This is a genomic window from Roseibium sediminis (assembly GCF_008711325.1).
In the GTDB taxonomy this organism is placed as follows: Bacteria; Pseudomonadota; Alphaproteobacteria; order Rhizobiales; family Stappiaceae; genus Roseibium; species Roseibium sediminis.
In genome coordinates this window covers 114800-171642 of the sequence record NZ_VXDB01000012.1, presented here as the reverse complement: position 1 = coordinate 171642, position 56843 = coordinate 114800, and the positions used below count along the sequence as shown (strand labels likewise).

At 57.5% G+C, this 56843-nt stretch carries 59 protein-coding genes (1 of these 59 cut by a window edge); 25 read left to right on the top strand and 34 right to left on the bottom strand.

Annotation, left to right across the window (positions count from 1 at the left end; genetic code table 11):
- Nucleotides 1-16 precede the first annotated feature (16 nt).
- Both moaA and F0155_RS13895 read left to right on the top strand, forming a co-directional pair.
- Nucleotides 17-1051 (top strand): GTP 3',8-cyclase MoaA, encoded by a 1035-nt coding sequence (gene moaA, locus F0155_RS13900; RefSeq protein ID WP_150525128.1) that lies wholly within the window; start codon nt 17-19, stop codon nt 1049-1051.
- On the top strand, nt 1044-1379 hold the full coding sequence (locus tag F0155_RS13895) for a hypothetical protein (RefSeq protein ID WP_150525127.1): 336 nt from the start codon (nt 1044-1046) through the stop codon (nt 1377-1379). Before moaA ends, F0155_RS13895 begins: the two co-directional genes overlap by 8 nt.
- A gap of 21 nt (nt 1380-1400) precedes the next feature.
- Here F0155_RS13895 and F0155_RS13890 read toward each other — a convergent pair whose 3' ends face one another.
- The gene (locus F0155_RS13890; RefSeq protein WP_150525126.1) at nt 1401-2099 is read right to left on the bottom strand and encodes a DUF3306 domain-containing protein; all 699 of its coding nucleotides are present in this window, start codon (nt 2097-2099) and stop codon (nt 1401-1403) included.
- The gene (locus F0155_RS13885; RefSeq protein ID WP_161599814.1) at nt 2096-2632 is read right to left on the bottom strand and encodes a DUF3305 domain-containing protein; all 537 of its coding nucleotides are present in this window, start codon (nt 2630-2632) and stop codon (nt 2096-2098) included. The genes F0155_RS13890 and F0155_RS13885 overlap by 4 nt, the downstream gene beginning before the upstream one ends.
- A gap of 178 nt (nt 2633-2810) precedes the next feature.
- Between F0155_RS13885 and F0155_RS13880 the strand changes: the two genes are divergently transcribed.
- On the top strand, nt 2811-4859 hold the full coding sequence (locus F0155_RS13880; protein ID WP_150525124.1) for a 4Fe-4S dicluster domain-containing protein: 2049 nt from the start codon (nt 2811-2813) through the stop codon (nt 4857-4859).
- Between the two features lie 14 nt (nt 4860-4873).
- Here F0155_RS13880 and F0155_RS13875 read toward each other — a convergent pair whose 3' ends face one another.
- The 15 genes from F0155_RS13875 to apbC form a co-directional block, all read right to left on the bottom strand.
- On the bottom strand, nt 4874-6118 hold the full coding sequence (locus tag F0155_RS13875; RefSeq protein ID WP_150525123.1) for a multidrug effflux MFS transporter: 1245 nt from the start codon (nt 6116-6118) through the stop codon (nt 4874-4876).
- An 89-nt stretch (nt 6119-6207) separates the two neighbouring features.
- Nucleotides 6208-7101 carry a DMT family transporter gene (locus tag F0155_RS13870; RefSeq protein ID WP_150525122.1) on the bottom strand — a complete coding sequence of 298 codons (894 nt, stop codon included), beginning with the start codon at nt 7099-7101 and terminating at the stop codon, nt 6208-6210.
- A gap of 52 nt (nt 7102-7153) precedes the next feature.
- Nucleotides 7154-8167 carry a DUF6352 family protein gene (locus tag F0155_RS13865; protein ID WP_150525121.1) on the bottom strand — a complete coding sequence of 338 codons (1014 nt, stop codon included), beginning with the start codon at nt 8165-8167 and terminating at the stop codon, nt 7154-7156.
- On the bottom strand, nt 8164-8661 hold the full coding sequence (locus tag F0155_RS13860) for a DUF6505 family protein (protein ID WP_150525120.1): 498 nt from the start codon (nt 8659-8661) through the stop codon (nt 8164-8166). Before F0155_RS13860 ends, F0155_RS13865 begins: the two co-directional genes overlap by 4 nt.
- Nucleotides 8661-9467 (bottom strand): biotin/lipoate--protein ligase family protein, encoded by an 807-nt coding sequence (locus F0155_RS13855; RefSeq protein WP_150525119.1) that lies wholly within the window; start codon nt 9465-9467, stop codon nt 8661-8663. Before F0155_RS13855 ends, F0155_RS13860 begins: the two co-directional genes overlap by 1 nt.
- A 17-nt stretch (nt 9468-9484) precedes the next feature.
- A complete protein-coding gene (locus F0155_RS13850; protein ID WP_150525118.1) occupies nt 9485-9676 on the bottom strand; it encodes a DUF6494 family protein in 192 nt (63 codons plus the stop codon).
- A gap of 125 nt (nt 9677-9801) precedes the next feature.
- A complete protein-coding gene (locus tag F0155_RS24045) occupies nt 9802-9936 on the bottom strand; it encodes a hypothetical protein (RefSeq protein WP_280177003.1) in 135 nt (44 codons plus the stop codon).
- Entirely contained in the window at nt 9933-11357 is a 1425-nt protein-coding gene (locus F0155_RS13845; RefSeq protein ID WP_208999273.1) for a c-type cytochrome, read from the bottom strand. Before F0155_RS13845 ends, F0155_RS24045 begins: the two co-directional genes overlap by 4 nt.
- Nucleotides 11358-11375: 18 nt before the next feature.
- A complete protein-coding gene (locus F0155_RS13840; RefSeq protein ID WP_150525117.1) occupies nt 11376-12530 on the bottom strand; it encodes a formate dehydrogenase subunit gamma in 1155 nt (384 codons plus the stop codon).
- 82 nt (nt 12531-12612) lie between these two features.
- Complete coding sequence (locus F0155_RS13835) at nt 12613-12810, bottom strand: hypothetical protein (protein ID WP_150525116.1); 198 nt, start codon at nt 12808-12810, stop codon at nt 12613-12615.
- A 222-nt stretch (nt 12811-13032) separates the two neighbouring features.
- Nucleotides 13033-13632, bottom strand: a complete 600-nt coding sequence (gene fdh3B / locus F0155_RS13830) for a formate dehydrogenase FDH3 subunit beta (protein WP_150525115.1) — start codon at nt 13630-13632, stop codon at nt 13033-13035.
- Between the two features lie 15 nt (nt 13633-13647).
- Complete coding sequence (locus F0155_RS13825; RefSeq protein WP_150525114.1) at nt 13648-16545, bottom strand: formate dehydrogenase subunit alpha; 2898 nt, start codon at nt 16543-16545, stop codon at nt 13648-13650.
- An 85-nt stretch (nt 16546-16630) separates the two neighbouring features.
- Nucleotides 16631-16819 (bottom strand): twin-arginine translocation signal domain-containing protein, encoded by a 189-nt coding sequence (locus tag F0155_RS13820; protein WP_150525113.1) that lies wholly within the window; start codon nt 16817-16819, stop codon nt 16631-16633.
- 120 nt (nt 16820-16939) lie between these two features.
- A complete protein-coding gene (locus F0155_RS13815) occupies nt 16940-17563 on the bottom strand; it encodes a TorD/DmsD family molecular chaperone (RefSeq protein WP_150525112.1) in 624 nt (207 codons plus the stop codon).
- A 477-nt stretch (nt 17564-18040) separates the two neighbouring features.
- The gene (apbC, locus tag F0155_RS13810) at nt 18041-19225 is read right to left on the bottom strand and encodes an iron-sulfur cluster carrier protein ApbC (RefSeq protein WP_150525111.1); all 1185 of its coding nucleotides are present in this window, start codon (nt 19223-19225) and stop codon (nt 18041-18043) included.
- Nucleotides 19226-19383: 158 nt separating this feature from the next.
- Here apbC and F0155_RS13805 point away from each other — a divergent pair, with 158 nt between their 5' ends.
- The gene (locus F0155_RS13805) at nt 19384-20064 is read left to right on the top strand and encodes an SDR family oxidoreductase (RefSeq protein ID WP_150525110.1); all 681 of its coding nucleotides are present in this window, start codon (nt 19384-19386) and stop codon (nt 20062-20064) included.
- Nucleotides 20065-20173: 109 nt separating this feature from the next.
- Here F0155_RS13805 and F0155_RS13800 read toward each other — a convergent pair whose 3' ends face one another.
- Nucleotides 20174-21604, bottom strand: a complete 1431-nt coding sequence (locus F0155_RS13800; RefSeq protein WP_150525109.1) for a glyceraldehyde-3-phosphate dehydrogenase — start codon at nt 21602-21604, stop codon at nt 20174-20176.
- Nucleotides 21605-21958: 354 nt separating this feature from the next.
- On the opposite strand from F0155_RS13800, the gene F0155_RS13795 reads away from it, so the two are divergent.
- The 6 genes from F0155_RS13795 to F0155_RS13770 all read left to right on the top strand — a co-directional run bounded on the left by F0155_RS13795 (nt 21959) and on the right by F0155_RS13770 (nt 26679).
- Nucleotides 21959-22567: a GNAT family N-acetyltransferase gene (locus F0155_RS13795; RefSeq protein WP_150525108.1), complete on the top strand. Its 609-nt coding sequence runs from the start codon at nt 21959-21961 to the stop codon at nt 22565-22567.
- Nucleotides 22568-22795: 228 nt separating this feature from the next.
- Nucleotides 22796-23254 (top strand): BLUF domain-containing protein, encoded by a 459-nt coding sequence (locus tag F0155_RS13790; RefSeq protein WP_150525107.1) that lies wholly within the window; start codon nt 22796-22798, stop codon nt 23252-23254.
- Nucleotides 23255-23355: 101 nt separating this feature from the next.
- Nucleotides 23356-24231 carry a formate dehydrogenase accessory sulfurtransferase FdhD gene (gene fdhD, locus F0155_RS13785; protein WP_150525106.1) on the top strand — a complete coding sequence of 292 codons (876 nt, stop codon included), beginning with the start codon at nt 23356-23358 and terminating at the stop codon, nt 24229-24231.
- On the top strand, nt 24228-24872 hold the full coding sequence (gene mobA / locus F0155_RS13780) for a molybdenum cofactor guanylyltransferase MobA (RefSeq protein WP_150525105.1): 645 nt from the start codon (nt 24228-24230) through the stop codon (nt 24870-24872). Before fdhD ends, mobA begins: the two co-directional genes overlap by 4 nt.
- The gene (gene mobB, locus F0155_RS13775) at nt 24869-25420 is read left to right on the top strand and encodes a molybdopterin-guanine dinucleotide biosynthesis protein B (protein WP_425299934.1); all 552 of its coding nucleotides are present in this window, start codon (nt 24869-24871) and stop codon (nt 25418-25420) included. Before mobA ends, mobB begins: the two co-directional genes overlap by 4 nt.
- Nucleotides 25417-26679 carry a molybdopterin molybdotransferase MoeA gene (locus F0155_RS13770; RefSeq protein ID WP_150525104.1) on the top strand — a complete coding sequence of 421 codons (1263 nt, stop codon included), beginning with the start codon at nt 25417-25419 and terminating at the stop codon, nt 26677-26679. Before mobB ends, F0155_RS13770 begins: the two co-directional genes overlap by 4 nt.
- A 64-nt stretch (nt 26680-26743) precedes the next feature.
- Here the strand turns inward: F0155_RS13770 and F0155_RS13765 are convergent, their stop codons facing one another.
- Nucleotides 26744-27733: an MBL fold metallo-hydrolase gene (locus tag F0155_RS13765; RefSeq protein WP_150525103.1), complete on the bottom strand. Its 990-nt coding sequence runs from the start codon at nt 27731-27733 to the stop codon at nt 26744-26746.
- Between the two features lie 152 nt (nt 27734-27885).
- Here F0155_RS13765 and F0155_RS13760 point away from each other — a divergent pair, with 152 nt between their 5' ends.
- Entirely contained in the window at nt 27886-28809 is a 924-nt protein-coding gene (locus tag F0155_RS13760; protein ID WP_150525102.1) for a LysR family transcriptional regulator, read from the top strand.
- 9 nt (nt 28810-28818) lie between these two features.
- Here the strand turns inward: F0155_RS13760 and F0155_RS13755 are convergent, their stop codons facing one another.
- A complete protein-coding gene (locus F0155_RS13755; protein ID WP_150525101.1) occupies nt 28819-29466 on the bottom strand; it encodes a glutathione S-transferase family protein in 648 nt (215 codons plus the stop codon).
- Nucleotides 29467-29858: 392 nt separating this feature from the next.
- On the opposite strand from F0155_RS13755, the gene F0155_RS13750 reads away from it, so the two are divergent.
- The 3 genes from F0155_RS13750 (at nt 29859) to F0155_RS13740 (ending at nt 32289) form a co-directional block, all read left to right on the top strand.
- Nucleotides 29859-30635 carry an ABC transporter substrate-binding protein gene (locus F0155_RS13750; RefSeq protein ID WP_150525100.1) on the top strand — a complete coding sequence of 259 codons (777 nt, stop codon included), beginning with the start codon at nt 29859-29861 and terminating at the stop codon, nt 30633-30635.
- Nucleotides 30636-30751: 116 nt separating this feature from the next.
- Nucleotides 30752-31465 carry an ABC transporter permease gene (locus F0155_RS13745; protein WP_150525099.1) on the top strand — a complete coding sequence of 238 codons (714 nt, stop codon included), beginning with the start codon at nt 30752-30754 and terminating at the stop codon, nt 31463-31465.
- Complete coding sequence (locus F0155_RS13740) at nt 31462-32289, top strand: ABC transporter permease (protein ID WP_150525098.1); 828 nt, start codon at nt 31462-31464, stop codon at nt 32287-32289. The genes F0155_RS13745 and F0155_RS13740 overlap by 4 nt, the downstream gene beginning before the upstream one ends.
- Before the next feature lie 35 nt (nt 32290-32324).
- On the opposite strand, the gene F0155_RS13735 is transcribed toward F0155_RS13740, so the two are convergent.
- Nucleotides 32325-33227 (bottom strand): LysR family transcriptional regulator, encoded by a 903-nt coding sequence (locus tag F0155_RS13735; protein ID WP_150525097.1) that lies wholly within the window; start codon nt 33225-33227, stop codon nt 32325-32327.
- A 96-nt stretch (nt 33228-33323) separates the two neighbouring features.
- On the opposite strand from F0155_RS13735, the gene F0155_RS13730 reads away from it, so the two are divergent.
- Entirely contained in the window at nt 33324-33503 is a 180-nt protein-coding gene (locus F0155_RS13730) for a hypothetical protein (protein WP_150525096.1), read from the top strand.
- Between the two features lie 67 nt (nt 33504-33570).
- Entirely contained in the window at nt 33571-34479 is a 909-nt protein-coding gene (locus F0155_RS13725) for an NAD(P)-dependent oxidoreductase (RefSeq protein WP_483251939.1), read from the top strand.
- 49 nt (nt 34480-34528) lie between these two features.
- On the opposite strand, the gene F0155_RS13720 is transcribed toward F0155_RS13725, so the two are convergent.
- The 3 genes from F0155_RS13720 to F0155_RS13710 all read right to left on the bottom strand — a co-directional run bounded on the left by F0155_RS13720 (nt 34529) and on the right by F0155_RS13710 (nt 36700).
- The gene (locus F0155_RS13720; RefSeq protein ID WP_150525094.1) at nt 34529-35425 is read right to left on the bottom strand and encodes a hypothetical protein; all 897 of its coding nucleotides are present in this window, start codon (nt 35423-35425) and stop codon (nt 34529-34531) included.
- Nucleotides 35426-35599: 174 nt separating this feature from the next.
- A complete protein-coding gene (locus F0155_RS13715; RefSeq protein WP_150525093.1) occupies nt 35600-36106 on the bottom strand; it encodes a DUF302 domain-containing protein in 507 nt (168 codons plus the stop codon).
- Nucleotides 36107-36214: 108 nt separating this feature from the next.
- The gene (locus F0155_RS13710) at nt 36215-36700 is read right to left on the bottom strand and encodes an Lrp/AsnC family transcriptional regulator (RefSeq protein WP_150525092.1); all 486 of its coding nucleotides are present in this window, start codon (nt 36698-36700) and stop codon (nt 36215-36217) included.
- Nucleotides 36701-36930: 230 nt separating this feature from the next.
- On the opposite strand from F0155_RS13710, the gene F0155_RS13705 reads away from it, so the two are divergent.
- Nucleotides 36931-37890, top strand: a complete 960-nt coding sequence (locus tag F0155_RS13705) for a sulfurtransferase (RefSeq protein ID WP_150525091.1) — start codon at nt 36931-36933, stop codon at nt 37888-37890.
- Between the two features lie 353 nt (nt 37891-38243).
- Entirely contained in the window at nt 38244-39632 is a 1389-nt protein-coding gene (locus F0155_RS13700; RefSeq protein ID WP_150525090.1) for a DUF3179 domain-containing (seleno)protein, read from the top strand.
- A gap of 46 nt (nt 39633-39678) precedes the next feature.
- On the opposite strand, the gene F0155_RS13695 is transcribed toward F0155_RS13700, so the two are convergent.
- Complete coding sequence (locus tag F0155_RS13695; protein WP_204934475.1) at nt 39679-40221, bottom strand: ecotin family protein; 543 nt, start codon at nt 40219-40221, stop codon at nt 39679-39681.
- A gap of 542 nt (nt 40222-40763) precedes the next feature.
- Between F0155_RS13695 and F0155_RS13690 the strand changes: the two genes are divergently transcribed.
- A complete protein-coding gene (locus tag F0155_RS13690) occupies nt 40764-41021 on the top strand; it encodes a hypothetical protein (protein WP_150525089.1) in 258 nt (85 codons plus the stop codon).
- Nucleotides 41018-41518: a hypothetical protein gene (locus tag F0155_RS13685; protein WP_150525088.1), complete on the top strand. Its 501-nt coding sequence runs from the start codon at nt 41018-41020 to the stop codon at nt 41516-41518. Before F0155_RS13690 ends, F0155_RS13685 begins: the two co-directional genes overlap by 4 nt.
- Here F0155_RS13685 and F0155_RS13680 read toward each other — a convergent pair.
- Both F0155_RS13680 and F0155_RS13675 read right to left on the bottom strand, forming a co-directional pair.
- Entirely contained in the window at nt 41484-42293 is an 810-nt protein-coding gene (locus F0155_RS13680; protein WP_150525087.1) for a hypothetical protein, read from the bottom strand. The genes F0155_RS13685 and F0155_RS13680 overlap by 35 nt on opposite strands.
- A 171-nt stretch (nt 42294-42464) precedes the next feature.
- Nucleotides 42465-43085 (bottom strand): uracil-DNA glycosylase family protein, encoded by a 621-nt coding sequence (locus tag F0155_RS13675; protein WP_150525086.1) that lies wholly within the window; start codon nt 43083-43085, stop codon nt 42465-42467.
- A 142-nt stretch (nt 43086-43227) separates the two neighbouring features.
- Between F0155_RS13675 and F0155_RS13670 the strand changes: the two genes are divergently transcribed.
- The gene (locus tag F0155_RS13670; RefSeq protein ID WP_150525085.1) at nt 43228-44769 is read left to right on the top strand and encodes a sensor histidine kinase; all 1542 of its coding nucleotides are present in this window, start codon (nt 43228-43230) and stop codon (nt 44767-44769) included.
- 30 nt (nt 44770-44799) lie between these two features.
- Here F0155_RS13670 and cobT read toward each other — a convergent pair whose 3' ends face one another.
- The gene (cobT, locus tag F0155_RS13665; RefSeq protein ID WP_150525084.1) at nt 44800-45822 is read right to left on the bottom strand and encodes a nicotinate-nucleotide--dimethylbenzimidazole phosphoribosyltransferase; all 1023 of its coding nucleotides are present in this window, start codon (nt 45820-45822) and stop codon (nt 44800-44802) included.
- A gap of 98 nt (nt 45823-45920) precedes the next feature.
- Here cobT and F0155_RS13660 point away from each other — a divergent pair, with 98 nt between their 5' ends.
- The 4 genes from F0155_RS13660 to F0155_RS13645 all read left to right on the top strand — a co-directional run bounded on the left by F0155_RS13660 (nt 45921) and on the right by F0155_RS13645 (nt 49038).
- Nucleotides 45921-46784 carry an adenosylcobinamide-GDP ribazoletransferase gene (locus F0155_RS13660; protein WP_150525083.1) on the top strand — a complete coding sequence of 288 codons (864 nt, stop codon included), beginning with the start codon at nt 45921-45923 and terminating at the stop codon, nt 46782-46784.
- A 117-nt stretch (nt 46785-46901) separates the two neighbouring features.
- Nucleotides 46902-48083: an alpha/beta hydrolase gene (locus tag F0155_RS13655; protein ID WP_208999272.1), complete on the top strand. Its 1182-nt coding sequence runs from the start codon at nt 46902-46904 to the stop codon at nt 48081-48083.
- Nucleotides 48084-48149: 66 nt separating this feature from the next.
- Nucleotides 48150-48320, top strand: coding sequence for a DUF1289 domain-containing protein (locus F0155_RS13650; protein WP_150525082.1), 171 nt, complete (start codon nt 48150-48152; stop codon nt 48318-48320).
- Between the two features lie 4 nt (nt 48321-48324).
- The gene (locus tag F0155_RS13645; protein ID WP_150525081.1) at nt 48325-49038 is read left to right on the top strand and encodes a retropepsin-like aspartic protease family protein; all 714 of its coding nucleotides are present in this window, start codon (nt 48325-48327) and stop codon (nt 49036-49038) included.
- 607 nt (nt 49039-49645) lie between these two features.
- Here the strand turns inward: F0155_RS13645 and F0155_RS13640 are convergent.
- The 6 genes from F0155_RS13640 to F0155_RS13615 form a co-directional block, all read right to left on the bottom strand.
- Nucleotides 49646-50476 carry a sulfite exporter TauE/SafE family protein gene (locus tag F0155_RS13640; RefSeq protein ID WP_150525080.1) on the bottom strand — a complete coding sequence of 277 codons (831 nt, stop codon included), beginning with the start codon at nt 50474-50476 and terminating at the stop codon, nt 49646-49648.
- Nucleotides 50477-50514: 38 nt separating this feature from the next.
- Nucleotides 50515-51576 (bottom strand): tRNA dihydrouridine(20/20a) synthase DusA, encoded by a 1062-nt coding sequence (gene dusA / locus F0155_RS13635; RefSeq protein WP_150525079.1) that lies wholly within the window; start codon nt 51574-51576, stop codon nt 50515-50517.
- A 71-nt stretch (nt 51577-51647) separates the two neighbouring features.
- The gene (locus tag F0155_RS13630) at nt 51648-52835 is read right to left on the bottom strand and encodes a trans-sulfuration enzyme family protein (protein WP_208999271.1); all 1188 of its coding nucleotides are present in this window, start codon (nt 52833-52835) and stop codon (nt 51648-51650) included.
- 152 nt (nt 52836-52987) lie between these two features.
- A complete protein-coding gene (locus F0155_RS13625) occupies nt 52988-55048 on the bottom strand; it encodes a methyl-accepting chemotaxis protein (RefSeq protein WP_150525078.1) in 2061 nt (686 codons plus the stop codon).
- Nucleotides 55049-55738: 690 nt separating this feature from the next.
- On the bottom strand, nt 55739-56548 hold the full coding sequence (locus F0155_RS13620; RefSeq protein ID WP_150525077.1) for a helix-turn-helix transcriptional regulator: 810 nt from the start codon (nt 56546-56548) through the stop codon (nt 55739-55741).
- A gap of 129 nt (nt 56549-56677) precedes the next feature.
- Nucleotides 56678-56843, bottom strand: partial view of a trypsin-like peptidase domain-containing protein gene (locus tag F0155_RS13615; protein ID WP_161599813.1) — the 3' end only. 1907 nt of this gene lie beyond the right edge of the window; only the last 166 of its 2073 coding nucleotides appear in the window; its start codon lies beyond the right edge, outside the window — the gene reads right to left on this strand; its stop codon occupies nt 56678-56680.

Below are 56843 nucleotides of genomic sequence, written 5' to 3'. Positions count from 1 at the left end.
GTTGAGGGAGATCTGAATGACTGCAGGCAAGTCTGCTGACAGCCCGTTTTCATCGCCATCGATGATCGATCCGTTCGGTCGGGCCGTTACATATCTGCGTGTTTCGGTGACAGACCGTTGCGACTTCCGCTGTGTCTATTGCATGGCAGAGGACATGACCTTCCTCCCCAAACGGGAAGTCCTGTCACTGGAAGAACTGGACCGGCTCTGCACAGCCTTCATCGAAAAGGGTGTTCGCAAGCTGCGTCTGACCGGCGGAGAACCGCTGGTTCGCAAGAACATCATGAGCCTGATCCGCAGCCTTGGTCGCCATATCGAGACCGGCGCGCTTGAGGAACTCACTGTCACCACCAATGGTTCTCAGCTCGCCAAACTGGCGGGAGAGCTGTACGACAGCGGTGTCCGTCGTATCAACGTTTCCCTCGACACGCTCGACGAGCAACGCTTCAAGGCCATCACGCGCTGGGGCGACCTCGGCAAGGTGCTGGAAGGCATGCAGGCTGCCCGCGAGGCCGGACTGCAACTGAAGATCAACATGGTTGCGCTCAAGGGCGTCAACGAGCACGAAATCATTCCCATGATGGAATGGGCCCATGATCAGGGCTACGATCTCACCCTCATCGAGACCATGCCGCTTGGCGAAATCGACGGCGACCGGACAGATCAGTATCTGCCGCTCTCGCTGGTCAGAAGCCGACTGGCCGAGCGTTTCACGCTGGACGACATCCCCTACAAGACCGGCGGCCCGGCCCGCTACATGCAGGTGAAGGAAACCGGCGGGCGTATGGGGTTCATCACGCCGATGACCCACAATTTCTGCGAAAGCTGCAACCGGGTGCGCGTCACCTGTACCGGACAGCTCTACATGTGCCTCGGGCAGGACGACATGGCCGACCTCCGGGCGCCCCTGCGTGCCTCTGAAGGCAATGAGCTGCTTCATGCAGCCATTGATGAGGCAATCGGACGCAAACCGAAGGGGCATGACTTTGTCATTGACCGGCGGACCAAGCAACCGGCGGTTTCCCGCCACATGAGCGTGACCGGTGGCTGACCGGGCCGCTCCATCCGCCCCATCAAAACCGACCGGTGCCGTCGGGCGCGGCATTGCATTGGCGATCGCGCTCGCGGCCCTTGGCCTGATGATCTGGATCGGGCGCAATGACGTTTCCAGCATCCAGTACGCCATGAGCCTCATTTCAGGGAAACCGACCGGCGCAGCACAGGGCTCCGGCAATCCTGAGCTGGATGCGTGTCTTGCGCAACGCGTTGGCGATGTTGATCAGATGAAGGCCGACGGCGTAATCAACGCCAACCAGTACGAAGCCTTCAAGGGCCGTGCGATCAGCCTTTGTCAGGCGCAGTACCCGCCCGCAAACTGAGCTTCCCCCAACCTTCCAGCCTCACCCCTCCTCGAAGGACACGGACATCCGGCGGCGGATCGGCACTTTTCTGGGTTCGTCTTCCACAAGGTCCGCGCTTGGCAGATCAATCTGCTGCGCAGCGGCTTCCTGCGTGCCAGCGGTCACTTCATGCTGCGAACGCACATCGCCCACGTCCTGACCAACGTTTGCCGTTTCGCCTGCAGATTCGGGCTCCATTGAGGATTGCTCGGCGGCAGCTCCCGGAGTTGGGGCTGCAGATGCCTCTTTTGCAAGACGCTCCGCCTCCGCTGCCATCTCTTCGGCCTTGGCCTTGTAGCCCTTTCCAACTTCCCACGCCGTTCGGAACTCCGTTGCCAGCGTATCAACGGCGCGAAAGTCCTCATCATAGTCATTGAGGCCATCGAGAACGGCAAACACCGGATCGCTTGCCCAGAGTTTACGAAAGGCCGCTGTCTTGAGCGCCTTCGGCACGCCTTTTTTCAGAAAGACCGACATGTCGGTCTTTGGCGTCAGGCTCGCCAGATCAATAGCCTCGGCCGCGGCCCTGTTGGCGAGGAGTTCAGGATCGTCTTCCGCTTCTTCGGGTTCGGCCACTGCCGCCGTAACCTCGACCTCTGCGACAGATACGATCTCCTCCTCAACACCGTCCCGTACCGCCTGCTTGCGACGGGACCAACGGCTGAGAAAACCTTCATCCGAGCCCTTGTTGCCGCTCATTCTGCATCCCCCGGGGAGTGGCGGCCACCCTGTTCGAAGATCGGCACCTTGCCAAACTTCTGCTCCTCCAGTCGGATGCCATCACGACGGCGCTTCTTGAATTTCTCGGGATCCGGCATCTGCGAGACATAGGCAATCGCCCAGTGCAGGATATCTGGCGGCATGGGAATCCGGGCAACGAGCCCTTCGGCGGAATCCTGGAACCCCAGCGCCTCATAGGGATCAGCGGTTACAGCCCGCACCTTGTAAGGGACGGTCTCTCCAAGCTCGTCATCCAGCATCATCCAGAGAGCAGGTTCACCGGTCTGAAAATTGGCATCATACGCCTCCCCCATCCGGCGATGCAGGGTCAGGGCAACAGGGCCGAATCTGAAACGGGAAACCTCCGCCCCCTCCTCCACCAGCTGCCAACGCCCGTTGCCGGTCGATGGAGACACCACATCAACACCCGACCAGACAAAATCGGCCCATGGATGGCGGCTCTTCTTGCGTTCAAGGATGATATCAACGTTGCAGCTGATTTCCGGTTCCAATTGTCTCTCCACTTTGTCCTCAGTGTAGAACGCCCCGCCCCCAAGGCAAAGGTGTGAAAACACTTTGGAAATGCAACTTCCACTTTAGCATTGGATGCACGGCTCCCCCTTGTAAAGACAACCCCGTGGGATAGAATTAGAACAATTATAAAACAATCGAAATCGCCGGAGCTTCTAGATGACCGCCAGCAAGGGCCGCGTGCTTCTCTGCAACTGCTTCAAGACCATGTCGCTGGAGGGGACCGCCGGGGAACTGTCTTCCGATCTCGCCGCCCCTCTGTGTACGGAACTCTGCCGGGGCGAGATGAACCGGTTCGAGGAGGCCGCTCGCTCCAACGACACTCTTCTGGTCGCCTGCACGCAGGAAGCCCCCCTCTTTGAGGAGGTTGCAGAAGAGCTCGGAGCATCGACCCGACTGCAGTTCGTCAATATCCGGGAGACCGCTGGCTGGACCACAGGCAAAACCGTGCCTACTGCCAAGGTGCTGGCGCTCCTCGCCGATGCTGCAAATCTTGAGAAAATGCGGCCAGCCCCGATCCGCGAGATCGAATCCGATGGCATGTGTCTTGTTTATGGCCATGGCCAGGCGGCGCTTGAAGCAGCACAGGCTCTGGAAGACAAGCTATCGGTCACACTGGTCTTGAGCCACTGGGATGACGTGCTTCTTCCCCCGGTCCTGCCATTCCCCGTCTACAGTGGCCGCTTGCGCAAATTGCAGGGTTCCTTCGGCAATTTCGAAGTGACGCTGGATGGCTACGCGGCCATGATTCCGGCATCCAGAAAAGCGCCCGAATTTCAGCTCCCGCGCGATGGCGCCCGGGCGAAATGCGCTCTCGTCGTAGATCTCAGTGGAGATACCGCCCCGATCACCGCGCCAAACAAGCGCTCTGGATATTTCCGGGCCGCACCAAATGACACGCAAGGCATCGAACGCCTCATCCGGGATGCCTCGGAGATGATCGGCACATTCGAAAAGCCGATCTATGTGTCCTACAATGCGGATATCTGCGCCCACAGCCACGCCGGCAAGACCGGATGTTCCAATTGCCTTGATGCCTGCCCGGCGGGCGCGCTCGGTTCCGAGGCTGGAAAGATCGCCGTGGACCATGGCATCTGCGGCGGCTGTGGCAGCTGCGCGGCCACCTGTCCGACCGGCGCGATCTCCTACCAGTACCCCACGCGCCCCGATCTGTTGGTGCGCATCCAGACATTGCTCGGCGCTTATGGTGCCGCGGGTGGCAAGGCACCAGTCCTTCTGATCCATGAAAGCGGCCATGGCAGCGAGCTGATCAATGCAATGGCCCGCTTTGGCGACGGCCTGCCCGCAAATGTGCTTCCGCTTTCCCTTCATGCTGCCACAGCAATCGGCCATGATGCGTTGGTGACTGCCTTTCTTTCCGGTGCACAGCGGGTGGTCCTGCTCGTGGACCCGAAAAAGGCCGAGGAAACCGCCCCGCTCAATTCCGAAATTGTGCTGACGGAAAGCCTGTTGAAGGCGATGGGTCACGACACGAATGGACGTGTCACACTGCTTTGCGAGAGTGACCCTGATGCGGTGGCGGCCGCGCTCAACGTTGCAACCCAGCCGCTGAAATTGCAGAACCCGACGAGGATCGCCCCGGTTGGCGGCAAGCGCGACATTGCCCGAATGGCCATCACCGCGCTCCATCGCGCTTCGCCGGACGCACCGATCCTGCTGCCCCTTGCTGAAAAGGCACCCTACGGCCGGATCGAGATCAACTGCGATGGCTGTACACTGTGCCTCTCCTGTGTCTCGGCCTGCCCGTCCGGCGCTCTGCTGGACAATCCGGACCGCCCGCAAGTCAGTTTCATTGAATCGGCCTGCGTTCAGTGCGGCCTCTGCCAGACCACCTGCCCGGAAAAGGTCATATCACTTGTTCCGCAGTTCAACACGGCAGAAACAGCTGTGCGCGCGACGGTGCTCCACGAAGAGGAACCGGCAACCTGTACGTCTTGCGGCAAAGCCTTTGGCGCAAAATCGACCATCAACCGCATTCGCGAGCGCCTTGCCGGAAAACACCAGATGTTCCAGTCAGAGCACCAGATCAGCCTGATCGGCATGTGCGATGATTGCCGCATTCAGGCCCAGTGGGACGCAGATCCCGGTTTTGCAGGCGCGTCCGCCCGCCCCCGGCCTCGCACCACGGATGACTATCTGGAAGCCGAAAAGACCGGCCTCAGCATGGATGATTTCCTGAAAAACTGACGTGGGCAGCTGCGTCAGTCTTCGCTGCGTTCTTTTGAGCGTTCCAGAACCAGGATGGCGGAGACGCCGACAAGCGTCAGAACGACAGCAACCGCCATTACCGAGGCGACTGGCCAGACTGTTGCCGGCCACATGCTTTCGGAAACCGACCAGGCGACCAGCGCACTGGAAAAGGCTCCCATGCCGATCTGCATGCTGGCGGTGAGTCCGGACGCGGCCCCCGCCAGATCCGGACGAACACTGACGGAACCTGCAATGATGCTCGGCAGGCAAATGCCGTTGCCCAGACCAACCAGAAACATCGGACCATAGAACTGAAGCGGCGTGAGGGTTTCACCAAGCAGAAAGAACCCCAGCAGCAACACCGCAGCGACTGGCAGCAGCGACCCGCCAATGATCATGGGCAAGATGCCAAGGCGCGCCGAATAACGACCGGAAACATAGTTCCCGAGCATGTAGCCGCCGGCAATCACCATGAAATAGATGCCCATTTCCATCGGGCTGATGGCCAGAACATCGGCAGACACGAAGGGTGCGCCACCGAGGTAAGCGAAATAGACCGTGGCCGTGGCACTGGCCGTGGCTGCATAGGCCCAAAAGAGGCGGTTCTTGAGAAGGACGCCATAGCTGCTAAAGAAACTGAACGGTTCTGCAGTATCCTTGCGCGCCGGATTGGTTTCATGCAGCCCCATCCATGAGGCAAGCAACACCGCAGCGCCAAGACCGACAAGCAGATAGAAACTGCCAATCCAGCCAAACCGCTCGTCAAGCAGGCCGCCAATCGCAGGACCAACCATCGGACCAACCGCCATGCCCATTGTCACATAGCCGATCATGCTTGCCGCCTGATCCCTGCCATAGAGATCGCGAATGATTGCGCGCGCAAGAATGAGGCCAGCCGATCCGCCGATTGCCTGCACGATACGGCCGACAATCAGCGTTTCGATGGACGAGGCAAGAAGGCAGATAACCGAGCCGACAACAAAGCTCAGCATACCACCGAGCACAACGGGACGGCGACCGAACCGGTCGGACAAGGGGCCGAGAAAGATCTGCGCGACGGCAACGGCAGCAAAATACAATGACATCGTCATCTGCACTTCGCCGGATGTCGCATCGAACGCCTGCTTCATGCCCGCCAGCGATGGCAGGTAGATGTTCATGGCGACCGGACTGACAGTCGAAATCGCAATAAGAACGGCAATGGATGGCCTTTTCAGGCCCCCCTGTCCCGTTACCGGATAAACGTCGGCTTTCATCGGCTCACTAACAAATATCTCAAGTGCACAGTTCAATCAAAACAGACGGGAAAACAACCAATCAGGGGCTGAACCACAGGTGCAGAGGTTCATGCCTGTTCCTGACTGCGAGTGGGTCTCGCCTTGAGTTTTTGCTCACGCAGAAATGCATAGAACCCGGTCAGGACGACAATAGCCGTTCCAAGGAGGGTCATTGCATCCGGCAGATCGCCCCACACGAGGTAACCAATGACAATCGCCCAAACGACGATCGAATACCTGAATGGCGCAACAACCACTATTTCACCAGTTCGCATCGCTGCAATTATAAATATATATCCCACCACAATGAAAATTGAAGCGAAAAGCAGATAAGTCAGATCGTTGACGGTCATCGGCTGCCACCCGCCGACAGCCACCAGTCCGCCGCCAAGCGTGGTGATGCAAACCGTCGTAAGCAAGGCAACCAGCAAGGTTGGCGTCGCTTTGGGCAGCTGGCGAGTGGACAAGTCCCGCACAGCCACGAAGGCGACACCTGCGAGCGCGACAAATGACCACGCGTTGAACCCGTCCAGCCCCGGGCGAACGATAATCATCACGCCGGCAAAGCCGACCAGAACGGCTGCCCACCTGCGCCAGCCGACCGTTTCCCTGAAAACGAGAGCGGCGGCAGCGGTCACCATCAGCGGGGCAACCTGCAAGATAGCTGTGACATTGGCAATCGGAAGCTGGAACAAAGCCGACAGGTAGAAAATGGTCGCAGCCATCTCGCCCATCGTCCGCCACACGACCGCACGGTGTCGCAACTTCCCAAGTTGGGAAAAGACCCCGGCCATGTAGCAGATGGCCATCAACTGGAGTGTCGCGATCAAACCGCGCACGAAGATGATCTGGCCAAGCGGCAGATGGTCCGACACAAGTTTGACCAACGTGTCATTGAGGATAAACCCGGCCATCGCCAGCATCATCGCCGCGATGCCGCGACTGTTCTCCGTCACCGGCATAATGACTCCACGTTGTCAGGGACCTGTCGCGACGGCTTGAATCAGCTTGTGATCAGCTCTTGGTCGCAAGGGGCAGGTTTACCAGAAGATTCTGAGGCTTCATTCTAAGCCGACCATCCGGCGACATTGCAAGCCCCAACCAGACCGGTTTGCCGCGCATGTCGGGCATCACGCTGGAGCGGTTCTCGAAGTCGAGCCGGAACAATGCCAGAATGCGCAGATTGTCCGCTTCGCTAAGGTCCTCGCCCGAATAGAGGCTGTTCAGGATCTTGGACGCTTCGGCGTCCAGACCCACATGCCAGCTCCAGTGTTCATCGCGGATCTTCTGGACCGGCTGGACCCGGACATCCGTTTTAAGGAAGTGCCGTATCCAAGCCTCCAGCACACGCGCAAAGGCGTCCGGGCCCGGCTGAGTGAAGCGGAAGTCGAGCGCGGTATCAAACCTGTCGCTACGTTCCCAATAGATTGCCGAATTTTCCTCGGTCAGCACATCCAGTGCCACTTCGCGCATCGGCGTGCCGCTTTCCATCAGCAATGCGCCGAGCCCGCCAAAGCCACCGGTTTCGGACAACATATCGACGATCTCGGCATCGGCGATCATCACCGTTCCGTTTTCAAGCGTCACCATCTGCTCGCGGAAGAAGAGCTCTGCAGCGCGCAATCGCACCGGATCCTGAACATTGCGCAGGATGTTGCGCAGGATGAGATGCACAAGTTGATCAAGAAATACGGGCGGAATGGAAACGGTCCCATCGCGAAAGATTGCGGCATAGGCCCCTTCCACCGTCCCATGACGCACAAGATGGTCGCGAAATTCGATGACGATGCGATAGTTGTCAGCCGTGTCCTGATCGTCAATCGCTGCAAGATCCTCGTCACTCACCGTGACAAGAGGATCAGCCATCAGGCGTTCAAAAAGGGCATATTCCGCCGGGCAGGATTCTTCAACCGGATGGATTTCCGGCCGCGTGAAATAAGCCCGCAGCAGATCCGGTGTTACCTGAAGCCAGCCGTTCTTGGTTCGCTCGACCAAATGATATCCGGCAGACTTCCAAAACTCTCTCATTCCTGATCCTCCACCACATCCCAGATCCGGGCATGTGGTTTTTCGCCGGGCGGATTGACGATGTGGAACTGTTCCCTGATCAATCCATCCTCGCCGATTTCCCGTTTCATCGCCAGAAGCGTATTCGGTGCCGTGTCATCGGCCAAGGCTCGGGCAAAGGCAATTTCATCACGGGCAAGCTGTTCCGCCGCCTCGCGGCTGGGAGCCCCAAAATGCTCGACCAGAAAGCGTGTCAAACTGTCAACGCAAGACGCAATATCCTGCTCACTTGCCTCACCGACGCTCACGAGCGTGGTGAACCCGAAAGACCTAACGCCAAAGAACCCGCTGACAAACGCCTGCCTCTCCTTCCGCTCAAGAAGCGCAGCATCAAACCCCGGGCGAGGCATATAGAGAAACCCGCCGGGGATCACCCATTCATCCGGCTCTGCCGCTCTGGGAAAAACATTGGTGTCCGAACTGTCGAAACGGATGGCGCGCAAAAACCTGGCCATCAGCCGTCCGATCCAACGCCGGCAGCAATCGGCCTCGCAGCCCCATCCAGATGGGTCATAACCATCAGAGAACGGGTCTCGTCCCTGCTCTGGAAGAGAAGGTTGCCGGTCTCATCAAGGCCAATAAAGCGACCTTGTTCCTGACAGCCATCATCTGGACCAAGCAGCTCAACCGTGGAGCCACGCCCGTCGCAGCGGAAAAGCCAGGCATCATGAAGCGGCTTGAACCCTTCGCTTTCCCAACGATTGATCCAGCTCAGAAAGTGGCGGGACAACATGGAGATGAGGGTCGGACCATCCAGATCCACCGCGCCCTCGTCCCACAGGCTTGTTCGATCCGGCGAAAGTCCCGGCTCGGCTTCACCATGGGGCAAAAGGCGCAATTCGACACCGACGATCATCCAGTCCGGCACGTCTTCGCCATTGCGCGCGTCACTGATTTCGATCATCGCCTGACCGACGCGCGCGCCATTGGCAAAGAACCTGTTCGGCCATTGCCATGAAAAGCCGAGCTCCGGCGGACACAGCGCACCAATGGCCTCGCCTGTGGCGACCATCACGGCAAACAGCATTTCCTGCGCACGTGCAGCTGAAACTTCCGGCTCAAGCACAAAACAAACACAGAGCCGCTCCGTTTCTGCAGACCAGAACACATCCCCCGCCCCGGCCCCGGCCCCGGCCCCGGCCCCTGCGTCGCCGTCAGCCAGCGCGGTGCGTGCTGCATCCAGTGGCGAAACGGGCGGGATCACCGGAAAACCGGAAAGGAGTGGCGGCAGGTCCAGTGTCAGGTCAACCGACTGAGCCATGATCTGCTTATCCGGCTTCAGTCGAGGTCAATCTGACCGTCAACGACGTGGGTAAAATCGGTTCCATCGATCGTGATGGTCGCCTTGACCTTCAAGGACCCGCTGGTGGTGCCAGATGCGCGAACATGCTCTTCCAGAGCCTGCTGGGATGTCACGCCGACCTGCTTCAGGAACTTGCGCATGGACATGTTGAAAGTGTCATTGGACACGGCGGAATTCTCCCCTGTTGTTCCAGCAAAAACCGGAAATAGTTATTCCATATGGGTTTAGAAGGCACGCAAGCACGCCTCAACCCTGCACCCGCCAATACCTGTGGACCTGAGTGCAGGTCAGATCAATCCAGACGAACGCTGTTGTTCTGGCTCTGATTGACGGCAGAGGCCGAATAGTCCAGCTGCTGTGTCAGGACAAACCACGCCCCGAAACTGATCAGGGCGCAGGCCGCCACTCCGCTGAGGAACGCCTTCATTGTGGCTGTACTCCATCATTGTGTGTTTGTGTTGTATTGGATTTCGGATCGGTTGCCCGCTTGAGGAAGGCCACAAGGGCATCCCGGTCCTCAATCGATTTCAGACGCTGGATCGGCATTTTGGAGCCCGGTGTCACCACATCCGGCCCGTGATCGAACAGGTCGGAGATCGTCTTTTCATTCCAGATGAAATCCGCATCAAGCAGCGCCTTGGAATAGGGGTAGCCAGCCAAACCGCCGACCTTGCGACCGAACACGCCATAAAGCGTCGGCCCTGCCCGATTGCCGCCATCCGGCGTCAGCGTGTGACAGACCGAACATTTGCGAGCGAACTGACGCTCGCCGGGGTCCTGTGTGTCCGACACCTGAAAACGTCTTGGAAATTCGACTTCCAGTGCCTCAAAAGGCTTGCGCGGTGACACGTTCCACAGATGAACACCGTCATCCAGCCCGGCATAAAACAGCCGTTTGCCATCGGCGGTGAACGCCAGTCCCCAGACAGGACCATACGGGTTCTCGAACTCTTCCAGAAGCTCGAAGCTCAAAGCATCATACACCCTTATGATGCCATCGCCGCCACCGCTGGCCGCCCGTTTTCCATCGGCGGAAACGGCGAGAGACAGAACAGGACGGGAGTGCGGTGGCAGGATTTTCGTCTCCTCCCCGCTCCAGATGTCCAGAACGCCGGTCTTGCCGTCCGTTACCCCGAATAGAAGCGACTTTCCGTTCGGCAGAACCTTGAGCACATTCACGCCCCAGCCGAAATTAACGATCTCGCGCAGCAAGGTCCCGGTTTCAACATCGAACTGACGAATGCCGCCGTCATAGGACGCGGTGAAAAGCTGGCGACCATCGCTGGAAAAGGCTACCGCATTCACGTTGCCACGATGCTGGTCCATGACATGCAGCAGCCTTGGCGGATTTGAGCTGAGGTCATAAACCCGCGCCTCGTTCTCCCATGAGGCAACAGCCGCATAGCGACTGTCCGGAGAAACGTCGACACCAAGAACCTTCTCCCCTTTGCCTTCAAAGCGGTGAAGCAGTGTACCGCTTGCCAAGTCCCACAAGATCAGGTCGCTGTCGTCCCCAACGGTGACCGCCCGGTTCCCATTCAGAAACCGGCCATCGTTGACAGCCGCCTCGTGCCCGATCAGGCGAAGAGGTTCGGGTGGGTTACCCTCAGCCGACGGGTCTGTCCAGACCAGTGCCGCATAGTCGAAGGAAGTGCTCAGCAAGCGGTGACCCGTTGGCTCCAGAACCACAGACTTGACCGGCCCGCCATGGCCTTCCAGTCGCTCCGGCCAGTCGGCCTTGGCGGGACCAGGGATGTGCGTTGCTGCAAGGACACCCAAGAACAACGCCCCGGCCAATAAAGCCCGGCGAACACGGCCAGCCTTGAGGTCCGCAACACCCAGTTTCACGCCCGTTACTCCGGCCTTCTACTCCGCTGGTTGAGCGGCGCCTTTCGCTGACGATTTCTGATGAACGTCGTCCATATGTTCATCCACCCAAATCGAGTGGTGTTCCTTGGCCCAGTTCAGATCAACCTCGCCGGTGCCCATCGCGTCGAAAGCCCCTTCCATGCCGACAGAGCCGATATAGATGTGAGCAAGGATCACACAGACCATGAAGACGGCCATCATGGAGTGCCAGAGCGTCGCCAGCTGCTGCTCCTGCAACGCGGTCAGGACGGTTGGGAAATCGGTCCCGAAAATCAGGTTCACCTTGTCGAAGGTTCCCCCGAAGAAATGTGTGGTGAACGGAAAGAGGAGCTGCCAGCCGGACAGCGACAGCGACACGCCGCCCAGAATTGTCATCCAGAAGATCACCTTCTGGCCGGCATTGAACTTCTTTGCCGGCGGATGCAGCTTGTCGGAGAAAATGCCGCCGCCCTGCATGGCCCACTTGATGTCGGTCCGGTCCGGCAAGTTATGGCGCACCCACATCACGAAGATCATCAACAGGCCAAGCATGAAGGCAAAGCCGAGATAATTGTGCAGGTACTTGCCCATTTGGGTGATGAAGGAAAAGGCACTGTCGCCAATCAGCGGGCGCAGCACATAGCGACCGAAGAGGACATTAAGCCCGGTCAGCGCCAGAACGACAAAGGATACGGCCAGAAGCCAATGGCCAAACCGCTCGATGGCCTTGAAACGTGTGATGGTCTGCCCGGACCGGCCATGTGCGATGCGAATGCGCCCGCGAAGAGCATAGAAGATGCCCAGTAGGACGATGGTTCCAAGCATGGCCCAGCTGGCATAGAGCGACATCGGACCATTGCGGAACGAGCGCCAGGCCTCCCCTTCGGACTGAACAAGCGTGCCTGCTTTCTTGTCCGGGATCGAAACATTACCCTGAACACCGCCACGCACCGCGCGCCAGTATTCGGCGTCAGAGGATGTGCCAAGAACATCGCCGGGAACGGCACCGCCGGTGGGAGAGGCATCAGGCGCTGCCGGACCTGCAACACCCTGCTGGGCATAGGCCGACTGATCCACCGAGACGGCTGCAAGGCTCAGGACGGCTGCGCAAAGCACCAGCGCGCCAAATTTCCTGATCCGGATGATCCAGCTCTTTTCTCCAACCCCCACCATGGGTTTCTCTCCTCTTGCGTCCCGCCAGCGGTCTTTCGACCCGCGGTTATCATTTCATGTGCCTGTTTTCGGCAAAACGGTCCTAGAAGCTCTGCTTGTTTCCGCGTGCACGCAGCGCCCGCTTCTGCTCATCGCTCAATTGCGAATCCTGCGGCCCGGCATAGCTTCCTTTTTCCAGTTTGATCGGCCGGTTTTCCTCAGCCTCCCGGCAGGCGGAAAGGCCTGCAAGAAGCGCCAGAACCCCAAGGGCCTTCACAAGAACTGAAACGCGAGGTGTCATTGACGTAATCCCGATGCTCTTGGTTCTTTTTTATGTCGTGATCAAATTGGGTCACGGTCTGCTGACAGACATAGGATCGAGTCACGCAGCTGGACCATGACTACCACTTCCAACTGGGCAGGAAGTGAAAGTCGACCAATTGCCGCTTCCCGCGCCTGTTCAGAAGCGAACGGAGGCAGCCATGGCCGCCCCCGCCGTTCTTCTTTCTGAAAATTGGACCCCTTAGAGGGAGCCAGCCTTCTGATCATAGGCGGTGCCCCAGCCCCATGCACCGGAGCCGAAGCCACGGGCAACGACGCGCTCGCGGTAAATGGCCGATACGACATCGCCATCACCGGCAAGAAGCGCCTTGGTGGAGCACATTTCCGCGCAGAGCGGCAGCTTGCCTTCCGCAAGACGGTTGCGACCGTACTTCTGGAACTCGGCAGAGCTGGTGTCTTCTTCCGGGCCACCGGCGCAGAAGGTGCACTTGTCCATCTTGCCGCGGGAACCGAAGTTTCCGACCTGCGGGTACTGCGGCGCGCCGAACGGGCACGCATAGAAGCAGTAGCCGCAGCCGATGCACAGGTCCTTGGAGTGCAGCACCACACCATCATCGGTCTGGTAGAAGCAGTCCACCGGACAAACGGCCATGCAGGGCGCGTCGGAGCAGTGCATGCAGGCAACCGAGATCGACCGCTCGCCCGGCTTGCCGTCATTGATGGTGACGACGCGCCGACGGTTGATGCCCCACGGCACCTCGTGCTCGTTCTTACATGCGGTAACGCAGGCGTTGCACTCGATGCAGCGTTCGGCGTCACAGAGGAATTTCATCCGTGCCATATTGGTATCCTCCCGTTACGCCGCACGCTCGATGCGGCAAAGCGTTGCTTTGGTTTCCTGCATCTGGGTCACGCTGTCATAGCCATAGGTCTGGGCCGTGTTGGTGGATTCACCAAGCACATAAGGATCAGAGCCTTTCGGATATTTCTCGCGCAGGTCAGCGCCCTGGAAGTGCCCACCGAAGTGGAACGGCATGAACGCAACGCCGCGGCCGACACGCTCGGTCAGCATCGCCATCACCTTCACCTTGCCGCCTTCCGGGCCATGCACCCAGACCATTTCGCCGTCGCGGATGCCCAAGTCGTTTGCGTCAGCCGGATTGACTTCTACAAACATGTCCTGCTGCAGTTCCGCAAGCCACGGGTTGGAGCGGGTTTCATCACCACCCCCCTCATATTCGACCAGACGGCCGGATGTCAGGATGATCGGGAAGTCCTTCGAGAAGTCGTTCTTCTGGATCGACTCATAGGCTGTCGGAACACGCCAGAAGGTCTTGTCCTCGTAGGTCGCATAGCGTTCCACAAGATCACGACGATTCGTGTACAGCGGTTCCCGGTGCAGCGGAATCGGATCCGGGAAGGTCCAGACAACCGCACGAGCCTTGGCGTTGCCGTAAGGCGCACAGCCATGCTTGATGGCAACACGCTGGATACCGCCGGAAAGGTCGGTCTTCCAGTTCGTTTTCTCGCCAGCAACCGCGTCAATGGCTGCCCGTTCCTCGGCAGTCAGATCTGCGTCCCAGCCGAGAGACTGGAGCATTGCCATGGTGAATTCCGGATAACCGTCCTCGATCTCCGAACCGACCGGCCAGGAGCCCTCGGCAAGAAGATTATCGCCATCCTTCTCGACGCCGAAACGAGCACGGAAGCCCATGCCACCTTCAGCAACGGGGAGCGATGTATCGTAGAGAACCGCTGAGCCCGGATGTTTCATTTCCGGAGTACCCCAGCACGGCCACGGCATTCCGTAGAACTCGCCGTCGCACGGTCCGCCATTCGCCCGCAGGGTCGTGCGATCGAAGGTGTGCTGGTTTTCCATGTGAAGCTTCATGCGCTCCGGCGACTGGCCGGTATAGCCGATGGTCCACATGCCGCGGTTGAACTCGCGAGTGATATCCTCAACCAGCGGCTCTTCACCCTCGACCTTGATGTTCTTGAACATCTCGTCTGCAAAGCCGAGCTTCTTGGCCAGCTTGTACATGATGGTGTGATCCGGCAGGGATTCAAACAGCGGATCAATGACTTTCTCACGCCACTGCAGAGAGCGGTTGGAAGCAGTAGCCGAACCGTAGGTTTCGAACTGCGTCGTTGCTGGCAGGAGATACACTCCGTCCTTGCGGTCGGACAGAACGGCAGAAACGGTCGGGAACGGATCGATGACCACAAGGGTATCGAGCTTTTCCATCGCGACCTTCATGTCGTTCTGGCGGGTCTGGGAATTCGGGGCGTGGCCCCAGAATACCATGACCTTGGTGTTTTTTGGCTGCTGAAGGTTGGCTTCGTCTTCCAGCACCCCGTCGATCCAGCGAGAAACGGGAATTCCCTTCTCGTTGATCATCTTCACTTCGGTGCCGCCCTTGTTCATGGTCGCAAAACGACCACGCAAATACTCGACATCTACGTCCCAGACACGGGCCCAGTGAGCCCAAGAGCCATCAGCCAGACCGTAGTAGCCCGGCAGAGTGTCGGCCAGAACCCCAAGGTCCGTCGCGCCCTGCACGTTGTCGTGGCCACGGAAGATGTTGGTGCCGCCACCGGCACGACCCATGTTTCCGAGCGCCAGCTGCAGAATGCAGTAGGCACGGGTGTTGTTGTTGCCGTTGGTATGCTGGGTACCGCCCATGCACCAGATGACGGTGCCGGGACGGTTGTTGGCCAGCGTGCGGGCAACGCGCTTGAGCTGCGAGCCCGGAACACCGGTGACGTTTTCAACCTCTTCCGGGTCCCACTTGGCGATCTCGGTCTTGACCTGATCCATGCCCCAGACGCGCTGGCGGATGAATTCCTTGTCTTCCCAGCCATTTTCGAAAATGTGCCAGAGAATACCCCAGACCAGAGCAACGTCCGACCCCGGACGGAAGCGGACATATTCCGAAGCGTGCGCGGCTGTGCGCGTGAAGCGCGGGTCGCAGACGATCAGAGGAGCGTTGTTTTCTTCCTTGGCCTTCAGGACGTGCAGCAGGGAAACCGGGTGAGCTTCAGCCGGGTTGCCGCCGATGATGAAGATGGCCTTGGAATTGTGGATGTCGTTGTAGGAGTTCGTCATCGCTCCATAGCCCCAGGTGTTTGCAACACCTGCAACCGTGGTGGAGTGACAGATACGCGCCTGATGGTCGACGTTGTTCGTGCCGAAGAAGGCAGCGAACTTGCGCAGCAGATAAGCCTGTTCATTGCTGTGCTTGGCAGAACCGAGCCAGTACACGCTGTCCGGACCATCGGTCTTCTGGACGTCGAGCATCTTGTCGCCCAGTTCCTCAATCGCCTGATCCCAGGAAATGCGCTCCCACTTTCCGTTGACCAGCTTGGTCGGGTATTTCAGGCGGCGCTCGCCATGTGCGTGTTCGCGAACCGCCGCGCCCTTCGCACAATGGGACCCGAGATTGAACGGGCTGTCGAAGCCCGGCTCCTGACCGATCCAGACACCGTCCTGCACTTCCGCCAGAACCGTACACCCGACGGAACAGTGAGTACAAACCGTCTTCTTGATCTCGACCTTTGCACCTGATGCCGCACCAGCAGCTTCAGCTTTTTGCACCATGCCGCCGCCAACAGCGGACAGGGCGGCAAGGCCACCGGCTGTCACACCCGAACGGCGCAGGAAGGTCCGGCGATCCATTGTGCTCGCGCCAACCTCTGCCAATGCAGCTGAAAGGCGACCGCGACGGGCAATGCCGTTTGCCTTTTTCCTGAGCATATTTCCTCTCCCTCAGATGGAAACAGGATCAAGACCCCGCTTCCTGGAACCGGTTCGGCGCGCCCCGAACTCGGAAACCGTTCAATTAGAAACGAGCTGTCTCGTAAACTCTCTTCACGTGGTCCGTCTCGCGGTAGCCAGTGCCCGCATCCTGCGACGGGGCGGCTGCTTCGGCGGCTCCGGCAACAACAGTTGCCCCGCTGGCCAGCGTTCCAAGACCGGCAAGTTTCAGGAAGTTCCGCCGGTCAGCGGAGTCAGGGGTCTTCTTATCCATCTTCCGTCCTCTCCAATTGTGCCGGGCTGCACACCCGGCTCTTTCCCATTCCGTTTCCGGTACCTGTTCCCGTATCGAACAGCCCGGCTTCAATGACATCGATCAATCAGCGCGACCTGATCAACCGATCATTTCAAAGGCTTCCGTCTCAACATCCAGCATCGCCTGCCCCAGCTCTCCGACTGCAGCATAGAACGGGCTGGTATCCTGAGCCGCCAGATCCTTGAAGAAATGTGACGCCCATTTGCCAATATGGTCGTTGAAGAAGGTCCGCTGCTCGCACAGGGACAACGGCACCTCGTGCCCGAAATTCCCGAGAATCAAACCTTCCATCATTTGCATGAGAGCTACGATGTGGTCCTCCGGCTCCTTCACGCCTTCAGCCCGCTCAATGCCCAGTTTGGACATGGCGACCCTGAGGTCCGCCAAAGGTTTCTCGTTCAGAAAACCAGTCAGGTAATAGGATCCGAAGGGAACAAGCTCCCCTCTCCCGAGCCCGACAAACAGATCATGATATTGGCGCTTGAGCGCAGCTTCGTCGACTTCGCCGGCAAGGGCAGTCACCTTGCGCAGGGCATCGCCAATGGGCGAGACATCGTCCGCATCAGGGGTAATTCCGGAGAGTGTCTTGAGGTCGACAGCATCAGGGGCCGTCTGCAACAGACGTCCTACAAATCCGTATAACAGCGCCCGGTCTGTATCTTCCGGTGCCACCGCGATGTCGACCGAGGTCGATTGCGACATGTATTTGCTCTCCCTGATGGACTGGAGTTTTGCGCGAGATGCCAATAGTCGCAATTGAAATCAATGTTGCACCGCAATAAATCGCGATTTTATATTTATTTTCTCCGTCGTGAACCATTATGTAGAAAATAATGCATCGAAAAACATGGAAAAGCATACATGAATGCATAATTCCACTTTATTCCGACACGAAATTAAAGCCATGAGCTGCAAATCATGAGTCGTTTTGGTTGCATTTCTCGCGGCAAAATCGCCAATAGGCAGCCCTTCACCCGAAAAAATGGCAAACTTAGACCAATTGACGAGCCGATTTCCTGCTGCAGCGCAGCATTTTTTACCACTCCGTGCAGAACAAACCTGAACAAGACTCTTTCCCATACGTCAAAAAAGCGCCCTCTTGCAGGAGCGCTTTCAGGTTGTCAATTTTCGACGGAACCGGAGATACAGACTTTGTAATATCGCAGTCGGATCAGCAGCTCATTCATATACAATCTTCGGCGCGGCACGCTGCCCCTCGCCTTCAAAGCGAGCAATTTCCGCCATCACCTTTTCGGCAATATCTCGATAGATCTTGGCATGCTGGCCATCCGGATCGGAAACCACAACAGGTGTTCCTGCGTCCGAGGTCTCACGGATCTGCATGTCGAGCGGAACTTCGCCAAGGAAGGGCACGCCAAGCTTCTCTGCCTCGGCACGCGCGCCACCATGACCAAAGATGTCATGACGCCCGCCGCAATCGGGGCACAGGAAATAGCTCATGTTTTCCACGATGCCGAGGACGGGAACATCCACACGGCGGAACATGTTCAGCCCCTTGCGCGCATCGATCAGCGCCAGATCCTGCGGAGTGGAGACAATCACGGCACCTGCAAGCGGCACCTGTTGCGCCATGGTAAGCTGTGCATCACCTGTCCCCGGGGGCATGTCAACGACGAGCACGTCCAGTTCGCCCCAGGCAACTTCCCGCAGCATCTGGGTGAGTGCGGAGATGACCATCGGGCCGCGCCAGATCATCGGCGTATCCTCTTCAACTAGGAAGCCCATGGACATGACCTTGACGCCGTAGCCTTCCAGCGGCTTGAGAATGCGCCCCGACACCGGCTCCGGGCGTCCCGCCACCTGAAAGAGGCGCGGCACGGACGGGCCATAGATGTCTGCATCCAGAACGCCGACCTTCAAGCCGTTCGCCTGAAGGCCCAGCGCCAGATTGGCAGTGGTCGTGGACTTGCCGACGCCGCCCTTGCCAGAGGCGACTGCGATAATCGTCTTCACACCGGGCACGCCCGGCTTGGAGGTCGCCTGCTCCGGAGCTGCCCCTGTCCGACCCTGCATGGGGGGCGGAACGTTTCCGATCTGCGCCTTGGAGGGCGCCGGACGAACCGGCGGCGGTGTTGCGGACTTTGACCCGGCAGACCGCTCGGCCGTGAGTGCCACCATGGCGCTTTCCACACCCGGCACTTCGCGAACGACCTTTTCTGCGGCCTGACGCAGCGGCTCAAGCTCCTGGGCCCGATCTGCCGGAACAGTGATGGAAAAAGCCACCCGGCCATCTGAAACGAACACGTCGGACACCAGCCCCAGCGACACCAGATCCCCCTCAAGATCCGGTCCCTTCACCTTGGCAAGTTGCTGAAGAACTGCCTGCTTGATGGTATCGCTCATCCCCGTCCTCGTTTCGCGTCACATGACCGGCCCTTTACCGGTCAGAATCTTGAGCCTAACCTAGTGAGCCAATCCGGCCCGTCAATCGCTTGCGCGATTTGACACACATTTCCTGCACTGTCGGCCCGCTTCAATCACCAGAATTTCCGGAACCACTGATGACAACATTGCTTGTAACCGGGGCCAATCGCGGCATTGGACTTGAACTTGCCAAGGCGGCCATAGCAAGGGACTGGACCGTCTACGGCTCCGTTCGAAGCCCGGCGCAGGCTGAAGCCCTCCGCCACGCCTCAAACGGCGTGGCTACCCCGCTGATCTTTGACGTTACCGATCACGCGGCGATTGCATACGCCGCCGCATCTCTCGACCAGCCAATCGACATCCTGATCAACAATTCGGGGATCATCGGCCCTGATCGCCAGTCCACATTGGACATGGACTTTGCAGGCTTTGCCCGAACACTGAAGGTGAACACCCTCGCCCCTCTGGCCGTGGCACAAGCCTTCCTGCCCCTTCTCCGCCGGTCCGCCAATGGCCGCATCCTGACGGTCTCCAGCCAGATGTCATGGATGGGGTATGCGAAGTCAGATCGCATCGCTTACCGAGCCTCAAAAGCCGCCGTGAACAAGGTCATGCAAGGGCTGGCAACCGATCTCGAAGCAGAAGGGATTTCTGTTGGACTTATCGATCCGGGCTGGGTGCGCACGGATATGGGCGGAGATGATGCCGACAACGATCCGGCAGATGTGGCTCGCGGCATTCTTTCCGTCGCCGAAACCCTCACCCTTGCCAGAACGGGCCGCTTCTTCAAGTGGACAGGGGAAGAAAGGGACTTTTAGCTTCAGACAAGGCATTGGCCGGCAAAAGACCGAACGGGCAAAAAAACAGGCCCCAATCCTGCATGGAGAATTGGGGCCTGTTCGATTTGCATGTCTTACATCGGACGCCTTACGGCACAGACGGGTATTTCATCCCGGCAACTTCCTGCATCAGGCGGATCACCTGGGTGCTGTATCCCGCTTCATTGTCATACCAGACGTAAAGGACGAGACGGTTGCCATCGACGATGGTGGCCTGACTGTCGACAACACCGGCATGCGTGGAGCCAACGAGGTCGGAAGAGACCAGCTCCGTTGAGGACGTGTAGTCGATCTGGTCCTGCATCGGCGACTGGATGGAAATCCGCCGCAGGTAATCGTTCATTTCCTCTGCGCTCGTCTCGCGCTTGAGGTTCAGGTTCAAGATGGCCATGGACACGTTGGGGATCGGCACCCGAACTGCGTTGCCGGTCAACTTGCCCTTCATTTCAGGCAAACATTTTGCAACCGCACTGGCAGCACCGGTGCTGGTCAAAACCATGTTCAACGGCGCGGAACGGCCACGGCGATCGCCGCTGTGGTAGTTGTCGATCAGGTTCTGGTCGTTGGTGAAGGCGTGGATGGTTTCCACATGGCCATTCTCGATCCCGAACTCATCATTGATCACCTTGAGGACCGGCGTGATCGCGTTGGTCGTGCAGGAGGCAGCGCTCAGGATGTCGTCTTCCTTGGTGACGTCACCATGGTTCACGCCATAGACGACATTCTTGATGTTGCCCTTCCCCGGCGCGGTCAAAATAACCTTTGCAGCGCCCGGGCATTTCAGGTGCTGACCAAGACCCGCCTCATCGCGCCAGATGCCGGTGTTATCAACCACCAGCGCATTGCGGATGCCATATTTGGTGTAGTCCACCTCGGCGGGCGAGTTGGCATAGATCACCTGAATGTAGTTGCCGTTCGCGATAATCGCGTTCTTCTCTTCATCAATCGTGATGGACCCGCGGAATGCGCCATGGACAGAGTCCCGGCGCAGAAGGCTGGAGCGCTTCTTGAGATCCCCATCCTTGCCGCCGCGCACGACAATGGCACGAAGACGCATCTTGTTACCGGCGCCAACGCGTTCGATCAGCATGCGCGCAAGAAGGCGGCCAATGCGTCCGAAACCGTAGAGGACGACATCCTGCGGCTCTTGCAAGATGGAGGCCTTGCCCGTGTTGATGCTGGCGAGCTGCCCGGCAACAAAGCTTGCAACATCCCCGCCAGTCTCCATGTAGCTGTGGCACAGCTTTCCAAGGTCGACGCGGGATGCAGCCAGATCCATCTCCAGCATGGCCTTGACGATTTCAAGGCTCTTGGAGACATCCAGCTCACGGCCGGTGATCTGCAGGGCGTAACGGTGCGCCTTGATGATCTCGATTGCGGAGTTGTTCAGCAGCCGACGGCCAAAAATCCGGATATTGATGCCATGGTCACGATAAAGACGGCCAACCAGAGGGATCATCTGCTCGGCAGCTGATTGTTGTTCCTTCCAGTTATCGAAATGATTGTCCATAGCCGCCATATCGACCAACTCCCTTGCAGTAATTCCAACACAATGATCCGCAGGTCACCTGCCTGCGGGTGCCGTTTAACTGGTGTGGAAATGCAATGTCCATAACCACTTTGAGTTTAATCGATTAGAAGTCGGGGAACCGGTCCCGATCGGTCAAAATTGCCGATATCACAAGGGTTTTGAGCCGGTAGGGCATGCTCCCGACAAGCGTTACGGCGCGCGTCCAAAGGATTATGAAGGTAGGTAGCAAACGATGACTGCCTCACCCTCTTCAAGATTGATCAAAGCCGCACAAATTCGAATTGGAACGAGCGAAATTGTCACAGTAGTCTGCACTCAACTTATCATTGCAAGGCAAAACCTATGTTCTGGCTTACCCCAATAACGCTGCGTGGAACTCATGTGGTCCTCGAACCCCTGTCACCCGATCATAGCTCTGATCTTCAGATCGCAGTCGCAGATGGCAGATTGCACGAACTTTGGTACACGTCAGTAGCTTCGCCAGAAAACATGGCAGCTGACGTTCAAAGGCGAATTGATCAGGGAGCTGCGGGATTGATCATGCCATTTGCCGCTGTTGATCCAGAGACTGGCAAAGCAGTCGGAATGACGTCCTATTTAAATCTCGATGCCAAAAACAAGCGTTTGGAGATCGGCGCCACCTGGTACCGAAAATCCGTTCAGCGTTCACCGCTGAATACAGAAGTAAAGCTTCTTTTGCTAACCCATGCCTTCGAAGAACTGAACTGCATAGCCGTCGAGTTCCGAACCCACTTCCTGAACCAGCAAAGCCGCCGAGCAATCGAGCGACTGGGGGCAAAACTAGATGGTGTTCTAAGGTGTCATCAGGTGATGGCAAACGGGACCCTCAGGGACACAGCAGTCTACTCGATCATTGCCTGCGAATGGCCCGCCATCAAGGCCGGACTCGATCATAAACTCGAAAAGAGCCCCCCGAAACAGCGGACTTGATCATGCAACTTTAACCAAGACGGAAAGATATCGAGGTCGAAATTTACCTTGCGTGACTTACGATCAAGTGATTCTACATGCGGAGTTCGATTCTATTCTTTCCATGAAGTTGGGGATAACTTTCCGCAGTGCTTTTATCCTTTCCAAATCCTAAACGGGATTAATCAAATGTGAGGAAATGGAGCGCACCATCGAATGCATCGGGACAGAAAGTCCAAGAGGTGCGAGATGGAACTTTATCGTATTTGCTTCCGGTCAAAGATCGAGTGGGCAAACGTTTCACCCGAGCTGCAGAAGGAGCTCGATTATTCCCTGACACGGATCCGCCGCATGAACCGCCGCAAGGGCGTTACCGGCGCACTCCTGATGGGCAACACCCATGTTCTTCATTATCTTGAAGGCCAGCCGGGGCCGGTTCTCGATACGCTCTATTGCGTCATGCAGGATACCCGCGTCGGTGAAATGGAAGCCATCTTCCATGAACCCGCCCCCTCGCGCCTGTTCCCCAACAGCCTGATGCTGTTCAGGGACCTGACCAGCGGCGAAGCTGTTGAGCTGCACCCTGCCCTTCAATTCCAGATCGACCGGCCAACACGCCTCTCTTATGACGAAGGCCTCAATGCCCTTTGCTGCTTCTCAGAGGAAGTCCGCGAAAGCCGTGTCATCAATCGCATGATGCTGGTCTGAAAAGACCCATTTGCAAGTTCCATTGGCCGGCGATCCTTCCCCGGCCTTGCCAACGTGCCTCCCCCTCCCATACTTAAGCGGTTGCCGAACGGGAGTCGCTTTTGTCACACGAATACCTCTTGAAGCCTGATCCGCAGAACGAAACGCTGTCGACCTCGGTGTCCGGCATTGACCACACCGGCAAGCCTGTCGAGACACGCGTCGTGACCGAGAAGGCCCTGACGCTTTACCTGAACTCGCAGGAAGTGGTCACGATGATGACCATCGGCGACCATCCGGACCTTCTCGCAGTCGGCTATCTCAAGAACCAGAACATGCTGAAGCCGGACGATGTAATCACCGGCATCGATTATGACGATGACCTTCAGGTCGTTGTCGTGCGCACCGAGCGCGAGACCAATTACGAGGAAAAGCTCAAGAAGAAAGTGCGCACCTCCGGCTGCGCACAGGGCACGATTTTCGGCGACGTGATGGATAGTTTCGACGCCATTGCCCTGCCGGATGCAAAGCTGAAAACCTCCTGGCTCTACGCCCTGACAAAAGCCATCAACACCACACCATCGCTCTATCTGGAAGCGGGCGCCATCCATGGCTGCGTGCTCTGCCAGCAAGACAAGCCTCTGGTTTATATGGAAGATGTCGGTCGTCACAACGCTGTCGACAAGATCGCAGGCTGGATGACCGTGAACAATATTGTCGCTGACGACAAGATCTTCTACACAACCGGCCGCCTGACGTCAGAGATGGTCATCAAGACGGTCATGATGGGCATTCCCATTCTCGTCTCCCGTTCCGGCTTCACCGCCTGGGGCGTTGAACTGGCGCGCAAGGCCGGGTTGACGCTGATTGGCCGAGCCAGAGGCAAGCGCTTCGTGGCCCTGTCCGGAGCCGAGCGCATCGACTTCGACATGAACCCGGAAGATGTCGAGGAGGAACCCAAAGGCGCGTCCCGCAAGGGCCGGGAGGCCGTGGAATGACAGCTTCGCTTTCACTCGATCAGACACTCGCCTGTGTTCTGGCAGGTGGTCAGTCCCGGCGCATGGGCGGCGGCGACAAGACGCTGATGGACATCGGCGGCAGGCCCATGCTCACCGTCATTCTGGAAAGGCTGGGGAAGCAAATCCCGAATACCATCCTGAATGCCAATGGCGACCCGGCCCGCTTCGACACCTATGGCCTCCCTGTTGTTGCCGATCCTGTTGGTGACTATGCCGGTCCGCTTGCAGGTATCCTCGCGGGGATGACATATGCGAGAAAAGCTTCTCCGGAAATCACTCACGTTCTGTCGATTGCAGGAGACTGCCCGTTCTTTCCGGACAATCTCGTCGCCAAAATGCTGGCCGCCGTACCCGGCGACCGACCGGTGATCGCCCTGGCAAGCTCCTTGGAAAAGCTCCATCCGGTCTTCGGCCTCTGGCCTGTTTCTCTTGCAACGGATCTGAAAAATTGGCTGGAGGCTGGCAAAACCGGCAAGGTTCTGGCATTTGTCGATCAATATGACAGCGTGGAAGTTCCTTTCGAAAATGCAGGCGTCGATGGACTTGATCCCTTTTTCAACGCCAATCGTCCGGACGACCTTGAAACTGCCCGCACAGCCCTGAAGAGTCTGATATCGTGATAAGCCAACCCACTCACAACAATCGCGTTTTTGGGGTAACCGGCTGGAAAAACTCCGGCAAGACCCTGCTCGTCACCAGCCTTGTCGCAGAATTCACCCGGCGCGGTTTCAAGGTCTCGACGGTCAAACACGCACACCATGATTTCGATATCGACAAGCCGGGCGCAGACAGTTACCGGCACCGAGAGGCAGGAGCGTCGGAAGTCGCGCTCGTCTCGGGCCGTCGCTGGGCCTTGATGCACGAACTGCGGGAGGAAGAAGAGCCATCTCTCGACGAAATCCTGAACCGCCTTGCCCCTTGTGATCTGGTACTGATCGAAGGCTACAAGCGCGAAGCACATCCAAAGATCGAAGCCCGCAGACTGCAGGCCCGCAAGTCCGAGCCGCTCGCCCCGAAAGATCCGAACATTCTGGCCATTGCCACAGATCACCCATTATCCGGTGAAACGCTCCCGGTGTTCGACCTCAACGACATCCCTGCCATGGCAGACTTCATCTCCAAAACGGTTGGACTGACGACACTTCTTGAACCAGAGACCACGCAGTGACATCAGCCCCCCTCCTCAACGACTGTTTCCTGCACGACAAGGACCGGCTGCGCCATCACGAAGCGCTGGCAATCTTGAAAGACCGGATGGCTCCGGTTGCAAAGATCGAGACAATCCCCCTGACGGAAGCGGGCGGTCGCATTCTGGCACAGGAAATCATAGCGCCGCGCGATGTGCCGATGGCCGATAATTCCGCGGTCGACGGCTACGCCTTTCGGCATTCAGATCATGAGCCAGCGGGTGGCTTTTTCCGTCTGGAGCAACGCATTTCCGCGGGCCACCCAAGCGAGACCGAAATCGGGCCATGGGCTGCCGCCCGCATCTTTACAGGTGCCCTGATGCCGCCCGGAGCCGATACCGTTGCCATGCAGGAAGACTGCGAGCGGCACGATCAAGATGGCAAGCCCTTCGTGATTGTTCCTCAGGGACTAAAGAAGGGCGCGAACCGGCGCAGGGCTGGCGAAGACCTTGCTGCTGGAACCGTGCTTCTGGAGCCCGGTCAGCGACTGCGCCCGCAGGATCTGGCAGCGATTGCCTCGACTGGCCTCAATCTGGTGTCCGTCTACAAACGCCTTAAAGTCGCCATCCTGTCCAACGGCGATGAAATCCGCCGCCCCGGTACAGAGCTGAAACAGGGCGAAGTATACGATTCCAATCACTTTCTCCTTCGGGGCCTTCTGGAACAGATGGATGTGGAAATCGAGGACCTGGGCGTTCTCAACGACACTCAAGAGCAGATCGCGGCAACCCTCAAGGAGGCCGCTGCCCGCTCCGACATGATCCTGACCACCGGCGGCGCAAGCCGGGGCGAGGAAGATCATATCCTTTCGGCGCTGGACGAGCTCGGCCAACGGCACATGTGGCAGCTGGCGATCAAGCCGGGCCGCCCGATGATGTTCGGCCAGATCGGCTCCTGCGTGTTCCTCGGCCTGCCCGGCAATCCGGTCGCGGCCATGGTCTGCTTCCTGCTCTATGCTCGCCCGGTCCTGTCCCGGCTTGGCGGCGGCCCTTTCAGCGAGGCCCAGCGCTTTCAGATCCCTGCTGATTTCGAGGTCGCAAAGAAAAAGCCGGACCGGCGCGAGTTCTATCGCGGCACGCTTGCAACGGACGAGACCGGCCGGACGGTGGTCCGCAAGTTCGACCGGGATGGTTCGGGCCTCATCACCGGCCTCAGGGAAGCTCATGGCCTGATCGAAATCCCCGAAGAGGCCACATCTGTTGCCCGCGGAAGCCTCGTCGACTTCATTCCGTTTCCCTGAACGCGCCAGACATGAAAAAGGCGACCGGATAGCCCGGTCGCCTCCTATCGCTATCGCTGAAAAATTACAGCGTGTAAGGCCAGTCAGCTGCCACGAAACGATAGCCGACGCCATCACGGGCAACACGGCCAAAGCCCGGGAACGGAATATGCGCCCCGGCAAACAGCACGCGCTCGCTAGCCGCCATGTCGAAGAATTTCTTGCGGGTTTCGATCGCCGCGGCGTTGTCGACGTCAAAGGCAATCGCCCAATCCGGATTGGCAAACTGATACGCTGCTGCGTGAACGATGTCCCCGGAGAGGATCAACGTTTCGCCATTGCTGTCCAGCACGAAGCCGGCATGACCGGGCGTATGACCCGGAAGTGCCATGGCGCGGACACCGGGCAGGATTTCCTGCTTGTCGGCAAAGAGGGACTGACGATCGGCATAGGCATCTGCCGCCTTGCGCGCTCCGAGGAAGAAGCCCTTCACGCCTTCAGGAGCGGCATTGAGATTGGCATCGTCATACCAGAACGCCTTGTCGACTTCCGGCAGAATCAGTTCGGCATTCTTGAAGACCTTTTCGCCATTGCCATCCAGAACACCAAACAGGTGATCAGGATGCATGTGGCTGATCAGGACTGCATCGACCTGGTCTGGCGTGACACCAGCTGCTGCCAAAGGCTCCAGCAGATGACCCATGGTCGGGCCGAGAGCGTTGGACGTGCCTGCATCCACCAGAACCAGCTTGTCGCCGGTATTGACCAGATAGGCGGAAACCGGCGCGCGCAGTTGTTCACCGTCGATCAGCGCCGCATCGCGCAACCGCGCGCCCTCACCTTCCTCGTAGCCCACGATCAGCTCCTTGCTGATATCGAGATAGCCGTCGAGCAACGCAGTAACCTCAATGTCTCCGACCTTCCGCCGCATGGCCCCTGCAAGCGGCTTTCCGGCCTTTGGCGCAGCTGCAGCAGCCGGAGCAATAACGGAGACGCTGCCTGCAGCAGCCACAGCGCCGGCGGCAAGACCTGCCCCCAGGAACGAACGACGGTTTGGGGAAAATGACTTGAACATGAAAATCTCCATTGGTTGCGGTGCGCCGAACCCCGGCCTCCGCTGTTCATTCAAGTGATTAATTCGCAGGGATTTTTGAAGTGCGGCCCACCTTATAAAACTCATAAGAGTTCATTATATGTGACGCCTGTTTTCCTCTTTCAGGACTATCCATGGACAAGCTTTCCGCCCTTATCAGTTTCGTCCGTGCCGTTGATCTCGGCAGTTTTTCGGCTGCGGCAAAGAATCTCGGCATTTCCCAACCGGCGGTCAGCCAGCAGGTGCGCGCGCTGGAAGAAACTCTTGGTATCCGCCTTTTCAACCGCACAACACGCAGTCTCTCCTTGACCGAAGCCGGGTCGCGCTATTACCCGCAGGCCCGCGACATCGTGGATCGGCTGCGTGATGCGGATCTGTCCGTGCAAAGCGAAGAGGCCCAGATGTCCGGCTCGCTTCGCATCGGCCTTCCCATGGGATTTTCCGAAAAGGTGCTCTCCGGCTTTCTGATCGAGTTCAAGAAGGCCCATCCGTGTCTCCTGATCGAGATTTCGGTTTCAGACCGCTTTGCCGATATCCTTGCCGAGCGACTGGATGTTGCCATCCGCATGGGCGAAATCCGCGACGAGCGTCTGATTGTCCGAAAACTCGGCATCTCGCAGCGCTGTCTGGTCGCATCTCCTGCCTATCTTGACCGGGTGGGGAGGCCAAAGGAGCCGTCAGACCTCTCCCGTCTGGACTACCTCCTCTACAAGAACAGCCTGTCAGGTACGAATGTGCCGCTTGTCAGCCCATCGGGAGAGCGCGTCGAGGTTCCGATTACGCCAACAATGATCGTCAATAACTCCGCGATTCTGCGACGGGCCGCCGTGGCAGGGCTCGGCGTCGGGCTCTACAATCACTGGATGGTTCGGCCCTTGCTGGCCGACGGATCACTGGAGATCGTATTGCCCGAGTGGACCTATCCGCACCACCCGGTCCACGCCGTTTACCCGTCCAACCGCTTCATCCCGCTGAAGGTGCGCCGGTTTGTCGACGCACTCAACCAGTTCTTGCGCGACGAAATCGCCCTCACCGAGCCAGATCCGACATCCAGCTGAACCGCCCCCTCACTCGTCGCTTTCAGGAACGTTCCACGGTTCTTCACGGGCAGCCGCCTCCCACTCCTGCCAGGCTTGGGTTGCCTTGACTGCAGCCCCGTACTCGGCAGCCATTGGGTCGCGGGTCAGCTGATAGACATCGAACCGGCTGATGACTGGCGCAAACATCGCATCAGCGATGGTGAAACTGCCGAAAAGGAACGGACCGCCGGACTGGCCAAGGCACTGCCGCCAGATGTTGAGAATGCGGGCAATGTCCTTGCGAACATCCTCGTCGATATCCTTGTGCGCCGGCGTGCGGCGCATGTTCATCGGACAGGCCGCCCGCAAGGCGGCAAACCCGGAATGCATTTCGGCAGAAACGGCCCGCGCCATTGCCCGGTCCTTGGCCTCTGTCGGCCAGAAGCCCTTCTGCGGATAAAGCTCGGCCACATACTCCAAAATGGCGAGGGAATCCCATACCGTCAGATCTCCATGCCGCAGCACCGGCACCTTCATGGAAGGCGAAAAAGTCTGGAACGATGGGTTGCCTCGGCCAAAGTCAAACGGGATGACTTCTTCCGTGAACTCAATCCCCTTTTCCCTCATCGCAATCCAGGGACGGAGCGACCAGGAGGAATAGTTCTTGTTCCCGAGATAAAGATGTAACCCCTGCACAATGTCTCTCCTCTCAACTGCCTGTGGCCCAAACAGTAGCTACAAGCAGAGCTTGCGACAAATTCAATAAAATCATGCGTTTGATGAACCTGCGCGATGAATGTCGCTTGCAACCGTGCTTTGTCCCACCGACCGCTTTTCGCCAACTGCGCGTCGTACAAAGGTTAATATTGCCTGCGTAAAACCATTCCGCCGGAAAGATACAATTAGATCATTTCTTTCAGAGACTTAAATGCGGCAGAAGGAAAAGTTACTTGGGAAAAATGACTAGAAAATGCGTCTTTTTTTCACATTCCTTCTTGAAATCCAGAGCGAAGTGTATGGAATAGCGCCATTGAGCAGATGATGGCCTGCCGTCATTGGCTCCAAATGAGAAAATAGGGGAATAAAGAATGCGTATTCTGCGTATGGCTGCGGCCGCTGCAGTTGTTCTGGCCGGTGTTGGTGGTGCTCAGGCTGCTGACTGGTCCAAGGTTCGGATCGGAACCGAAGGTGCCTACCCTCCGTTCAACTCCCTGACTGCTGATGGCCAGCTGGTCGGCTTCGACATCGATATCGCCAATGCGCTGTGTGAAGAAATGAAGGTCGAGTGCGAATTCGTCACTCAGGACTGGGACGGCATGATCCCGGCTCTGCAGGCTGGCAAGTTCGACGCCGTAATCGCCTCCATGTCCATCACCGAAGAGCGCAAACAGAAGGTGGACTTCACCAACAAGTACTACAACACCCCGCCGGCAATCGGCGTCTCCAAGGACAGCAAGCTGGCCGGTGTTACCAAGGACGACCTGAAGGGCATCCTGCTCGGCGCACAGTCCTCCACCACCCACTCCAACTATGCTGAAGCCCACTTCCCGGATGCAGAGCTGAAGCTCTATCCGACGGCTGACGAGTACAAGCTGGACCTCGAAAACGGTCGTATCGACGCGGTCATCGAGGACGTTGTGGTTCTGTCCGATTGGCTCGCAACCGAAAACGGCGCATGCTGCAAGGTGCTCAGCACCCTCAAGTCTGACCCGGTCATCAACGGCGAAGGCGCTGGCATTGCGATCCGCAAGGGTGAAGACGAGCTGAAGGAAATGTTCAACAAGGCGATCGCAGCGATCCGTGAAAACGGCAAGTACGCTGAAATCAACGCCAAGTACTTCACCTTCGACGTCTATGGCGACTGATCTCTAGATCACTGAACGCTTCAAGAGCGCGGCGTGCGAGTACCCGCCGCGCTCTTTTTGCAAACGGCGACAAATTGCCCTTACGTTAATTAGACGAAGAAAGCCGCGCCGAGACCATGAATGACGTCCTGACGCTTATCTCCTTCGGGCCGGAAGGCTGGGGAGACGAAATCGTCCAAGGTGTTCTGATTACAGTCAGTTTGGCCCTTGCGACCCTGCCATTCGGCCTTGTGCTAGGATTTCTGATCGCGCTTGCAAAGAAGTCCGACGAGCCGTCCCTCCGCAACGCTGCGAATATCTACACCACGATCTTCCGAGGCTTGCCCGAACTCCTCACGCTGTTTCTCGTCTATTACGGCGTACAGATTGGCATTCAGGAAGGTCTGAAGCTTGTTGGTGTGGAAGCCTATATCGAGGTGAACTCGTTCGCTGCTGGCATGGTCGCACTCGCGCTTGTATTTTCGTCTTATGCCTCCGAGGCTTTCCTGTCTGCCTTCCGGGGCATCCCGCAAGGCCAGTATGAAGGCGGATATGCGCTTGGCCTTTCCCACCGCAAGACAATGGGACTGGTGATCCTGCCGCAACTTGTCCGGCTGTCCCTTCCCGCCCTCGGCAACCTTTGGCTCATTCTCCTGAAGGAAACCTCGCTGGTTTCCGTCGTCGGCCTGTCCGATCTTGTGCGCCAGTCAGGTATCGCGGCGCGAGTGACGAAAGAGCCTTTCCTCTTCTTCGGTGTTGCCTGCCTGATTTATCTGGTTCTGGCGATGATTTCTTCCGCAGGCCTATCCCGCGTTGAAGCCTGGTCCAAGCGTGGGGAGGTCAGACGATGATCGCTGCCAATCCTGCCACCGGGAGAGCCGCACCTCCGCCCCCTGCACGCAAATGGACCAACACCCGCATCCTGGGTCATGTGCTCATGACCCTGTGGATTGTGGCTGGCGCCTATCTTCTTTTCTATCTCGTCTCGAACATACAGAGCCCCTTCGTCCTGAAATACTGGACGAAATATGCAGAAGGACTGGTCGTCACAGTCGAGATTGTCGGCCTTTCCTTGCTGATCGGTGTCATCCTGTCCGTCCCGATCGCATTTGCCCGCTCATCCAAACTGAAAGTCATTGCCGCACCGGCATACGCCTATGTCTACTTCTTCCGGGGCACGCCACTGCTGGCACAGACATTCCTGATCTATTACGGCGCGGGCTCCTTCCGTCCGTTCTTTGAGGATATCGGTTTGTGGTGGTTCTTCCGCGATGCCTTCAACTGCGTGGTGTTTGCCTTCGCGCTGAACACCGCCGCCTATCAGGCGGAAATCCTGCGCGGCGCAGTGCAGAATATCGCTCGCGGTCAATGGGAAGGGGCAGCGGCCCTTGGCCTGCCCAAACCGGTGACCTTCTTCAAGGTCATTCTGCCTCAGGCCCTGATGGTCGCCCTGCGTCCTTATGGCAACGAGATCATCCTCATGATCAAGGGATCGGCCATTGCCTCGATCGTGACGATCTATGACGTCATGGGTGAAACACGCCGAGCCTATTCTCGCTCCTACGACTTCCAGGCCTATATCTGGGCAGCTGTTCTGTACCTGATGATCGTGGAAACGCTGCGGCGCATCTGGGACAAGCTGGAAGCGCGCCTGACCCGGCACCTGAAGCGCTAGCCTTTGCTGAAAACGCAAACGACAGACGGCCCGCCCTAACGCGGGCCGTTTGCTGTTTCTACTGACCGAACCTGATTGCGAAGCCAGGAGACAAACGCCTTGACCGCAGGCCGCTGCACGCCCTGCCGGGTGACAATATGATAGCCGGTCGTTTCGCTTGCCCCTTCCTCGAAAAGGACCTTGAGGGTTCCCGCCTCAATCTCCGCCTCGATAAAGGTTCGGGCAGTTGCCGTAATGCCCTCGCCCCGCCGAAGGCCTTCAAGCACCATGTAGCCCGGCAAGTGCGTTACGTTCAGTTTGTTTCTCGGAACGACACCTTGCCATTCCACCCATTGTGACAGCTCGTTGGTGCCGAATTCCTGCAGCCACGGATAACCGAGCAGATCCTCGGGGCCGTGAAACTCCTTGTCACCGACCAGACACGTAGCCGCAACGACTACGAAGTTGGTCGACAACAACATCTCCGCATCCAGTCCCCGCCACTTGCCGTTGCCAAAACGAATAGCGACATCAACCCCGCCGGGCTGCATTTCAACCACTGCGGCAGTCGGGTTCAGCATCAGTTCCAGTTCCGGATGTTCACGGCGAAACTCTGAAATGCGCGGCATCAGCCAGCTGACGGCGAAAGCTGGCGTCATCGTGATGTGGAGCGGGCGTCCTGCTGCGGTTTTGGAAAGCGCCTCCACCGTATCCTGCAGCTGCACGAAAGCCTGACGGACACCTTGCGCCAACAATCGCCCCTCCTCCGTCAGGACAACACCCCGACCTTCGCGGACAACCAGACTGTGCCCCAGGTGATCTTCAAGCGATCGTACCTGCTGGCTCACGGCAACATGCGTGACATTCAGCATGCGCCCCGCCGCAGACAAGCTTCCGGTCTCGGCCACGGCAGCAAAGGCCTTCAAGCTCGTGAGAGGTGGCAGGGTTCCAAAATTCATATGTAATCTCTCCTTACATTTCGAAAATCTTCCTTCCTCGCATTAGACCACGTTTTCAAACATCCTGAAAGCGCCCCAACCAAGACAGGATGTAAGATGATGTTTGATATTTATGGCCGCGCGTTCCTTGAGGCATTTCGCTTTACCCCGTTCACCCGTCACGAAGCCGGCACCGCAGGCCCATGTCTCCCGAGTTGCCCGACCAGCCGCCGGAAAAAGGAGCGCAGACGTTTTGAACGCCTCTGGAAAGGCCCGTTTCATCGCAAGACGGACTGACACATGCCGGAAAATCGGCTAGACCTTGCCACAGGGTTTCAATCACGGGTCCGCCACAGGCGGACCTATGCTTTTGTTGGGAGACAGAACGAGCATGGCTAAAGTCGCGTTTATCGGTCTGGGCGTAATGGGCTACCCCATGGCGGGTCATTTGAAGACAAAGGGTGGCCATGACGTCACCGTCTACAATCGCACCACCGCCAAGGCACAAAAATGGGCCGAGGAATTCGGTGGTTCCTTTGCACAGACGCCAAAGGAAGCTGCAGAAGGCTGCGACTTCGTGTTTTGCTGCGTTGGCAATGACAATGACCTGCGCTCTGTCACGACAGGACCGGACGGAGCCTTTCATGGCCTGAAGCAGGGCGCGATTTTCATCGACAACACCACGGCCTCAGCCGAAGTTGCCCGCGAGCTTTATGCAGCTGCCAGGGAAAAGGGCTGCAGCTTCATCGACGCCCCCGTTTCCGGCGGTCAGGCCGGCGCAGAAAACGGCGTGCTGACGGTCATGTGCGGCGGCGACAAAGAGGCCTTTGATACGGCCAAGCCCGTCATTGACAGCTTTGCAAAATTCTCCGGCCTGATGGGCGAAAGTGGCGCGGGTCAACTGACCAAGATGTGCAACCAGATCTGCATAGCCGGTCTCGTTCAGGGCCTGTCCGAGGCCATTCACTTTGCCAAGAAGGCAGACCTTGATGTACCAGCCGTCATTTCCGCTATTCGTGGCGGCGCAGCCCAGTCCTGGCAGATGGAAAACCGCTGGGAAACCATGGCCAAGGGTGAGTTCGGCTTCGGCTTTGCCGTCGACTGGATGCGCAAGGATCTCGGCATCTGCCTGAAGACCGCCAATGACACCGGTGCCCGACTGCCTGTCACCGCCCTTGTTGACCAGTTCTACGCCGAAGTTCAGGCCATGGGAGGCAATCGCTGGGACACATCCAGCCTGATCGCGCGCCTCGACAACGCGGACAAGAAGTAATTTCTTGCGGGGGCCCGGCGACAAGCCGGTCCGCCGCGCAATCAACTGACTACCTGACGACTTCCCAGTCTTTGATCCTCGGATCAATCACCCCGGCAGCAATCTGCCCCTTTCGCAAATATCCGCTGCTCTCCAGCTTCTGTAGTCCGCGATTGAGGACTTCCAGAAACTCCGCCCCATCCGGGTGATTGCGAGAGACAAAATAGCGGCGTCCGGCCGGGAAGTTCAGCTTTACACCGGGAATTGGCAAGAACCGATTTCCCTCGTCATCAATCGTGAAATGGAAATCCGGCTCCGGGGAGACCGGCTGGAGGATGATGTCTGCTCGCTCAAAGCGGATCATGTCGATGGCACTTTGCCACGAGAATGCCGGAACCACATGGAACCGGTAGGATCGCAGGACCTGCATATCCACCACCCAGCTTTCAGAAGCGGTGTAGCGCAGATTATGAATGGCCTCCTTGTCCCTCAGGGAAAGAATGTCCTGTCGTTCGCTATGGGTGTAGAGCCCCACGTAGAACTCGTCTGCATTGAGGATCGGGACGCTCAGATAGATCCCTTCCGCATAACGAGGGTCACTGTCGAAACCGGCAACGGGATGGGAAATCTCACGACCGGCCTTTACCTCCGCGATTGCCCTTGCGTGGGATGTATCGGCAGTAAAGGGTACATACTCGACCTTGCAATCGCAGCCCCCGTCATGAAGCGCACGTTGAAACGTGATGAACTCGAAGACATGCCGATTAAGATTGGGTCCGGAAAAATCGTTGATCTTCAGAGGGTCGCGGCCATCGAGGAAGCGCTGATAGTGAACGAGATTACCCTCATTGACCGGGAAAACGTAACTCTTGTCCAACGCCTGTGCCGGAGTTTCGCAGAGCGCACCGACGCACAGGATGGCAACACCAAACAGGCTCCTCACAATTGGCAACATCTTCCAAGACATGCGTTTACCCCAAAGACCGGAATGAGTATTCAGACCAAACATAAATAAATCACTGAGGCAGAACCAAACACAGATAAGCAAATATGACACGAACCTCCAATAACGAGGTTCATTTTGGCTATAAAACTCAATTTATTTTCTAGTTAAAAATAACCAGACCCAGAAGCTTCAACATTACTCAGCAACAGCCTCAAGGGCAATTTCTTCAAGAAGATCATTCACCGCTTGGGCAGCTTCTGCGGAAGCACCTGTCAGCGGAAGTGGCCTGTAGCCCACAACGACCTTGCCCGGCTCGTCTGCTGTCTCGTAGGCGAAGATGGAATAGGGACAGTAGGCGATTGCAGAGGCATCGGCCTCCATCACTGCTCTGGAGAGCACCGATGAACAAAAGAGATTGGTCTGGGCATTGAGGAAGACCTTGGTACCAGCTCCAACATCTGCTCCGGTACGGTCGAGCATCTCGCCAACATGGGAGACGTAATCGATCACCAGTCCGCGATTGACGATGGCGGTTTCCAGATTGAATACCACATCCTCGAATTCGCCCGACACGGCATACCCCGTGACGCCCATCATGAGATCGGTCAACCGCTCCTGTGCAGTGGCACTTCCCCCCTGCATCGCCAATGCGACACCAAGGCCAAACCCCAAACGAACATATGCATTTGCGGACATTTTCATGACGCGCCTCCTCTTCCCCTGCAAAACTCTATCAGAGCCGCCGGGAAGCAACAGAAGCACCTTGTCGCATCAAGAAGTTTTGATCAGCCGCACAGGCAAAGACGACAGTTATTCCGGCTTGGGTTTTTCCGCCGGAACATAGCCGAGTGGCAAGGCCGTCGTATTCTTGATCTGCTCCATGGCAAACGTGGTCGAAACGTCCGATATGTCGATCTTGGCAATCAGCTTCTTGTAGAACGCGTCATAGGCCTCGATATCGGGAACGGCGACGCGCAAGAGGTAATCCACCTGCCCCGCCATCCGGTAAAACTCGACAACTTCTGGAAATTCCCGGATCACATCTGCAAACTTGCGCAGCCAGTCCTCGGAATGCTGGTTCGTGATGATCGAGACAAACGCCGTGACCTTGGCATTTACCTTTGCCGGATCCAGAACAGCCACACGCCCGGTGATGACGCCGTCCTCCTCCATCTTCTGGATTCGGCGCCAGCAAGGGGTCGTTGACAGGCCCACGCGGCGGCCGATCTCGGCAACAGGGACCGTGCAATCTTCCTGCAGGATGGACAGGATGCGGCGATCAATACGATCGATCATTTCAGTTTCCAGACTGGTTTGAACAGACCGAGCCGGCATAGGGATGAAAACCGGCTGGATTCGAATTTTAATTCGTGAGAGCGGATTGGAATAATGTTCCAACGCCGAGAACCCGGCGGAAACATTAGATTTTTCTTCTCTCGCGAGCGGCTAATTCCATTGCCTTTTTTCTGAAAAATGTCAATTACGACATTCAATAGAATATTTTTTCAGCATGAGGTCGGGGTGTCATGAAGATCCTGAAGGCAGCATTCACAAGGGTTGTAACCGCGGCAGCAGTGACGGCAAGCGTCATGGCGAGCGCGCTTGCCGCCCCTGAAGTCACGCCTCTGGTCTCAACCAGCTGGCTGGAGCAAAACCTCGGCAGCGGCGAAATCGTGATTCTCGATACCCGGTCCGCGATCTCCAAGTCCGGCCGTGATGATTATCTCAAGGGTCACATCCCAGGCGCCGTCTGGAGTGAATATCCGGGCTATTGGCGCACCGAGCGCAACGGCGTGGAAGGCGTGCTGCCCTCCATCGACAAGCTGGAAGCGGCCCTTTCCGAAATCGGCGTTTCGGAAGACAAGGCCGTCGTGATTGTTCCGCATGGCAAGTCCAGCCTCGAATTCGGCTCTGCCGCCCGCATCTACTGGACCTTCAAGTATCTCGGCCATGAGGCGGTTACGATCCTTGACGGCGGTCATGAGGCGTGGGTCGCCGAAAACCGTCCGCTGGAAACCGGCAACGTCGTCCCGGAAGGCGACATGTTCATCGCCGAGATCAATCAGGACCTGCTGATCTCGACCGACGAAGTTGCCTCTGCCCTCACCTCCGATGTGATCCTGCTGGATGGCCGTCCGCAGAACCAGTTTGACGGCAAGGAAAAGCACAAGGCTTCTACCCGCTTTGGTCACATTCCCGGCGCGGTGAACCTTGATCAGGCGCAGTTCTACGACAAGGCAACCAACCGGTTGAAATCGCCTGACCAGATTGCCAGCCTGGTCCCGGCAAGCCTGACCTCAGAAGACAAGCCGATCATTTCCTACTGCAACACCGGTCACTGGGCAGCAACCAACTGGTTCATCCTCAGCGAACTGCAGGGCCGCGAGAACGTAACCCTCTATGATGACAGCATGGTTGGCTGGACCCGTCAGGCAGACCTGCCGATCAACGGCCCGGACACCCAGCCAGCCCCGGCAACCAACTGATCCGATCTTTCTCCCAAGCAAGATCCAACAAAAACGCCCGGCCAGTTTTGGCTGGGCGTTTTTGTTTTTTCGAGCCATCAATTGACCTTCTGACGTGAACGAAACCCAATGACGCTGACTGGTCCGGAGGTACAGGGACCACATCTTCTACAAGATACAAAAGGGCTGGAACGATCAAGGGAACGGCATGATCACCTCACTCTGATCGGAATGTGATTGGTCCTCACTCATTCCCAGCCCATATTTTTCTGAGTGCTGATGAATGTCCTGAATTCACCCGAAACCGATGACGGCAAATGGTGCGACCCACGCCCTCACATCAGTATCGGTATCCCTGCCGAAAGGACCAGTTCATGACAAAGGCAAATGGAAATTGGCAACGTGCATTGGTCAGTGCATGCGCTGCAGTTGTGCTTGCAACATTGCCCTACACCCCGGCTCTGGCCAAGGAACTCCCCCCGTTGACTGAATATGTGCTCAAGACCTTTGGAAAACGCCCGACCATTCCAGCCGGGCCACTTTCCCGTGATCTGCACTCGGCGGTTGAAACAGCCTTTGTCGACAGCATAACCAAGGGCAGTTGGGGACCAGAACAGTCCGAAGCGTTGGAAAAGATATCAGTTTCTGGGGACCCACGGATCGTGTGGGTTATTAGTGACCTGATGCGGTTTTCCACGTCCGCCCAATTGAACTGGGTACTTGTCGATACCGCTTCGGAACTCTTGGGCAAGGATCTTCGCACCGATAATTCCTGGGGAGCGGTGACGGACCATCTCATCGCTTGGGACGTTCCTGCCCCTCCTGGCTATTTTGAGATCAAGCGGGCGATCTTCACCGGCGTCATTCCCGGTTGGGAGAAGATTTTCCAGGAAGGCAATCTGGATTGGCGCCTCGTCTCGTGGGGTGGTGTCCTGATCGATGCTCGGCCGCATGACAAGACGGACGAGGCATGCAATTGCATTCCCGCGGCAGACAATCCGGAAGTCACGACAGCTGGGGAAGCAACCTGGCTCAAGAATGATGACATAGTCTTCGGCGTGACCGTAAACGGACAATCCCGCGCCTATCCGCGCCGGATCATGGAAGTGCGGGAAATGGTCAACGATACGCTTGGCGGCCGGGATCTCGGCATTCCCTATTGTACCTTGTGCGGTTCTGCGCAGGCCTATTTCACGGACAATGTCCCATCAGGCGTCGAACGCCCGATCTTGCGCACTTCAGGCCTCCTCATTCGCTCCAACAAGGTCATGTATGACCTGAATACCCATTCGATTTTCGACACGTTCCTCGGCCATGCAGTCACCGGCCCTCTTGTCGAAAAGGGTGTGAAACTTGAACAGGCAACGGTTGTGACAACCGATTGGGGACGCTGGAAGAAGGAGCACCCGGACACAACTGTCCTGAAGGAGCGTTATGCGCTTGGGCGCAATCCGGATTTTCGCAACGGGCGTGATGCCGATGGACCGATCTTTCCCATTGGGGATGTCGATCCACGGTTGCCAGTGCATGAAGATGTGATCGGCGCCATCACAAGTTCGGGCAAACCGGTTGCCTTCCAGCGGAGCAAGGCAATGATTGCTCTGCAGCGAGGTTCAGCCGTAACGTTTGAGAACATTCGCCTAGTTCTGGACGCTGGCGGCATACGCGCTGTGGATGACACTGGCGCGGATCTGGGAAGCCATGAGGCATTCTGGTTCGCCTGGTCCCAGTTTTATCCCGGCACGGAGCTCTGGAGCGGATAGAAACGGCTTGCGAATTTCCTCAAGACGCCAAACTGCGACGTAAATCTCACCGCGCTTCAAAATAGTCTGCATCAGCGGTCCAGAACCGATAGCGCAGGACTGCATCGTCGGGAGCGTAGATCACGAGGGGGAGCGCGGAATTGTAGTCCGTTTTGGTGCCTGCGAAAGCAACAAAGGCTTCCTTCTTGCTAGCGTCCGGGCACCCCATCAGGGTGCTCATGACATCTTGGCCAAGCTCGGCCCGCAAGTAGCTGTATCCCCAGCCTTGAACAGTCTCTGAAACGAGCTCGCCACTGCCCCGGTGCGTATTGCAATCCACCTCCATCACCTTTCCGACAAGCAGTTCAACCGACCGCGCGGGGTCAAACATCGGGCCGTTGGTAACAGGCTCTCCCAGATGATAGGGGAGATGGATGACATAGCGCGTCCAGCCATCCTGCGGCGCAGGATAGGGAGCAAGGTTGTCGATACTGGACGCTGTAGCCTGATCCCGATTCAGCTCAACCGTCAGCCCCTGAGCAAAGGCAACTCCGGACGAAACCATCAATAAGGCAACCGCAGTAGCAAGACGGGATTTCTGGTTTGTCATGAGTGACTCCTGATCGTAATCGGCACAATGCACATGTCGGTCAGCATAACGATGATTGAGGCCAAAACTCGGTAGCGCGCTAGCTTGAAGACAAAAAGCCTCAAGATGCAGCCAAAGAAGATGCAACCGCATGACAACTCGTGATTTCTTGTCGTGAAATGAGAAACGGCACCAAGTGTTTTACTGCTGAATTTGGCTCAAATGCCGGGTACAATGACGTCATTAAATTGGAGAAATCATCCAGAATCAGAAAAGCGCAACCATCAGCAAAGTCAAAATCGTTTCACCAACTCCATGAAGAAGAGATACGACTTGGTGTCCGGCAGCATATTTTTTGACAGGAGAGGAGCAATTGCGAGAAACCTTGCGTAAGTTTGATACCGAAATTCACAGAAAAGCGACAACAGCTGCAATTCATTCGTTGGAAACAGCTGGACTTGAGCTCAGTCCCGATAAACTCTCGGACCTGATCTTACTTCTTTATAGTGAAATCGAGAACAAGGGTCGAAAGAGCAAAATTTCCTAGCCCAAGGATTTAAGCCATGAATTTTTCTGATCGCGAAGAACTTTGGGAGATCCTGAAGGATGCCAGAGTTCTAACCCGTCAGGAACGCGAACAGCAAATCCTACGTGAAATCCAGAGATATGACTCCGTCCATCTGTTGACCGACCTTCTGGAGCAACACTTCCAGACATCAGCACTGGAAGACATAAACGACAATGATTTCAATGCCGCAGCAACTCTGGCATGGATACTGATCCGTCGGCTGCGCAAGTCCGAGACGGGATCAGTGCATTGAACGACGTCTTTACCCTTAACTACGACTATCTGGACAAGGGGCTGGCGCAGGACCAGACGACTGCATTCTGGAAAGTATATTGGGAAAACCGCAAGGATCAGCTGTGCTTGCCGGACTTCCCGCTCCAGCTTCGCTATCGCATGACCTGCAGTGCATTTGCCGCCATAGACGGCCTTTCTCCGCCGCTGATCGCCATAGGAAGAAAGTCATTCGCTGTAGATTGCTTTGGAGAAGACTGGATTCAATCCAGCGCGTTCCCGGACAAGACGCCGGATGAGGATCTGGAACGGTTGGTTGCCCCTGGCTATCACGCTGCCATTCAGGGAAGCCCGAGCCTTGATATCGTCCAGACATCCACCAGTGATTTGCACGGACGAGCCATGCGCGTCATGTATGAGCGGCTTATCGTTCCTGTGCGGGTCGGAAAATACAAGCGCGTCCTCTGTTGCATGACGGCTCCCGTCAAGCCGATCGAATGGTTGCCCATGCAAGCCTGACAAGATTGTGCGGCTGGTTCCAGCATAGATAGTCGTCGGTCGGGATATGCGATGGCGGACGAACCCAGTCCGTGCCAAACGGTTCGCAATTCTGGTAGCCCTGCGCAGCCGTAAAGCCCTTATGGTGCAATACATCCGATATAAAGCAATAAATGTAGTCAAAATCCCACTTGAGAAACGCCAGAAGCTGACCAATACGACAGATTGGTCCGCCGAGTTTCCGCCCTCCCCGCAGATCCGGGTGCAGCCACATTTCCCCGTGATAAACCACTCGCCCCGTTATCTTTTCTGTCGCGTAGGCATGATTAACCCCCAGTTCCGGCTCCTGATCGGGATAGGGATCACAATAGATGCGGCGTTGCTGGGCCGCCCAATGCTGCTTCAGGGAAATCCCGGCGAGATAGTCCAGCCGAGCCGCCTGAAATGACAGGATATCTCCACGCCGATTGGAAACACACACCCAAAAGGAATTGTCCGGCGTAAAGTCAAAATAGCGCGGAGAGAACTGCTCGCTGAGGCGGTGCTCATGCGCATCGTCACAGATATCCGCCAGATAATTGAAGTCATACTCCTGAGTGACAACAAGGCCGAGATCTTCAATGAGGTTTGTATAGATACCCAAGGCCTTCACCAGTTCCATCTGGTTTTTCTTGACTATGAAACCCACCGTTTTCCCCTCCCCACTTCCAGAGCCTTTCGGTCCATCCGCCCCAGCCAGCAGATAGATCACGTCCACCCGATCCACATGTTTCAGGAACGGCTGTTTAACCGCCATTCCTCAATTGGAACTAAACGCATCAGCGTCAAAGCAGAACTTGACAGAAAAGAGAAGCGACTAGGACGGGAACCAAGGTAGGTATTTAGAAATGTGAAGAAAAATCGGTTGCAAAAGCAAAAAATGGAAGGTTGAAGCCGTTGGTTTGGCAATCAGTGAAATCTCTCACTCTCACACCAACCTCTTCACTTCCTGCCTTAGGACCGGCAACAACTGGCTTTCGAACCATGGGTTCTTCTTGATCCACGCATTGTTGCGCCAGGATGGGTGCGGAAGTGGCAGGATGCGGCGTTGGCCTTCTGCTCTGTCCCTGTCCCAGAAGTCTCGCCAGTCGGCAACCGTCTCGGTCAGGCTCTTCCTCCGATCCTTGCCGAGATGATAGGCCTGCGCGTACTGGCCGATAACGAGGATCAGCTCGACCTGCGGCACAAGGGCAAACAGGCGATCATGCCAGGCGGCGCGGCATTCCGTGCGCGGTGGCAGGTCCCCGCCCTTCGCATCCAGACCCGGAAAACAGAAACCCATCGGAATGATGGCCAGCTTGTCCGCGTCATAAAAAATGTCCTCCCCGATCCCCATCCAGTCCCGCAGTCGGTCGCCAGACGGATCGGTAAAGGGTCGCCCGCTCTTGTGAACCCGCGTTCCCGGCGCCTGCCCGCAAATGCAAAGTCGGGCACTGGCGGACACCTGAAGCACGGGACGCGGTTCATGGGGCAGCGGTGACTTCTGCGGATTTTCGACGCAGATCCGACAATTGCGAATATCCTCCAAGAGACCTGAAAGCTCTGTCAAATTCTCCACTCCCCCTCCGAGCACATTGATATCCTTACACTTTATTTACCACGTGTCTGAGGACGATCTTAAGAAACTGTGAGTCAAAACTATTGAACCGCGACCATCGCGGCAAGAAACCGACAACAGTTTGCTTGAGTTCATGGGTTCCACCAGTACCAGTTCAGACGAAACAAGGGACGTGTTCAACCGTAAACGCGCGCAGCGTCGGCGGGAAGTGGCACGCACCCTGAAAGACGTCCGGCAAAGTCTTGGTGGACCGGACACGACCAACGCCCAGTTTCAGATCGAACGGCTGCATCTTTTTGCAGATACGCGCATCAGCGCGGCCTATGCCGTTCCCATGCTGGCGTTGATCATCGCAGGTATCTCGACACTCTGGATCCAGCCGCTTCACGTCGCAATCTGGTGTGCGATCACCATCGGCATGCATGCCTACATGGTCTTCACGTGCTCGCGCTACGAACGTTCGACCTCCGAAGAGCGCGCCCGCTCCCGCTGGCTGCCGCATTTCTGTCTGGGCGATCTGGCCTACGGCTTCTGCTGGGCGACGTTTTTCCTCCTGCCAGTCAATCAGACAGCGTCTGAAGGCGTGCTTGTGTTCCAGTTTGCCTCCATGCTGATCGTGGTTGCGATGAACACCATGCAGGCGGCCACCATCCCGCGCGCGCTGATGGCCAGCACCTTGCCGATCACCATCGCCATTGCCATCGCCTTCCTGCAGAGCGCGACGCCGATCCATTACACACTGGCCGCCATGGCCATCGGTGCGCAAGGCTTTTTCCTGATCCTTGGCAACCAGTTGATCAAGAACGCTAACATGATCCTGGAATATCGCGCAGAGAAGGATCACCTGATTGCCGAGCTGGAAACGGCCAATGCCCTGTCGGATGAATCCCGTCGCCGGGCAGAAGCGGCCAACATGGCAAAGTCCCGTTTTCTGGCAACCATGAGCCATGAGCTGCGCACACCGCTCAACGCCATTCTTGGCTTCTCGGAAGTCATGAAGGACGAAGTACTGGGCCCGATGAAAAACGACCAGTACAAGTCTTATGCCGGAGACATTCATGGCTCGGGCCAGCATCTCCTGAACCTGATCAACGAAATTCTCGACCTGTCACGCATCGAGGCCGGGCGGCACGAACTGCAGGAAGAAGCGCTGTACCTGACCGAGGTCGTGGAAGAGTGCATCAACATGATGAAGATCCGGGCCGGCGACCGGAACCTCACCTTGCATTCCCATTTCGAGAAGAACATGCCGCAGGTCTGGGCGGACGAACGCGCACTGCGTCAGGTCGTGCTGAACCTCTTATCCAACGCGGTGAAATTCACGCCTGTCGGCGGAGACGTTCGCATCACCGTTGGCTGGACCTCTGGTGGCGGCCAGTATGTTTCAGTGAAGGACAACGGTCCGGGCATTCCGGAAGAGGAAATCCCGGTGGTCATGGAAGCTTTCGGTCAAGGCTCCATGGCAATCAAGAGCGCCGAACAGGGCACAGGCCTTGGCCTCTCGATCGTTCAGGCGCTGGTCAACATGCATGGCGGCAAGTTCACCTTGCGCTCCAAGCTGCATGAAGGCACCGAAGCCCTGATGACCCTGCCCGCATCGCGGATCATGAAACGGGCAACCGACCCGTCGGACACGCTGCGTCTGCGTACGGACGCTGTTCGCAAGACCGCCTGATCGGCGGCCCTGCCCTCACACTCATAAGTCTCAGGATTTTTCCGATACGCCCGCATCGGCGAATGTCGCCATGCCTGCATGGGTTTCCAGTGCGGCCTTCACAATACCGGCTGCCAGCGCGCCGCCGGAGCCCTCACCAAGGCGCATACCGAAATCGAACAGCGCCTCCTTGCCCATGACATCCAATGCCCGCTTGTGCGCGGTTTCGGCCGAGACATGGGCAAACAGGCAGTGATCCAGCCCTTTCGGATCCATCGCATAGACAACTGCAGCAGCGGCCGTTGTCACAAACCCGTCGACAATCAAGGGCACGCGCTGCAGGCGGGCGGCAATGATGAGGCCTGCCATGGCAGCGATCTCGCGCCCGCCAATCCGGCGAAGGATTTCCAGCGGGTCCTTTTCGCCGCCAAGACGGGCAACAGCGGTGCGAACCGCGTCCGCCTTGCGCTTCAGGCCTTCGTCATCAACGCCGGTTCCCCTGCCAACCCAGTCCTCGGCCTCACCGCCAAAAAGCGCGTTGTAGATAGCAGCTGCAACCGTCGTGTTGCCGATACCCATTTCGCCGAGACAGATGAGGTCGATACCGCCCGCAAGAGCTTCCATGCCATAGGCCATCGTGGCCGCGCAGTTCGGCTCGTCCATTGCGTCCTGTTTGGTAATGGAGGGCGTTGGCAGATCGACGGCCAGATCAAACACCTTCAGACCAATGTCATTCACCCGGCAGATCTGGTTGATCGCCGCACCGCCAGCTGCAAAGTTGTCGACCATCTGGCGGTTGACCGCAGACGGGAACGCAGACACGCCTTCTTCCGCAACACCATGGGCCGTTGCAAAGATCCCGACCAGCGGACGGGTGATCTTGGGCGCACCCTTGCCGGACCAGCTGGCATACCACTCGACGATTTCTTCCAGTTTCCCGAGCGATCCGGCAGGCTTCGTCAGCTGGGCATCGCGAGCCCGGACAGCCGCCAGCGCCTCCGCATCCGGCCCCGGCATCGCCTTGACGAGATTGCGGATATCGGAAAAGGGCATCGCGGTTTCGGCAAGGGACATCGGCTCAAGGCTCCGCAGGAATGACAGGACATGATTGAGTTCTACTGCAGCCGATCTATAACGGTGGGCAAGCAAAAGACAAGCCGAGGGCGGTATGGATGGCCTCTGAAAACGACACCAATGCACAAAACGGTGCTGCCAGCGGCCAAATCCCTTCAACCAAAGGCGAATTCGCACTGAAATTGCTGGCGGATGCCGCAAGCTGCATCCGGTTTTTCTCCCGTATCCCGGTCTCCCAGGTCAACCGGCTGGATGAGCCTGCAGCCTTGCCGGATTTCACCACTCAGGCGCGTGCGGCCCCTCTGGCGGGGGCATTTGTTGCCCTTCCCGCAGCAGCCCTCGGGCTTGCTCTCGGCTACACAGCTTTCCCACCGCTGGGCATAGCCCTTCTGGTGGTTGCCCTCTTGGCAATCGTCACAGGCGCGTTGCATGAAGATGGGCTGGCGGATATTGCCGACGGCTTCTTCGGCGGCCACACACCGGAACGGCGGCTGGACATCATGAAGGACAGCCGCATCGGCGCCTTCGGCACGATCGCCCTTGTGCTCGCGCTTGGCCTGAAAGCGGTTCTGATTGCCGAGCTGATCATTCGTTTTGGACCAGCTGTGGCCATGGTGACACTTCTCGGGCTGGAGGCTTTTTCGCGTGCGCTGATCGTTTGGCAGTGGAACCAGTTACCCCCTGCCCGCCCGACCGGGCTTGCCGCCCGCTTTGGCACACCGAACAGGACATCCGTGCTGATCGCCTTCGCACTCGCTGTCCTTTGCATGCTCCCTGCCCTGATCAAGCTGCCGCCACTTGCCCTGATCACAGGCTGCGGATTTGGCATTTTGTCGGCGCAGGGCATTGCGCAACTCGCAAGAGCGAAAATAGGTGGAGCGACGGGAGATGTTCTTGGTGCCATTCAGCAGATCGGCGTTTTGGCCTGCCTTTTCGGGATGTTGATTCTTCCTCTTGCGTGACCAGCTGAGCCGAACGCGTGTTCCCCGCAGAAATTAACGCTCTTTAACAATCACGTTGCGCCGCACCTAAAAACTTGCCACTGATGACCCTGCTTTCAATCGACAGGACTTCCGCTGGTGTCACGCAAATCGCTTCGTCCCATTTCAATCTCATGCCTTGTTATGGCCTTTTGCGTCTTTTTGGCCGCCTGCGGAAGCCGACCCGTTACCGGTGCCCTTGAGGTCAACTCTGACCCTGCAGCAGGCACAAAAACCCATGACATCCTGATTGCAACGACTCGCGAGCGAGACGAAACCCCCGGCACCCTGTTTAACGGCGAACGACGCGGCAATGGTGCCGACTACGCCGAAGCCACAATTTCCGTGCCGCCGACCCACAAGCCCGGCATGATCGAGTGGCCGAAAAAAGCACCGGGCAACCCGGCAACGGACTTTGTTGCCCGCAAGGCCGGATATATCGACGGAGACGAAGCCTTCAAGGCACGCCTGAACGCGCGCCTTGCCGCGATGCCAAAAGGCAAGCGGAAGGTGTTCCTGTTCATCCATGGCTACAACACGCTCTTTGCCGAAGGGCTCTACCGCTTCACCCAGTTTGTCCATGACGCGGAATTTGACGGCGTGCCGGTTCTCTTCACCTGGGCCTCGCGCGGGCAGCTGTCTGATTATGTCTATGACCTCAACAGTGCCTCTGTTGCGCGGGATTCGCTGGAACGCACGGTCCGCATGCTGAACGAAAGCAAGGCGGAAGATATTGTCATTCTGGCTCATTCGATGGGCAACTGGCTGATGATGGAAACCGCTGCGCGCATTCCGGAACGCGAACGTCAGCAGCTGGACGGAAAGGTCTCGCAGGTCATCCTCGCCGCGCCGGATATCGATATCGACGTCTTCAAGTCTCAGCTGCGCCGGATCGGCAAGCCGCAAAAGCCGTATCTCATTGTCCTGTCCAAGGATGACCGTGCCCTGCGAGTGTCACGTGCCATTGCCGGCGGCAAGGAACGTGTCGGCGCCTTTTCCGACGACAAGGAACTGGCGGAACTTGGTGCGATTGTCGTGGACCTGACGGATGTGGAATCGCAGGATGGCGCCAACCACAGCAAGTTCGCCCAGCTCGCGGCCTATTCGCCGGAACTGCGCTCGATCCTGCAGCAGCGCTCTCTGACCCAGCACAACAACGCAGGGGCACTGGCGCAAACCGGCTCTGATCTTGGTTCCTTCATTGGTGGAACGGTTCAAACGGCGGTGACGCTGCCAATCAGGATCGTGACCGCACCCTTGGTGGCTATCGCCGGCCAATAGTCGTCAGTGGCAATTTCAGGCAATGCGGCCTTGGCAAGGCCGCATTGAAGCCCCTATATCGAAGGCATGACGTCGCCCTGCACAAAAGTCTGCCAGATTGACCAGACCACCCGCCTTTGCCGTGGGTGCTTTCGCTCGCTTGAGGAAATTGCGACTTGGGGCTCCATGAGCGAGGCTGACCGTGCCCGCGTCATGGCCGTTCTGGAAGACCGCCGCGCGAGCCTTGGCGGGGAATAAGACAATGAACGGACGCGAGATTGCCCGTATTCTTGTCCTTGCCGTCATCATCGGCGCCTGTGTGGCCGTCGGGCTCTATGCGGTCGCCAACTGGCCGTCCCAACCGGAAGACTTCGACTTCGACGACACCGGCCCGCGCCTTGTTGCCCTGTCCGCCCTCGCCATCGTGTTCCTCGCCAGCCTCGTTTTCGGACAACCAAAGGTGCGGGAGATCCTGAAAGCCACCGTCTTTTGGGGCGGCCTCGGCATTGTTCTTGTGGCCGGATATGCCCATCGCGACGAACTGGTGCAAGGTGGCTACCGGGTTCTGGGCGCGCTCGCGCCGGGCCTTGCCGTCACCCAGAATGACGGCTCCGTTCTCATCGTCCGCGACCAGACAGGTCACTTCGTACTGGATGGCACCGCAAATGGCGCCAAGGTCAGCTTCCTGCTGGACACGGGCGCCAGCGCTGTTGTCCTGACCCATGAGGATGCGATTGCAGCGGGCTTCAAGGACCGGGACCTTAGCTTCACCGTTCCCGTTTCCACCGCTAATGGCCGCGCCCTCGTTGCGCCTGCCAAGATCGACGAAATCCGCATCGGTGACGCCACCTTCCGCGATATCCGTGCCTTCATCGCCCGCGACGGCGCACTGGAAAACAGCCTCTTCGGCATGACCGCCCTCGACCGCCTGCAACGCTGGCACATCGAAGGCGACAAGCTTGTCATGGTGCCTTGAGGGCAAACCTCGGGCAACACTCCAAACTCACGACCAACCCAGCAGGTCGTCCCATGGCTTGACCATGGGACCCATTCCGTTTCCTCTCCACAGCCACCGTTCATTGTAACATCACGGGATGGAGCACCTCTCGATCCTGTTGAGGGCAGACTCCATCAAGTCCGGTGATGTCCATCTGAGATTTGCGGTAAACTGGACGAATAGACTCTCAGCTCGCAGAGCCTCGAACCGTTTCATCGCCCCACCTCATTCTCCGCTCGTCATCCCCGCCACCGAGCGGGGATCCACTATACCCATCAACCTGCGCGGACCATTGAAACAAGCTTAAGCCGCACCGCAGGCACCTTTTCCCTCACAACGCCTTCGGGTTTCAATGGATCCCCGATCAAGCCGGGGATGACCACCTTGCGCACGGCCCACGCCGCAGCCATGCCATGACTTGATCATGGCATCCATTCCGTTCTCTATCCGCAGATTGAGCGGACGGTCACATCACGGGGTGGATCACCGGATCAAGTCCGGTGATGACCATCTGAGGTTTGCGGCAAACTGGCCGAATAGACTCTCAGCCCGCAGAGCCTCGAACCGTTTATGGTCGCCAGCTCCCCTACCCCAACATCCCGAACAAAAACCGAGCGGCCACGATCAGCAGGAACACGCCGAAGAAGATCTCCATCTTTCGGCGGGGCAAGGAGTGGGCGAGTTTGACGCCGTAGGGGGCGGCGAAGGTGGTGACGGGGATGATCAGGAGAACGCCGAGAAGGTTGACATAGCCCGCGGAGAACGGCGGCAAGAAGTCTGCGCCCCACCCGGCCCAGATGAGGCCGATGGTGCCGGGAATGGAGATCATCAGCCCCGTGCCGGAGGAGGTTGCAACGGCCTGATGGATCGGGCGGCCATAGAGTGTCATGAAGGTGTTGTTCATCACCCCGCCGCCAATGCCCATCAGCGTTGAGAAAAAGCCGATCAGGAAACCGCAGAAGCTGCGGATCGGGTCGCCCGGAATATCGCTGCCAAGCCGCCAATGCGGCTGGTCGAGCAACATGCGCAGGCCGAGAACCAGCGCGATAACACCAAAGATACCCTTCAACTCCGCCCCGGAAACATAAGCCGCCACGAGCGAAGCTGCCAGAACGCCAAGCGGCAGCGGGATCAGCCAGCTTTTCAGCAAGGACAAATCCGCCGCCCCGCGCTTCTTGTGCGCCAGAAACGATCGGGTGGATGTCGGCACGATGATGGCCAGAGAGGTTGCGACGGAAATGTGCATCCGCACACTCTCATCCACCTCCAGAAAGGTGAGGAACTGGTAGAGCACCGGCACCAGAACCGCGCCGCCACCAATACCGAACAGACCGGCAAGAAATCCGGCCACCAGACCGGCAGCCAGAAGCGCTGCGCCCAGCCACAGGGCATCAAGGGAAAAAATGGCGGTTTCCATGCGGGGGTATTCCGGGGCGGGGTTGCACGTTTAGCACATCAGGCCGCGTCGTCGGCCCTGCTGTCACCGGAAAACCTAGCATCATCCCAATCGTCCCGCACCCTGTTTGGTGCCGATACCGCCTCAAGCGCCTTTTGCACGACCTCGACCCCCGCCTCCGGCTTGATTGCCTCAACAGTCAGGATGCGCCGCCACGCCTTTGCCCCGGGCCGTCCATGGAAAAGGCCCAGCATATGCCGCGTCATGTGCGGCAGACGCACACCGCGCGCCAGACCGTCCTCGATATAGGGGATGAATTTTTCGACCGCCTGCCAGGGAGACACGTCTTCCACGTCCTCGCCATAAAGCCGCCGGTCCACCTCGCCCATCAGGCCGGGATTGTGATAGGCCGCGCGGCCCAGCATCACGCCGTCCAGCGTGTCCAGAAACGGTTCGGCCTGATCAAGGTCAGCCAACCCGCCATTGAGGCCAATAAATTTCTCGGGAAACCGCGCTTTCAGCCGCAGGACCCGATCATAATCGAGAGGCGGAACATCGCGGTTTTCCTTTGGGCTAAGACCTTTCAGCCATGCCTTACGGGCATGCACCCACAGCGCATCGCTGCCGGCAGCAAACACCTTGTCCGCCACCGCATCCAGCGCCTCTTCCGGGTCCTGATCATCCACGCCAATGCGGCATTTGACCGTGACGGGTATGGAAACGGCCGCCTTCATCGCGGCAACACATTCAGCAACAAGATCCGGCTCGCGCATCAGGCACGCGCCAAAGCTGCCCGACTGAACGCGGTCCGACGGGCAGCCCACATTGATGTTGACCTCGTCATAACCCCAGTCCTCAACGATCTTTGCCGAAGTCGCCATATCCGCAGGGTCAGACCCGCCAAGCTGGCAGGCAATCGGATGCTCCAGATCGGAAAATCCGAGCAGCTTTTCCCGGTCGCCATGGATCACCGCACCCGTCGTCACCATCTCGGTATAAAGCAGCGCACGCGACGACAACTGCCGGTGAAATGAGCGGCAGTTTCGATCCGTCCACTCCATCATCGGTGCAACCGCAAAGCGCGGTTGATGGTCGGAATAAAGGCGAGACATCTTGGTCATGCCCGCCTCATATCACTCTCGGCGCTATGAGGCAAAGCAGGTGTTTTTGTCGAGTGCTCTTCGCGAAGCCCTCAGGCCGATGTCATGGCGCTTTCGAGATCGGCTATCAGGTCGTCAACATGCTCGATCCCCACGGAGAGGCGCAGGAGATTGTCGGTGACGCCAAGCATCTGGCGGCGTTCGGGCGGCAGGATGGCGTGGGTCATGCTGGCCGGGTGCTGCACAAGACTTTCCACCCCGCCAAGGCTGACGGCAAAGGCAAAGAGGCGCAGGGACTGAGCGATCTTTTCCGCCCGCGCCTGTCCGCCCGTGACTTCCATGGAAATCATCGCGCCAAAGCCCTTCATCTGGCGTTTGGCGACTTCATGCCCGGGATGAGAGGAAAGGCCCGGATAGATCAGTTTGGTGATGCCGAGACGCTCGGCGTTTTCATCGAGATAGGCGGCAATCCTTTCGGCATTCTGATTATGCCGTTCCATGCGAATGGCGAGGGTTTTCAGCGACCGCAGCAGCGTTGAACAGGCAATAGGGTCCATGACCGCGCCGGTGGCATTTTGCAGAAAGCGGATCTTCTTGACGATCTCTGGATCGCAATTCGGCGACACGGCCACAACACCGGCAATCAGGTCCGAATGTCCGTTCAGGAACTTGGTGGCCGAGTGCATGACAATGTCGACGCCCTGCTCCAGCGGGCGCTGGCAATAAGGCGAGCAGAAGGTGTTGTCGCAGACACTCAGCGCACCGACGCGCTTTGCCTCGTCCACCACGAAGGCGATATCGACAATCTCCAGCAGCGGATTGGACGGCGTTTCGAACCAGAGCATGGCCGTGTCCGGGCGAATGGCCGCCCTCACCGCCTCCTTGTCGGAGAAATTCACGAAGGTGACATCCAGCCCGGCAGACTTGCTGCGAACCATCTCCAGAAGGCGGTAAATGCCACCATAGACATCGTGATGCGCCACCACATGGGCGCCCGACTCCAGCAGCTCCAGAATGGTGGAAGCAGCGGAAAGACCGGACGGACAGGCAATCGCGGTTTCTGCCCCCTCAAGATCGGCAAGGCAGGCTTCCAGCACCAGACGGGTCGGATTACCCGAGCGCGAATACATGAAACCGCGATTGTTGCCGATGCCATCCTGCACGAATGTGCTGGATGTATAGATCGGCGTCACCACGGCACCGGTTTGCGGGTCCGGCTCCTGTCCGGCATGGATGGCACGGGTTTCAAAGGCGTCCTGATTGCTGGTGCGGCGTGTCAATTGATTTGGTCCCAAGCTGAGGAAAATACGGTCAAAATTGCTTAGACCACAATTTCGAAAAGCGAACAATCAGCCGATGGAATGGGCACGAGTCAAAGAAAAAGGCGGCCACATTGCTGTGACCGCCCCGCTCCCTGTCATGAACTGCAAACTTATGCAGCCCGGACCTCTGTGAGGAACTTGTTGACCATGCTGTTCAGCAGCTGAACCTTTTCCGACATGTCGGAAGCGGACATGAGCATGGTGCGAGCGGCATCGCCGGTCTGTTCGGCCCCGCCGTTCAGCTCCGTCACGCTCTGGCTGACCAGATCCGTGCCTGTTGCCGCATGGCTGATGCTCTTGGCGATCTCGTGGGTTGCCGCGTTCTGCTCTTCCACCGCGCCAGCAATGGCGGTTGCGATCTCGGCGACGATCTCGATCTCGCGGGCAATCTCCTCGATGGAGGCCATGGTCGAGCTGGTTTCGTGCTGAACCGCGTTGATCTGCGCGGCGATGTCTTCGGTTGCCTTTGCAGTCTGGTTGGCAAGGCTCTTCACCTCGCTGGCAACAACCGCAAAGCCCTTGCCTGCCTCTCCGGCGCGCGCCGCCTCAATCGTGGCGTTGAGAGCCAAAAGATTGGTCTGCTCGGCAATGCCGGTGATCAGGTTCAGAACTTCGCCGATATCGGAGACCTTGCGGGTCAGCGCCTGCATGTGCTCCCGGCTCAGCTTGGTCACTTCGAACGCATGTGCGGTCTTGTTGTTCTGCTCGTTCACCTGACCACTGATTTCCTGGATGGACGCACCCAGTTCCTCGGCTGCCGACGCAACGGTCTGAACATTGCCCGATGCCTGTTCAGCAGAAGAGCTCGCCCCGCTCGCCAGAGCCTTCGAATGCTCGGCTGTTTCGGTCAGGGTACCTGCAGTCGAATGCATGGATTGGGCTGCTTCCGACACCTGTGTGACGATGGATCCAACGCTCTGCTCGAACTCTTGAGCAAGCCGGGCCATGGCCGCGCGCTTTTCTTCCTGCGAGCGCTCTTCCGCAATCCGGCTGGTTTCCTGCAGGTCCGCAACTTCCATCGCATTCTTGCGGAACACCTCAACCGAGCGGATCATTTCGCCAATTTCATCAGAGCGGTTGTGGCCAGAAAGTTCGACATCCAGCTCGCCATTGGACAATCGACTCATGGCGCTTTGAAGTTCCTTGAGCGGACGGGTGACCTGCTGGCGCACAAAGAACAAGGTGCCCGCACCGAGAACCACGGAGACGCCCAGCAACAGCCAGATCAGGTTGTTGGACAGCTTGATCTCCGAAACCAGACCGGTCAAAGCCGCCTGTTCCCTATCGATGGCGAACTGGGCCATCTCGTCCAAGCGATCTTCCAGAGGCTCGAACACCTCATGCTCCATCCTGTCGATCGCAGCCAGTGCCTTGATCTTGCTGGCCGGATCATAGGTATTGAAGACCTTGGGTCCGCTTGTGCGAATTTCGTTGAACGCCGCCTCGATCCCGTCGAGCTTGTGGGTTTCGTCGGCTTTCGCTTCCAGCGGTCGAATGAGTTTCAGGAAATGCTCAAACGTTTCCGCATCGCGCATAAATGCATCGGCGGCCTTTGGATCACCCCGAAGATAGGCGTTAAGTGAGGAAACCATGTCCCCTGCCTCGTCCACCATCTCCAGATAATACTGCACGCCCGGCAAGTCGTCCGTCAGCACCTCTTCGAGGGTCTGAGAGTTTGCGGCATCGGCGATTTCGGCATTTTTCATGTCATCAAGGGCTGTTTCGATCTTACGCCCCATTTCAGCCAATCGCTTGACTTCAGCTGCTGCCTGAGCCTCGGCTTCGGGACTATAGGCTTCGAACACTTCGCTGCGTACGGTCGACTGGTAAAGCTCAAACTGAGAAGCCACCTCCTGAATAAAAGGATCATCCTTCTCGAAAAGCGCACTCAGCTTGCCAAAATACTCGGTGAACTGCCCGTAATTGCGATCAAACCCCTTGCGTTCATCACCTTCTCCGTTGACGTATTCCAGAACGTTGGAGTTGATGTCTCCCAATTCTTCGATCAAGGTCAGGGTCAAGGTAGCTTTTGGAACCTCATAATCCTTGACCAAGAGTGCCTGTTCGCTGACCCCGTCACCTATATACTCAACCCCCGACGAAACGGCTCCGATCATTGCAACCAGACCGACAACCGGTAGAGCCAATTTCTTGCCAACCGACAATTTCATCTGAAACACCCCGAATAACTTTGTTTCACTTTCAACGCCAACGGGCAACGCCACTCACCCAAGTCCTTGGAAGTGGTTTGAACCTCCAATATGAATAAAATTCTAATCATCTCAGTGTTAAAACATGAGATAAAAGCGCAAGTTTAAATAATTTCTCGAAATAGAGATGCGAATATTGGCATCAGTACAATCTACATCAAAGACAGAAAGCCAAATCGCCAAAAACAACCAAGAATTGTCCAGATAATTACATCAATCTGCACCTTGGTAATTTGAGCACTGCAAGTTCTTGAAACTGACGTCGCGGCTTCTGAGAGGCATCAGACCAGCGACCTGAGAATTACAACACGTCACAATACAACCTTTACGAGCATTCTGCGCATACATTGCCAGACAGGCTTGAAGCGGCCGGCACAACCGGTTCATGAAGGCGAGGATTGCAAGGTTACAAACTGCGACTTGCGAGGGGCTTTTTGTGCCTCAAAAAATATTTTCCGTCACAGGCGCCAAACACCTGGGAAAGACGTTGGCGCTTCAAATCTCCGCGCACTTTGCGGAATTCAGGCATCTTCGTTGGCGAAGATTCGTGGCAAGGTGCGCAACGCCGATCGCTCGCGGAAGCGCATTGGGACGAGGCATGAATAAAGGGGCCCTCAATGGAGCCCCTTGTTTCGTGATCAAACGCTCGTGTCAGCGTGTTTTGGCTATGCAGGTCGGCGGCGGCACATTGGCATTTGCGCCATTGAGATGACGAGCCTGGGAAACTGCGCGGCAAATGATACGGCGGCGGCGCTCGCGGCGGGTTTCCAGCTTTCGGACATCCTTGCTTTTGTCAGCGCTGATAAAGAACAGGCTCTTGATCAGGTCTACGAACCTGGCGCGAAAATAACGCAAGTCGACATGCTGAATGTCCTGTCCAGAGCCCGAGCGGGCCAGCTTGACCAGCGTATCTCGCGTTCCCGTGGACAGGTTGTCCTTGATCCGTTCAATCTGATCGACACCGGACTGAAGTGTAGCCCGGTTGATGTCCTGTATTTTTGTCTGAATCTTCTGAACCGGGTTGTTCTGGGGGAAAAGTCCCCAAAGTCCGACTGGTTCGCTCAATTTGCCCGCTGTTTTTGAAATAAGCATCGGGCCGAAAGGTGTCTCTTGCGACATAGTGGCCTCTGTATTTTCGTTGGATGGGAGAATTGCCTCCGGCACGCAATCAACTACTTCTCCAGGTACGCAAAAAACTTCTTCAATGCTGACGAACTCGGCATCCAGCCTCTCATTAAGGCCAAGCGCCCAAAGTGCATTGACGAATATGCCCAGACTGACGGACGGATCGCCGCGCTCCAGCCGGGTTATTGTCGAGGGGGATACGAACAGACAGGTTGAGAAATCGCTTTCGGTCAGTCCAAAACGGATCCGAGCCTCAGCGATCTCGCGTCCCCAGACCGCAAGCATTTCATGTATATTTTCTGGAGCACTATCAGACGCATGGACAGATCTAGCCATGAGTATTTCCGAAGACAGGGTTGCACAGTTTTTTTGTTTAGGGCCAAACCGTAGCAGCAACCCGGCGACTCTTCGAAACGGCGAATCAGAGTTATAAACATTTGACTCAAGATCGCAGTATTCTGCCGATTATTGTTTATTCCCGAACGAAGACTCAGCCTTGTCAAAATAACGACGCGCCTGAACCGCTTCCTCTCCACCCAATCTCTCAAGCTTCTCAAGGGCCTTTTCGGCAAGCTCGCGATCACGCCCCAGAACCCCGGCCTGAAGTACTCGCCGCAACACATCCGGCGAA

Bases quoted from the DNA above. Each gene is read 5' to 3' on its own strand.
- F0155_RS13835 (WP_150525116.1), bottom strand. From the start codon at position 12,810: ATGACACCTCGCGTTTCAGTTCTTGTGAAGGCCCTTGGGGTTCTGGCG.
- F0155_RS13745 (WP_150525099.1), top strand. From the start codon at position 30,752: ATGAATGACGTCCTGACGCTTATCTCCTTCGGGCCGGAAGGCTGGGGA.
- F0155_RS13865 (WP_150525121.1), bottom strand. From the start codon at position 8,167: ATGAGAGAGTTTTGGAAGTCTGCCGGATATCATTTGGTCGAGCGAACC.
- F0155_RS13890 (WP_150525126.1), bottom strand. From the start codon at position 2,099: ATGAGCGGCAACAAGGGCTCGGATGAAGGTTTTCTCAGCCGTTGGTCC.
- F0155_RS13855 (WP_150525119.1), bottom strand. From the start codon at position 9,467: ATGGCTCAGTCGGTTGACCTGACACTGGACCTGCCGCCACTCCTTTCC.
- F0155_RS13625 (WP_150525078.1), bottom strand. From the start codon at position 55,048: ATGAAATTGTCGGTTGGCAAGAAATTGGCTCTACCGGTTGTCGGTCTG.
- F0155_RS13750 (WP_150525100.1), top strand. From the start codon at position 29,859: ATGCGTATTCTGCGTATGGCTGCGGCCGCTGCAGTTGTTCTGGCCGGT.
- F0155_RS13840 (WP_150525117.1), bottom strand. From the start codon at position 12,530: ATGGTGGGGGTTGGAGAAAAGAGCTGGATCATCCGGATCAGGAAATTT.
- F0155_RS13660 (WP_150525083.1), top strand. From the start codon at position 45,921: ATGGCCTCTGAAAACGACACCAATGCACAAAACGGTGCTGCCAGCGGC.
- F0155_RS13800 (WP_150525109.1), bottom strand. From the start codon at position 21,604: ATGGCGGCTATGGACAATCATTTCGATAACTGGAAGGAACAACAATCA.
- F0155_RS13690 (WP_150525089.1), top strand. From the start codon at position 40,764: ATGAATTTTTCTGATCGCGAAGAACTTTGGGAGATCCTGAAGGATGCC.
- F0155_RS24045 (WP_280177003.1), bottom strand. From the start codon at position 9,936: ATGAAGGCGTTCCTCAGCGGAGTGGCGGCCTGCGCCCTGATCAGTTTC.
- F0155_RS13620 (WP_150525077.1), bottom strand. From the start codon at position 56,548: ATGGCTAGATCTGTCCATGCGTCTGATAGTGCTCCAGAAAATATACAT.
- F0155_RS13700 (WP_150525090.1), top strand. From the start codon at position 38,244: ATGACAAAGGCAAATGGAAATTGGCAACGTGCATTGGTCAGTGCATGC.
- F0155_RS13670 (WP_150525085.1), top strand. From the start codon at position 43,228: ATGGGTTCCACCAGTACCAGTTCAGACGAAACAAGGGACGTGTTCAAC.
- F0155_RS13760 (WP_150525102.1), top strand. From the start codon at position 27,886: ATGGACAAGCTTTCCGCCCTTATCAGTTTCGTCCGTGCCGTTGATCTC.
- F0155_RS13640 (WP_150525080.1), bottom strand. From the start codon at position 50,476: ATGGAAACCGCCATTTTTTCCCTTGATGCCCTGTGGCTGGGCGCAGCG.
- F0155_RS13815 (WP_150525112.1), bottom strand. From the start codon at position 17,563: ATGTCGCAATCGACCTCGGTCGACATCGCGGTGGCACCGGAAGATACA.
- F0155_RS13735 (WP_150525097.1), bottom strand. From the start codon at position 33,227: ATGAATTTTGGAACCCTGCCACCTCTCACGAGCTTGAAGGCCTTTGCT.
- mobA (WP_150525105.1), top strand. From the start codon at position 24,228: ATGACAGCTTCGCTTTCACTCGATCAGACACTCGCCTGTGTTCTGGCA.
- F0155_RS13880 (WP_150525124.1), top strand. From the start codon at position 2,811: ATGACCGCCAGCAAGGGCCGCGTGCTTCTCTGCAACTGCTTCAAGACC.
- cobT (WP_150525084.1), bottom strand. From the start codon at position 45,822: ATGTCCCTTGCCGAAACCGCGATGCCCTTTTCCGATATCCGCAATCTC.
- F0155_RS13720 (WP_150525094.1), bottom strand. From the start codon at position 35,425: ATGTCTTGGAAGATGTTGCCAATTGTGAGGAGCCTGTTTGGTGTTGCC.
- apbC (WP_150525111.1), bottom strand. From the start codon at position 19,225: ATGAGCGATACCATCAAGCAGGCAGTTCTTCAGCAACTTGCCAAGGTG.
- F0155_RS13825 (WP_150525114.1), bottom strand. From the start codon at position 16,545: ATGCTCAGGAAAAAGGCAAACGGCATTGCCCGTCGCGGTCGCCTTTCA.
- F0155_RS13680 (WP_150525087.1), bottom strand. From the start codon at position 42,293: ATGGCGGTTAAACAGCCGTTCCTGAAACATGTGGATCGGGTGGACGTG.
- F0155_RS13715 (WP_150525093.1), bottom strand. From the start codon at position 36,106: ATGAAAATGTCCGCAAATGCATATGTTCGTTTGGGGTTTGGCCTTGGT.
- fdh3B (WP_150525115.1), bottom strand. From the start codon at position 13,632: ATGGCACGGATGAAATTCCTCTGTGACGCCGAACGCTGCATCGAGTGC.
- F0155_RS13645 (WP_150525081.1), top strand. From the start codon at position 48,325: ATGAACGGACGCGAGATTGCCCGTATTCTTGTCCTTGCCGTCATCATC.
- F0155_RS13765 (WP_150525103.1), bottom strand. From the start codon at position 27,733: ATGTTCAAGTCATTTTCCCCAAACCGTCGTTCGTTCCTGGGGGCAGGT.
- F0155_RS13875 (WP_150525123.1), bottom strand. From the start codon at position 6,118: ATGAAAGCCGACGTTTATCCGGTAACGGGACAGGGGGGCCTGAAAAGG.
- dusA (WP_150525079.1), bottom strand. From the start codon at position 51,576: ATGACCAAGATGTCTCGCCTTTATTCCGACCATCAACCGCGCTTTGCG.
- F0155_RS13650 (WP_150525082.1), top strand. From the start codon at position 48,150: ATGACGTCGCCCTGCACAAAAGTCTGCCAGATTGACCAGACCACCCGC.
- moaA (WP_150525128.1), top strand. From the start codon at position 17: ATGACTGCAGGCAAGTCTGCTGACAGCCCGTTTTCATCGCCATCGATG.
- F0155_RS13820 (WP_150525113.1), bottom strand. From the start codon at position 16,819: ATGGATAAGAAGACCCCTGACTCCGCTGACCGGCGGAACTTCCTGAAA.
- F0155_RS13805 (WP_150525110.1), top strand. From the start codon at position 19,384: ATGACAACATTGCTTGTAACCGGGGCCAATCGCGGCATTGGACTTGAA.
- F0155_RS13725 (WP_483251939.1), top strand. From the start codon at position 33,571: ATGCTTTTGTTGGGAGACAGAACGAGCATGGCTAAAGTCGCGTTTATC.
- F0155_RS13870 (WP_150525122.1), bottom strand. From the start codon at position 7,101: ATGCCGGTGACGGAGAACAGTCGCGGCATCGCGGCGATGATGCTGGCG.
- F0155_RS13730 (WP_150525096.1), top strand. From the start codon at position 33,324: ATGATGTTTGATATTTATGGCCGCGCGTTCCTTGAGGCATTTCGCTTT.
- F0155_RS13710 (WP_150525092.1), bottom strand. From the start codon at position 36,700: ATGATCGATCGTATTGATCGCCGCATCCTGTCCATCCTGCAGGAAGAT.
- F0155_RS13695 (WP_204934475.1), bottom strand. From the start codon at position 40,221: ATGACAAACCAGAAATCCCGTCTTGCTACTGCGGTTGCCTTATTGATG.
- F0155_RS13705 (WP_150525091.1), top strand. From the start codon at position 36,931: ATGAAGATCCTGAAGGCAGCATTCACAAGGGTTGTAACCGCGGCAGCA.
- F0155_RS13860 (WP_150525120.1), bottom strand. From the start codon at position 8,661: ATGGCCAGGTTTTTGCGCGCCATCCGTTTCGACAGTTCGGACACCAAT.
- F0155_RS13795 (WP_150525108.1), top strand. From the start codon at position 21,959: ATGTTCTGGCTTACCCCAATAACGCTGCGTGGAACTCATGTGGTCCTC.
- F0155_RS13790 (WP_150525107.1), top strand. From the start codon at position 22,796: ATGGAACTTTATCGTATTTGCTTCCGGTCAAAGATCGAGTGGGCAAAC.
- F0155_RS13740 (WP_150525098.1), top strand. From the start codon at position 31,462: ATGATCGCTGCCAATCCTGCCACCGGGAGAGCCGCACCTCCGCCCCCT.